This is a genomic window from Sphingobacterium alkalisoli, from assembly GCF_005049105.1.
Taxonomy (GTDB): domain Bacteria; phylum Bacteroidota; class Bacteroidia; order Sphingobacteriales; family Sphingobacteriaceae; genus Sphingobacterium; species Sphingobacterium alkalisoli.
The window spans coordinates 1-57,671 of record NZ_SUKA01000012.1 but is presented as its reverse complement, the minus strand read 5'-3'; the positions used below and the strand labels follow the sequence as shown (position 1 = coordinate 57,671).

The following is a 57,671-nucleotide window of genomic DNA, read 5'->3' as shown; positions in this document are numbered from 1 at the left end:
CTAAATCAGTTGCCGAACCAAGAGCGTGGCTTTAAGGATATTTCGCGTCAACAGCAAATTGTCGAATCGCTCTATTTATTTCTGTTGCAAAAGCGTGAAGAAACTGAAATCCAAGCCTCGGCTACACCGGCGATTATGAAGGTAATAGATTCCGCTTATGGGGCCAATATCCCAGTATCGCCGAGGAAATCGATTATTTTATTGGGGGCATTGATTATAGGGTTTTTAATTCCTTTTGCGATCTTATATGTTAAATTCCTGTTGGATAATAAGATCCATTCACGTAAGGATATTGAAGAGAAATTTGCAGCTCCAATTTTGGGTGAGGTACCTACTTCCGAAGATCCGATTATACAAGACAATGACCGTTCTTCGCTAGCGGAAGCTTTCCGAATACTTCGAACTAACCTAGCTTTTATGCTGGGCACCAAGAAGGACTCGGCTGTTATATTCGTAACTTCAACCACCTCAGGAGAGGGTAAATCATTTGTGTCGACAAATCTTTCTCGCATACTATCGATGTCAGGTAAGAAAGTGCTCTTAATTGGCGCGGATATCCGCTCTCCAAAAGTATTGGATTACCTTGGCCTATCGCACTTGCAACATACCAATATAGGCATCACCCAATACCTGATTAACCCGGATATGGATGTGGATAAGATCATTATCGAAAAGCCGGCGCCTTATCAATTTGATATTATCTATTCGGGTTATATAGCACCTAATCCCGCAGAGCTCTTAATGAACGGGCATTTTGATGATGTAATCAAGTACGGTAGAGAGCACTACGATTACGTGATCGTGGATACCGCTCCAGTCAGCTTGGTAACGGATACACTATTGATCGCCGATAATGCCGATATGACTATCTATGTGGCACGTGCCAACTACTTAGATAAACGTTTGCTAAATGTGCCAAAAGAATTGTACGAGGATGGCAAGCTGAAGAATATGGCCGTAGTAATTAACGACGTCGACTTTGCACGTGGCTACGGTTATGGTTACGGTTACGGGTATGGCTACGGTGACAATGGGCCCGTCTCCTTACGCGAACGCTTACGGAAGAAGCTGCTTGGTAAAAAGAAAAAGTAACTAAAATTGTTTTATATCCTAAAACCGTCTCTCACCAAGACGGTTTTTTTTGTTGAAGTTGAAATCTTAAAAACTTACTAAAGCTGAATTTAGTTTTATGGTGCACGGGTTCAATAGGTTGCAAGGATTTTTGTATTTCAAAGTATTCATTCAAAATTTCAACCGAACTCGCCTCTCGCCATGAAGATAATCCTTGATACCACACCTGTGTATCTGGTGTTAAAATAGATGGATTTAATTCATTAATCTCTATGGGGCCGAATTGCTTACAGTCTTGCGCGAAATAAATTTTCATTTCATTAAGTTAAGTGGCGCAAATGTATACTAATTTGTGCTACAACAATGATTGAATATAAAAAACAGGTATTTATTTTTTTAACGTTGACGCAGACTTCGCTCATTGTAACAGGGTGATAGCTAATTATAGGTGACTATACAGACCTAGTTTTCTTCGGACTATCTTCGCCCTTTCTTCGGAAGTTGTTCGAAGGTTGTTCGCCCGGTGCATTCCCCCTGCCTCACTTTTGACTTAGGATTGGCTTACCTTTTCTTGGTCAGCCCTAAGATACGACTAAGATAATACTAAGAGAATCCTAATATAATGGCCGAAGATGGTGGCCTATTGGTCAGGAGAAAGTCAGTAGGAAATCTAGTTGCATTGCCTCAATGGAGCCAAATGTCAAGAAGTTCTTTATTTGGAATAAAGTTATCATGGTGTCAATCAATAATTTTCCAATAGCCTCCTCTTGCTGGTCCAACACGACTTATTTTTCCAACATCGCGTAGTTTCTTAACATTCTTTTGTATGTTTGATTCGTTAATGCCTACAATTGCAGATAATTCTGGCAGAGTGATTCTTGGATTTACCGTTATAGCTTTTAATATTGCTTGTTGATTGATAGAAAAGCTATTCCCCTCTTTATCCCCCTCTTTAATGATTGTGGAAGTCTTCGATCGTGTCAAATAGAGAGCCATTAAACATGCGATCAAAATCCGAAGGACCGAGATACCTTTGACATTGGTTGCACCTTATAGGGACTTCGCTTGCCGTTTATTTGCCTTTTGGTTGGTGTTTCGTTGCTTATTCTTTGCCCCCGAGTTAAAGGATTGACAAATAGCAATGCAACATTATCCGCAAGAATCAGCCCACTAAGTGAGGAGCAGTCTCGGGACAACACCCTACCTGATACCTACCAAGTTCGCCCTGCCTCCGATCGCCACGGCTTCAGTACGGCTTCGCGCCGGCTTCGTGCTCCGATGGCGATCGGAGCGCGATCAGACAATGATCAGAGCGCCAAGCCGGAAATGCAGAACAAAGGTGGTAGAAAGGAGGACGCAAGGCAGAACTTGGTTAGAACAAAGCTCAAAAAAAAAATACGGTTTACCTATGGTCGATATACCAAAAAGCTACTGTTAGTATACGGGTTACTTACCAAAAGTATACCCTAGACTTACCAAAGACTTACTAAAAAGCTACCAACCCGATACCAAGAAGTTAGTAACAAGCCAGCGACTCTGTACCGGAATGCCTTTGATAATTTACATGCATTTGGTAGCTTAACGGTAGCCTCATCGCGACGCAGCGGAATGTTGTTAAGCAGGCGATCAGCAATCTGCTGTGTATTTACGTTATGTTTCTATGTGTTGTTTAGTGAAGCCCGGACGCAGTCGGGGCGGACTCTACAAGGTGAAGTACGCTCGGCAGCCGACGGGCAGATGTTAGAAAGTGTATCCATCTTTACCAAAAAAGGAGTTGAAAAGATCAGCACCGATCGCAACTATTATTAGTTAAGCACGGGACAAAGTCCACGCCCCAGGGATTTGCTTATACCGACGCTAACGGAGTTGGATAATTTATCCACCAAATCCAACACTTCATTAAATAACACCTTCATCTATCAACCGCTGTATAACGGCATCTGCATCGACGGTATCATATTCATTCTTTAAGTAAATTTCGGATAAGACCACTGTTTGCCCGACCACTTTTACATAGGTAATCACACGCGCACCACCTGATTTGCCTTTGGCAGTACCTGATATAGCTAGCCGGATTTTGTAAACATTCTGGCCTAAATCAGTCCCTAACGTTGGCTTTTCAGCCAATTCATCGCTTAGCTGCCTGATGTCATTCAGGATTTGGCGGTGTTTTTTGGCAATCCGTTTCAGGTCTTTCTTGAAGCCCGACGTTAAAACAACCTCAAATGTCATTGGCTAATTCCGCTTCAATTTCGGCAATAGCATCCTTGGCGTTCTGCAATTTCACGTTTCCTGCTTCCCATTCCTTGATTTCGCCGAAGGACTGTTTCAGTTTTTTATATAGCTTTTCACCATCTTTGTCCAATCCGGCCTGCTTGTCTATCTTATAGCGCAAGCCAAAACGATTCAGGATTTCCTTCAATACGGGGAGATCTTTATCGTTGTCTATATTTACCGTTAACGTTGTCATTCCACAAATTTACGCATTATTTTTTACCATTCACAAAACAGCCCATAGGTTCTGCGAGTTATTATTTAGTTAATGATTCAACCTTATTTCTTAATTCAAGAATCTCTTCTTTAAGATGATTGATATAAATTTCCCTAATTTGTTTGATACCTAAATTGCTTGACCTTCTGTTATAAAGGCTTCTACTTGGTAGGTTTGTTGTGAAAATTTTCAATTAATACTTTCTTTCTTCTTCGGTTGGTAATCTTATATTCGGATAAATCTTCATAGCCCAATGATGGAAGTCTCTGTCCAATTCGTAACATAATTTATAAAATTTTCCAGCTATCATGTGGCCTATTGGTCAGGAGAAAAGCAGAGGAAACCAGTTTAGTCTGTCGCAAATATGGAAATCCTTATAACGCGTAAGTCGTATGGTTAATAAATATTCTTCTGTCGAAAATATAACCCATTTTGTACATATACATTGCCATAAACAGGTTATAGTTCGTCATTTACAGACTATACAATGCGAGATTATTACGTCGTTTTGTCAAAAACTGAAGTGACATGTAGGTACTTGTATACGTGAAATGGACTTACATAGGTACGTCTAACCCATACAATACTGCAAAATCGGCAAACAGTCTACAGTTTATCGCAAAGTGTACTGACTTTTCCGCATACAGACGTCTGTTTTTGCTAATGTATGGTCTGTTTACAACAAACTACTCGCACAATGCGACGGGCACAATGTACATTGCCGACTTTTTACTCCTGTTTGGCGCAAAGTATAAGCTGTAAATGGACGACATAATCTCGTATTTGATGTTTAAGGGGGAGGATCTCACACCGAAAATACACAATAATCGCTGCTTAAACCTGTTAGAAGTGTATTCTGTGTATTACACTACGATCTCTTTATGCACTGATAGTATTGGGAGATGTTACTGGTGCGATTACGTTTTGCGAAATAATATTTCGGTTCAGTGTGATCCAATTCACTGCTCGATCAGTGTTTTCTAGGACAAATACCATTTTCAATCCATTTTCCATAGTGAATGATCTTACTCGCTCATAATCATGTGCGCGTTGCCACACATGACCGATCATTTTGGTTTCGAAAAAAACCACCCATTGGGGTAGGTTTTTTGTTGTTTTTGGGTGGTACCTTTGAGCTTGGTATTTAACCCGAATGAAAAACATAGTTTGTCGTCGAGCAATCTCGGATGGACCGAAGTGCAAACGATACCTTGGTATGGGTGGATGTAAATCGTGACGGCTTCAGCTTCAAATCGAGGTTAATTTCTAATAATTAAGACAAAATGTACGATATCCAATCTTTTTCTAGTCTGCTTCAAGCGCCTAGTGTAATGTTTCCGGCTTCTGCTCCAATGCCGCTATTGAATGGTATGAAAGGACGACCAAATCTAAAGCAAGGAAATCTAATACAACCTGAGGTCGCTGAACAAGTAGATGACACAAACGCACATGCGAGCGATTTAGTTCATCAGCTCGTTGTGCTGGCCGCTCCCATTTTGGCGACTCGCCAAACAGTAAGTCCGCTTGTGGTTACGTTGGGCTTTCCGAGTAATACGTATCACACCTACAAAGAGTCGGCTTCTGCGCAATTGATGGGGAAACATGTTGTGGAACTGAGTAATAACGATGCTGAAATAGACGAGGTCGAAATCGTAGAAATTAATATCGCACGCGTGGAGGTGCTTCCGATGATTGTAAGTTGTATGATTGCACTTCGTAAGGGGCCTGACCAGGTAAGTGGATCTTTTGCGGTGCTGAGCCTGGGATTTGGTACAGTGGAGACTGGCTTAAGTACGGACAATGGCGTAGTGACAAGTGCAACATCGAGCATACCCGGTTTGCATCGCGCAGTAAATCTAGTGCGCTCCCAATTGGAAAAGGACTACGATGTGCGACTCGACAATCTACAGCAGTTGGACGAAGCTTTTCAAGAGGGGTATATTTACATCAACAGTAAATTGATCGATCTTCGTGCAATCCGAAAACAAGCACTGGAAACATATTATGAAGAAGTAGTGTCTCCCGCCCTTCAGTCGGTCTTGAACGACAAAAGTCTGCAGATCGCAAAACGACTGTATTTATGCGGTGGAGGGGCCTATTATGCCGATCTGATCGCCTGTTTTACCGCTGAATTTGCTACGAAAGCTGCTGTGCATGTGGTGGACAAACCGGAGCTCGTGGCGAGTAAAGGATACCTATTGAATTCCCTGCGATTTGCAACGGATGCCTTAGAGCAGGCTGTCGGTTTGGATATGGGTGCGATTGCAACACGCGTAGCGACTTTCTAAAAGGGAATGTAAACGAGGAGTGGCTTACCTTCCCTGTAGGTATTGCATAACCTGACCTAGTGGAGCGTCTTTTAAGATGACTTTCTTATTGTGATCTAATAAATACATCGTTGGCGAAGCTTTCAAATCATAAAGGTTATTTCCAAGAATCGCCTGCTCTGTGTCGATGCCATCAATCCAAGAGTCGGGAATAGTATTTTGATGTTTTTGCCATACCTCTAGATTTCCGGTGGCGTAGATAGCAAGGATATTAAGACTCCCACGTTGAATGGCCTCGGTAATGGCTGGCATCTGCTTAAGGGTTTCAATCGTCTCCTCACAACTGGCACAGCCCGGTTCGTAAAAAAGTAATAACAAATGGGTAGCCTGTAGATCATACAGTTTGTGGGGAGATCCTGACCTTGTCTGATAAGAAAAGTTTTCTGCTTTTTCGCCGGGATTATTCCTCCGGATCAATCTGAGCTTCGCTTGCAGGCGGTCTTTTTCATGTGCGGCGATGTCGGTCGAATCAATCCCGAAGCCCAGCACCGATTCATATAATTTTTCATTGCGCATCGGCGAATTGGGATCATAAAGGTACCGCTGATAGGTGGTGTTAAAAAAATCAAATATCTTGGGGTTTCTTTTGGCTCGGGCTAACAGGCTCCGCATGGCGCTATCTGCTTTTTGTGCAGAAGCTTGCTGTAAAAGATACAGGTAATCCACCAAAGCCTGTTCGGCCGTATCTACATGGACCACCCAACTGCTGTCGCTGAAATCAAACCGATCCCAATACGTATCAATCTGTACGTCTAGTGCCGAGCGCGAAGGGATCTTCTCGGTTGCTTCGTTGTTTTTTTTAGTTTGCGGAGGTGATCCACAAGAAGTTGCTATCGCAAATGAGGTTAAAAAGAGCAATACCCAGATTCGCGGGGTAGGATAAACCGGAGTGATTCTCATATGATTCGCTACTATGATTTAAATAAACTGGCCAGAAAACCTTTCTTCTGTTTGCGGCGCTGAACATTGCCTCCTTCCTCCACATTATACATAGGTGCAATAGTACTGCCCTTACGTAGTGCCGTAATCACTTGGTACATAACTTCCCAATCCACCAATCCGCCCAGATTCCTGTCATCGATGAAGATATCAGCGGTCAACTTTCGCGGGGCATCCAATCGGTTTTCTTCCGGAAAATTGGCATTATGGGCGTAAAAGTGTAGCCCTTTTGATGCACAGTAATCAATTGCTTCCTGCAACAGTTCGCCTTCCCTAACCGTCCACAAAATCAATAGATGGCGATCGGCATGTAGTTTTTGGAGTGTTTCGATGGCGAAAGGAATGGGTTTTCCGATCCGTGGGTACCGGTGTTCCACAATCGTTCCATCAAAATCAACGGCTATAACCATTTGAGGTTGAATTTAAGTGATAAATGAACTTCCATAATGAACAAAGCTACAAAATTTCTTCCGCTGCGAGGTAGCTACTATTACGATAAGTGCGGATGAGAAGTAAAATGTAGTTCGTTTGTGGAGGTATCGCTACAAATACAATTAAACAGCTCGAAACCTGCTGTAAGGGGAGACAGTTGACTTATTTTTGTAGCTCAGAGTTAAAGAGTTACAAGGCAAATATTGCTGTTTTTCTACTTAATTCGGGTTGTTTTTTTGAGATAACAGTTAAATAAAAGATATTATGAAATTAATGGTTGTTCTGTTCGCATTTGGGGTTGCCTTCTATTTAGGACGCTTGCTAATCCCTTACATTCTCCTGATCAGCTACCGTAAGCGCTTGTTCGATCCAATTGACCCGCGTAAATCGCATCAGGTATTAGTGTCCCGTTTAGGCGGAGCGACATTTGTGCCTATTCAGTGCGTATTGATGGTACTATCGCTCATCCTATGTTATAAACAAGATTTATTGGATCTTCAGATTGATACATACGAAGTATACCCCATGATTATGGGATTAGTGTGCGGATTGGTGATTCTTTTTGTATTAGGCCTTACCGATGATCTCATTGGCGTGAACCACAAGTTCAAATTCTTTGTTCAAATATTGGTCGCATCTTTTCTTCCGCTGTCAGGTGTATGGATCAACGATATGTACGGCGTCTTATTTATTACCTATTTACCGGCATGGGTGGGTATCCCACTAACGATTTTTGCAACGGTGTTGATTATCAATGCGGTTAATCTGATCGACGGTATTGATGGACTGTGTTCAGGTTTGGTTACGGTAGGTAGCTTGGTGTTGGGTAGCTTGTTTGCCGCCCACTGCGCCTGGTTGCATGCTTTATTTGCATTTATTACCGCCGGTGTGCTGATTCCTTTTTTCCTGTATAATGTATATGGCGTATCCAAAAAGAAACGTAAGATCTTTATGGGTGACTCGGGAAGTCTTACACTTGGCTTTTCGATGGCTTTCCTTTCGGTGAGCTACGCAATGAACAATCCGGGTGTTCAGCCTTTTTCGGAAGGTGCTATTGTGGTTGGCTTTACGGTTTTATTAGTGCCGGTATTGGATGTAGCGCGTGTGATGTGGGTACGGTTTAGAGCAGGCAATCGTCTCTTTATGCCGGATCGTAACCATATACACCATAAATTGCTTGATATGGGAATGAACCATCAGAAAGCGATGTTAACAATTATTTTGCTTGCCGCATTTTTTTGTATCTTTAACGCTGTGACGGTGCATTATATCAGCAATAATATTGTGCTAGCATTGGATTTGATTTTCTGGGGTTTATTTCATGCGACCTTGGATAAAATTGCCCATCGCAAGCATGTTACTACTGAAGAAAAGGCGTTCAAACCTTCTGTTGCAGCATTAGCAAAACAGGGCAACAAATAGGAATTATTACATCTTAGGTTATATTTTACCGTATGAAAATTGGCATCATTGGGGGATCTGGTTTTGTAGGTACAAAACTGATCGCTTCTCTTCAGGAAGAGCTGGGCACAAGTACCATCAATATTGACAAGCAGCAAAGTGCTCGATATGCGGATATTACGCATATAGCTGATGTATTGGATAAGGAAGCGTTGACCAGCTTGTTGGCTGACGTGGATGTGGTCGTGCTGCTGGCTGCAGAGCACCGCGATGATGTGAAGCCAACGTCGTTATATTATGATGTGAATGTGCAAGGGATGCGCAATACGCTTGAAGCGATGGATGCCAATGGGATTAAAAACATCGTATTTACCAGTTCGGTAGCCGTCTACGGCCTAGATAAGGATAACCCTAATGAAAATACACCGGTCGATCCATTCAACCATTACGGAAAGAGTAAATGGCAGGCCGAGCAGGTGCTGCAGGAATGGTATAAAAGCCATGCCGATTGGCAGATCCGTATCGTGCGACCAACCGTAATCTTTGGAGAAGACAACCGCGGAAATGTTTTTAATCTCTTAAATCAGATCGCCACAGGTAAATTTATGATGATTGGAAAGGGCGACAATCAAAAATCGATGTCGTACATCCGTAATATCGTGGCATTCCTTGTTTTTTTGATCCACGATCAAAAGGGAGGTTATGAGGTATATAACTATGTGGATAAGCCTGATTTTACCACCAACGATCTGGTCTACCATACGGGCGAAATACTAAATAAACCAATTCCTACAGTTCGCATCCCCTATTGGTTGGGCTTAATGGGCGGATACGGCTTTGACGTATTGGCATTTGTGAGCCGCAAAAAATTAAATATCAGTTCCGTACGAGTGAAGAAATTTTGTGCGGTAACCCAGTTTGATTCAACAAAAGCAATGTCTTCAGGTTTTGTGCCGCCGTACACCATGGAGCAGGGATTGCGCAGGATGTTGGAAGCGGAGTTTGGGAAATAGGAGCGATGTCTGATACCAACAATACAACACGCATTGCGAAAAACACCTTAGCGCTCTACGTGCAGATGTTTTTTAGCATGCTGGTGGGACTCTACACCTCCCGCGTAATTCTTAACGTATTAGGGGTAGAAGACTTTGGTATATTAAACGTCGTAGGGGGAGTCGTTGCGATGTTTGGAATACTGAATTCGGCTATGTCTTCGTCGACAAGCCGCTTTATTACCTTCGAATTAGGACACAAAGATATCGATAGACAGCGCAGTATTTTCAGTACTGCACTAATTATTCATATTGCGCTCGCTTTGCTGATCTGTGTTGTGGCTGAACCTGTTGGAACTTGGTTTATGCAGACACAGCTGAATATTCCCGACGAACGTATGGAGGCTGCCCTATGGGTATTTCATGCTTCGGTGATCACCATTTTTTTTTCAATTATAAATGTGCCTTATAGCGCAGCGATTATCGCGCATGAGAAGATGAGTGTCTTTGCTTATTTTTCAATTCTGGATATCTCTCTAAAATTGGCTATCGTCTTCCTGCTTCAAGAAATAGATTTTGATAAATTGAAAATCTATGCCGTATTATTGCTTTGCACGCAGTTGCTCATGCAGTTCATTACCTGGATTTACTGTTTTCGGAATTTCGCAGAGGTACGGGGTGCGTTTCGTTGGAACAAGGCGGCAGCGAAGGAAATGAGTTCCTTTGCCGGCTGGAGTATGTTTGGCGATTCGGCCGTGTTGATGTTTACCCAGGGGGTTAATATTTTATTAAATATGTTTTTCGGTGCCCCGGTAAATGCGGCCCGGGGGATAGCTACGCAAGTTCAGGGCGTTGTGACACGCTTTATAGGCGGTTTTCAGACTGCGTTAAATCCGCAGATTATTAAGAGCTATGCCGTGAAAGACTTAGTCTATATGCATAAGCTTATCTATGCAAGTTCTAAATTTTCTTTCTTTTTACTGCTGATGTTATCCTTGCCCGTTTTCCTGGAAGCGCAGAATCTGCTAACCTGGTGGCTGAAGATCGTTCCCGAGCATACCATTAATTTTGTTCGCATTATGATGTGTATTTCTCTTGTGGATAGCTTAGCAAATCCATTGATTTTTTCTGCTAAAGCGACAGGAAAGATAAAGCGGTATCAGGCAACTTTGGGTACGCTCTTATTGTTAGTGGTTCCGGTGAGTTACCTGTTTCTTTGGCTTGGTTACGCGCCGGAGTCGGTTTTTGTCGTTCATTTGGTGATCACGATTTTAGGTCAAGTACTCCGCGTTGTATTAATTCGACCTATGATTGACTTGTCATTGAGGGGATATATGAACCAAGTAGTTGTGAAGTGTGCTACGGTGTTGGTACTGGCGCCGATACTTCCGTTAGTTCCGTATTTTTTTGTGACGGATCCGATATGGCGGTTGCTATTAATCATTATCTTTACGTTGCTGTCGGTCTCCTTTTTGGTGTATACACTGGCAATGAACAGTACGGAGAAAGCGATTATTAAGGATTTGTTTTATAAAAAGTTACGCCTTAATAAAACTGGAGAATAAGACTTTTTAAAAACCTATGAAGAAAATAAATTTAATCTACTGGGACGAAGACAATTTTGGGGATGCGTTAAACCCGGTGTTGGTCGAGGAGTTGTCTGGGCGACCGACGCAATATAAAGATGTGAATTTATCAATCGCCGATAGGCGGGCAATTGTCTTAAACAGTATAAAGGAATGGAATTTTAAAGCATTTCACACGATTTTGTTTCCTTGGCAGTCTGTTTTGGCCTGTATAGGCTCAATTATTAGCTGGCTTCCCAAAAATGCAACAGTATGGGGCGCTGGTTTTATGAACGCACACGAACAATTCAGAGGAGGCACAACTTTGGCAGTACGAGGAAGATTAACAGATGAAAAACTTCAAACTGAGGGATATGCAGCATGTGGGATCTACGGTGATCCAGCTTTACTTTTGCCTTTGTGGATGAAACCAACTGTTCAGAAAGTACACAAATTGGGGTTGATTCCGCACTGGAAAGAAGTAGATTACTTTATAGAGCATTATGGAAGCCAATACCATATCATTGATTTACGCACCCGAGATATAGAAAAAGTAGTCAATGAGATCAGTAGTTGTGAATATATATTGTCTACCTCTTTACACGGCGTCATTGTAGCACATGCATATGAAGTTCCTGCATTATGGATAAAAAAGGGATATATCGATACGGACGGATTCAAATTTCACGATTACTTCAGTTCGGTGGATATCCCATTTTATGATGGTTTTGAGCATTTTGAACAAATGCTTACGGAAGGTGAAGGGTGGAAGGTTTTGTTCGATGAGCATAAGGATAAGGCTGGTCTTAATAACTCTTTGAAAGATATTCAAAAAGGACTCTTAAAGGCTGCGCCTTTTCCCCTGAAAGAAAAGTATCGACAGTGGACTTCGTCAACGTAAATAAATATATCGCTACTATTTATGAATGGATTTTTATATTTAGGTTTTCAAGAGATATCAGTAAATAAGGTCAGTTATACGGAGTTAAAGAAAGTGCATTAGCTTCTTTGATTTTGCAAAAAGGAAAGATCGAACAAGAAAACAAATGATGAACTCGAGCCAAAACGTAGAAAAAAATAAAATAGTTAGATCGGATAGGACAATAAAAGAGCTGTTTGTCACTTTGCCGCTAATTAAGCAGTTTTGGAAATACTTCCGAGAACGAAAGATACTGCGCGCTCATCAAGAAGTAGTACAGTTTTGGAAACCAATTATTGACGCATACGATAAGGGAAATGTAGAGCGTCTGGTATTGCGACCGAAAAAGGAACTACCCGAGAACAAAATTATTTGGCAATATTGGGGTCAGGGAGGTCATACGCTTGAACTGCCTGAAATTGTTCAGATCTGCTTTGATTCCGTCGATAAATATAAAGGGGATTATCAGGTTATACGTCTGGACGATCATTCCATTCAAGAGTACATTGATTTCCCGGAATTTATCTGGCAGAAAAGAGATACCCCGGCCTTTAATCGTACTTTTTTTTCGGATCTATTACGTTTGGCTTTACTCCACGTTTATGGAGGGGTATGGTTGGATGCCACAATCTTGATGACTGGACCACTGCCTCAAAAGTTTGCAGCGTTACCGTACTTTATGTTTCAACGATCGGCTGAGGTCAAAAACAAATCCTATTGGGAAAGTACGTATGCGTATTATTGGGGATGGAAACCTCAATTTAAAGTAAAGGTTTTAAATAGTATTGTTTTTGCAAAAAAAGAAAACCTAGTAATCACCAAATTGTTGGATTTACTACTGCATTATTGGAAATATCAAGATCAGATTGTAGACTATTTTTTCTTTCAAATATTGTATAATGAGCTTATAAGCGATAAATTAAGGGATGAACAGTGCGAAATCGTAAGTGATACTATTCCGCATCTCATCCAGACAAAAGTAAATGGACAATTGGAAGATATCTCTTATGAACAAGTTTTCGCCCAAACGACACTGCACAAGATGGCGTATTACGATGAGAAAGCATTACATAATTTAAAACATGTTTTAACTACTTACTAACGATGAGTACACCGTATTCCACATATTGCAATGCCGATCGAATGGATTACTTCCCTTTTTTTTCAAAGGGGTATCTAATGGATTGGCTATTGCAGACCGAGCAGTATTGGCTGCGGAAGTATGTGAAGACTTTGCGCAAAGAGGAATATTATACCTTTCACAAGCCAAATAAGTTGCTTAGGTATTATTATCAGCGTAAGAAGAATCGGCTCGGTTATAAATTGGGCTTTTTTATTCCAGCAGGTTGCTTTGGTTCCGGTCTGAAGATATACCATTATGGTTCTATTCTGATAAATCCAAAAACCCGTATTGGAAAAAACTGTACCATCCATGGGAATTGTTGCTTGGGAAGCAAAGGTGTTTTTCCGGATGATGCACCTAACATCGGCGATAATGTCGATATTGGACAAGGCGCTCAAATCTTAGGAGGAATTACTATTGCCGACGGGGTCAAAATTGGAGCGGGGGCAATAGTTGTAAAATCCGTACTTGAACCACGTGCAACAGTAATAGGAGGCGCGGCGAAAATTCTTATTAAGTAATATTTATTGTTTAAATCTGATATGAGACGACCAAATGTAATTATAGAAGCTGGCCTAACAGGTAATCCGTTTAATGGTCATTTCCATTATTGTAAGAATCTTGGACTTTCTCTATTAAAAGGGTTCGGGGAAAAGTATAACTTCTTATTCCTGCTAATGAATAACAATAATATATTTAGACTTCCTGAGCCTTCAAAAGTAATCTCTTATCGGGTATACAAATACTTTCGTCGCTTCTTCTACAAAACCGATATATGGCATATTACCTATCAGCTGACTGATCTTCTACCATTAGAAAGTAAGACTAAAATTTTATTAACCATTCACGATCTGAATTTCCTAAAAGAAAAATCGGAAGCAGAAATTCCCCATTTTTTAACAATTCTACAGCAAAATATAGACCGTGCATCGTCTATAGTTGCTATTTCGAATTATGTTAAAAGTGATATTGAAAAGCATTGCATATTAAACGGTAAAGAAATTCAAGTCATATACAATGGCTGTTCTGTAAATGACGAATTGATTTCGAGTTTACAAGAGACTTCGATCGTGAAGCGAGATACCTATATCTACTCAATCGGTGTAATTGCTAGAAAAAAGAATATTCATGTTTTACCTTATCTCCTTATAGGGAATGATTTAAAGTTAATAATTAGTGGCTTTGTTCAGGATCACGATTACTACGCATCTATTTTGGATATAGTAAAGACATTGCATTTGGAAAATCGAGTATGTTTTACCGGACCAGTATCGGATGAAGATAAATTTAGATACATGCGTGACTGCGCGTTATTTGCCTTTCCTTCATTCGCCGAAGGATTTGGACTCCCGGTGATCGAAGCAATGCGATTTGGGAAAAAGACACTTCTATCTAAACATACATCTCTTCCCGAAATAGGTGGAGAGCTCGCATTTTATTTAGAAAATGAAGAGGAAGAATACCTCAGGCATTTCGCTTTAAATGATCTGCCATTGATTTTAGGAACACCTGCTGACTCTGTAAAAATAAGTGAGTGGGCAAAACAATTTTCTTGGACGAATGCAGCTGCTGAGTATGAAAAACTCTATCAATTTCTTGCTGACAAGCCTTAACTTTGTTTTTTTAGCGCTTTGAATTATCACACGAGTTTAATCAAATACAATACATATGTCTTTTCCACTAATTCGATATTTTAAGAACAGTATAGGTAGTCATATCAGACAGTATATTCCAGGCACTTTTGAAAATATAAAAAATAGAAAGCGGGATATTTTGAAAAAATATATCAATAAAGAAAGAAGTGCAGGTTTATATGTTTCAATGACCACTTTCGAACCGCGTTTGAAGGTTTTCGAATATACGGTACTTTCAATCTTAGCTGGAACCGTATTGCCAGAAAAGATTCTAATTTATGTACCACGTGGGTTTCGAAATCTCGTTGAGCGAAATGATGATTCATGGTTGAAGTATGAGCTAGGGAAGGGGCTTGTGGAAATGATTGAAATGGAAGTTGATTTGGGCTGTCACAGTAAATATTTTTATTCTTTTCAGCAGTATGGGGGGGCAAAAGATATTCTGATTTGTGATGATGACGTAGTTTACTATGAAAATTGGTTGAAGGATTTATTACATGCGATGAGGCATAGAGAATATGATGTGTTTGCATTTAAGGCTGTACAGGTTAAAGTGGTAAATAATACCATTCAACCCTATGATAGCTGGACGCATTGCTCGTTTCGTAGCAGAGGAGAAAATGAACTTCTGTATGCTGAAGGGGTAGGAGGGGTTTTGTATCGAAAAAATAGTATAAATAAAGAAGTTTTAAATAAAGATAAATTCTTAGAGTTGGCCCCTAAGGCGGATGATGTATGGCTATGGTTCTGTACATATTTAAATAGTTGCAGAATAAAATATGTTGTGCCTACGAATACGAAGAAACTTCTGTACGTGATCCCAGGTTCACAGGACACTAATTTATGGGTTGAAAACACGCTAAATAAGAGGAATGATATTTTTGTAAAAAAATGTCATACTTATTTTCTTGAACAATATAATCTTGATTTAACAAGGTATTAATTATCTGCTCAAAGATGAATCTGTAGAATGACTGATCGCAAAGATATATTATCGCAAACCCCCATTGTTGTTGCCTTTACACCAAATTATTTGGTGCCGGTAGCCACCTGCATATTATCTGTGCTACAACATTCCGGGGATGACGACAAATTTCACTTTATCTGTCTGCTGACGGAAGACTTGCCGAAAGAACAGCAGAATCTGTTAATCGAACTGGGTGGACAAAAGTGTCAATTTACTTTTATTAGCCTAGCAGGCAAACTCCAAGATATTTACGTCGACGAGAAATACACCATAGCTGCTTCGTACCGCTTACTATTACCTACACTATTGCCCAAGTATGATAAGGTGCTTTATATTGATTGTGATATGGTCTTTCAGAGCAATCTGGCCGAATTGTACCACACCACGGATTTGGCGGACAACTACCTGGCCGGTGTATTTGAAGCGACGCTTGATTTTCAGCACGAACACATGAAAGCCGTGGGCTGTTTGCCGGGAAGCTACATCAACTCAGGCTTACTCCTCATGAATCTTGCTGCCCTTAGACGGGATAATATGGTGCCTCAATTTTTGGAAGCAGCCAAGGTAGAAGGACTGGAGTTCCCGGATCAGGATGTGCTGAACCAGCTCTGTCGCGGTAAAATAGTCGGACTTCCGCCCTACTGGAATAGTATTCGCACCTTTTTGTTGCCGCAATATAAACGCTTTTTCTTAACATACTACACGGAACAGGACTGGCAGGATGTACAACGAAAGGGTAATATCCATTACACTGGAGCTAAACCATGGAATACGTTTACCGTTGCATTTGATCTTTGGTGGCGGCACTACGACCAATTGCCGATAGCGTTGAAAAGACAGGGGCGGGTGAACCCAAACATGCACATGCTATCCAAGGTATACCGTACAGTGATAGGTAAAGCTGCCGTCGAGGCGGCTAGGTCCGTTTACCGAATGCTAAAAAATAATTAGGGAATGAAGCATGCTTATTTGATCATAGCACACCATGAGTTTGAAGTTCTTCAGAAATTGATCGAAGCGCTAGATGATGAACGCAATGACATTTACCTGCATATTGATAAAAAGGTAAGTCAACTGCCGCATGTAGCGGCGCAGAAAGCGAAGATATTCTTTGTTGCTGATCGAATCGATGTGCGCTGGGGGCACATATCCCAAATAGAATGTGAATACGCCTTGTTTGAAATGGCGTATTACAGTCCGGAAAAGTATACACGCTTTCATCTCCTGTCGGGTACACACCTCCCCTTGAAAAATCAAGATGAGATCCATGCCTGTTTTGCAGATTACGAAGGTAAAGAGGTCTTAAGCTTGCTCTATACCAACGGTTACGAAATTAATATGAAGCTGGAGCGGTATCATTTCTTGTTGAGGTATTTCCGCTACGGAAGACCGTGGCTTCAAAAAAGTGCAAACTTTTTATGGCATATCCTGCTCAAGCTCCAATACATCTTCCATATCCAAAAAAGGAAGCTTAATGTCACCCTGAAAGCGAACAATTGGGTGAGCTTGACACCCGCCGCCGTTGCCTTTATCTTGAAAAGAAAAACGGAGGTGAATCAACGATTTAAATGGTCGCTGTGTGGAGACGAATTTTTTGTGCCTTATCTGCTTGAACAGGATAAGAAATCGTTTACGCTCGTTGGCGTGGAGCATATGCTCTATAATGAATTTATTGGAAGTAATCCAAGGACGCTAACGAGTGATGATCTTGATTTTTTGCTGCAGTCGGACTATCTATTTGCACGCAAATTCAGCAGTACAGATCTGCAGGTCGTGGATCGTATTCTTAAACATATTGGAGTGGCCCTATGAAACATGCTTATCTTATCCTTGCACACAACGAATTTCCGATATTGGAGCGCCTTGTCAAGGCGTTGGATGATCCGCGGAATGATATCTATATCCATGTGGACCGCAAGACCAGCGTGCTGCCCGAGTTGAAAACAGCGCATGCGGGTTTGTCGATTTTATCCGACCGCATCGATGTACGGTGGGGAGATGTTTCCGTCGTAGAAGCAGAGTTCTTGCTGTTTGAATGGGCTGCTAAAAATGGTGGGTATACATACTATCACCTCCTGTCTGGGGTAGATATGCCATTGAAGTCGCAGGATGAGATTCATGCTTTCTGCGATAAACAACAAGGAAAGGAATTTATTGGATTTAGTAAAGGAGATATAAACGCTCAAATAGAGCGAAAAGTACAGCGTTACCACCTCTTTCCTCGAGATTTTCGGGATCATAAAGGCTTTTTTGGTTTTAGCCGACGCTTGTTACGGTACGTATACCTCAGGCTGCAGGATCTCTTTGGAATGAAGCGGAATCAACACATCGAATTTAAGAAAGGCACCCAATGGGTTAGTGTAACCCATGATTTCGTAACCTATATACTTTCGGAAAAAGCAAAAGTGCTGCATACGTATAAGAACACCTTCTGTAGTGACGAAATATTTATACAGACACTGTGCTGGCATTCACCGTTTCGGGACAGTGTATATGACCTTAACAATGAAGGAAACGGATGCATGCGGATGATTAGATGGAAAGCCAATCAGATTTGGGACTGGGAAAATAAAGATTTCGATATACTGATGGCATCGGATGCCTTATTTGTCCGGAAATTTAACAGCCGGAATCTGGAGATCGTGGATAAATTATTAAATAAAGTAACGGGATCATGAGAGAGGAGTTGGTGTCGGTTATTATACCAGTATATAATGCAGAACAAACGCTGCACGTCTGCTTGGAAGCACTACGGTCACAGACCTATCCTAACCTGGAATTTATTTTTATCAACGATTGTAGTACCGACGGTAGCTTGGCGTTGCTGCAACACTTTGCCGAATCAATGGAAGACAAACCGTCTCCTACAATCAAAATCGTTAGCCATGCCCAAAACCAAGGTGTAGCGAGCGCCCGAAACACAGGGTTGGACAATGCGACAGGTATCTATGTGTATAATGTTGACGCAGACGATCATATTGAACCGGAAGCAATTGCCTTAATGGCTGCTGCCGCAAAAAAAGCCGATGCGGATATCGTCGGCTTTAACTGGTTCTTAACCTTCCAACAAAACGAACGGAAAATGAAACAGCCTGCTTTTCGCGATGCATGGGATGCGGTACAACAGATGCTAGCGGGGACGATGCGCTGGAACTTATGGCTCTTCTTGGTGCGCCGCTCTTTATATGAGGAAAAGCAGATTCGCTTTCAGCCCGGTATGAACATGGGAGAGGATCTTCTGGTCATGATGAAATTGTTTGTACATGCCCGATCTGTTACGTATCTTGATAAACATTTGTACCACTATGGCCAATCGAATACCAACTCATTAACGAAAACCTATTCCGATCGGCATATTATGGAGGTGACGGCAAATATCAATGAGGTGGACCGGGTTTTAAGAAACAGTAAGTTTGCAACAGAAATTGGGGATCATCTGGATTTTTTAAAACTTAATATTAAGTTGCCCTTACTGATTTCGGATAAAAAGGAACAATACCAAAGATGGCTAGCCTGGTTTCCGGAAGCAAATGCAAAAATTAATAAGAATAAGGCGTTGCCATTGCGGACACGCCTGTTACAGGAACTGGCCGCACGCCGCCAGTTTTGGGCGGTGAAGCTATATTATAAATTGGTGATCCGCTTAATATATGGCATACTTTATAAATAGATTAGGATAAGTTGGTACGGTTTATACAATATATGATGACAGGGGTACTGGTAAGTTTTTACCTGTTTCCCATTGGACTCACCTTTCTTCCAGCTAGCGTGAACACCAAGATGCTGATGGCCGTCGCGGGTGTGGGGCTTGCTGGTCTATACCTCATCAACAAACGCGAAATCACCGTATCAAGACCATTGCTTGGAGCGATAGGATTCGCTTTTGTTTTCTCTTTAATTTGTTTTTATTCGGTCGACTACAACCATACCAACGACTACGCATACGCGACTTATTTCTCTTCGTTTTTTACGTGGCTGGGTGGAGCTTATGCTGTTTGCTGGGCAATACGGAAGGTACATGGGGAGGTTGATTTCAAACGGCTTACCTTCTATCTGGCGGGGGTATGTTTTGCACAGTGTGTCTTGGCTATTATGATTGACCGTATACCGGCTTTTCAGCTGTTGGTAGACCGATATATTGCACAGGGACAGGAGTTTTTTCAGGAAGTGGACCGCCTCTACGGAATCGGTGCGGCACTGGATCCTGCGGGGGTTCGTTTTTCCCTTGTTCTGATCATGATCGTAGCGCTCTTAAGTAAGCACGTAGAGGTGCGCTCGGATCGACGCAGTATTATTTTGCTTTTGATCGCCTTCTTTTCCATTACCGTAATTGGAAATATGATATCCCGTACCACCATTATCGGACTTTTGCTATCTATAGGGTATTTGCTGTTAAGCACGGGTTTATTGCGCTTTGTATTAAAGAAAGAGCACGCTAAATTTTTGCGGATTTTTGGCTTGATGTTATTTTGCTTCATTGGTATCTCCGTTTATCTTTATCATACCGACGTGGCATTTTATGATAATATGCGGTTTGCTTTTGAAGGTTTTTTTAACTGGGTAGAAAAAGGGGAATGGAAAACGGACTCGACCGACAAGCTAAATAATGAAATGTGGATCTGGCCCTCAGACTTGCAGACCTGGCTCATCGGGTCGGGACTTTTCAATAACTATGTATATAGTACCGATATCGGATATTGCCGTTTCATCTTATACTGCGGACTGGTGGGATTCGGTGTATTTGCCCTGTTTTTTGTGTACAATGCCTATGTTTTTGGTGCCGCGTACCCGCGATACGGCATGATGTTCTTTCTCTTTTTGATCCTGACCTTTGTGGTATGGATAAAGGTAGCAACCGACATATTCGTGATTTATGCCTTGTTTTATTGCTTAGATAGTCCTAAATTTCAGCGAAAACCTATTTAAATAAATGAAGAAAATCAAAAGGGTAGTATATTGTATTGGAGGTACTTTCAACTCCGGTGGCATGGAACGCGTGCTGGCCAATAAAGCGAACTATTTGGCCGCACAGGGAATCACTGTGGCGATTGTGACAACCGATCAACAGCAACGTGCGCCTTATTTTACCTTAAATGAGCTGATTTCTTGTTTTGATCTGGGGATTAACTATACGGCTAGTAGCAATCAAAATATACTGCAAAAAGGCTTAGGCTATCTCGTCAAGCAATGGCGGCATAGACGAAAACTTCGACGGCTGCTTAAGGAGCTGAAAGCGGATGTGGTGATCTCCATGTTCGATAACGATGCGAATTTGCTATGGGGTATCCAGGATGGAAGCAAAAAGATTCTGGAAGCCCATTTTTCGAGATTTAAACGGTTACAATATGGTCGGCGTGGCTTATGGAAGCGAATAGACGCGTGGCGAAGTGAACAAGACCTAAAGGTCGCTAAACAATACGATAAATTTGTAGTACTTACGGAAGAGGATAAGGAATATTGGGGCGAGCTGCCTAATATGACCGTGATTCCCAATGCCCACAGCTTTGCGCCGGAACAGCCTGCTGCCTTGGCCAATAAACGGGTGATTGCGGTTGGTAGGTACGATTACCAAAAGGGATTCGATGAGTTGATTGCGGCGTGGGCCAGTGTAAAGGAGGTGTTCCCTGATTGGCAGCTGCATATTTTTGGTAAAGGTGAACTAGAGGAGGCTTACAGAAAGCAAATCAAGGGGCTGGACCTCCAGGATGTTGTAAGACTCTGCCCTCCAACGGAAAAGATAGCGGAGGAATATTTAAGCAGCAGCATATTCGCGATGACTTCCCGCTACGAGGGCCTCCCGATGGCGATGCTCGAAGCGCAGGCCTGTGGGCTTCCGCTGGTAGCTTATGCCTGCAAATGTGGCCCCCGGGACATTATTGTCGACGGCCAAAATGGATACTTAATCCCCGAAGGTGATCAAGCAGGAATGGCGAATGCCTTGATTCGATTAATGCAGGATGAGGAACTTCGAAAACGGATGGGTAGCAATGCGCGACATGAATCGGTGCAATTTTCGGAAGAAGGGGTGATGAAACGCTGGATGGATCTTTTGGGTCAACTAATTAATAAGCAATGACGCAGGTGGGATTGAATAACGCTTCGGCAGGACGAAAAACCATTGTCGTATCTGCTGTTAACCTGGTAGAGGCCGGTACATTGGCGATCTTACGCGATTGCCTTGCGTATTTATCTGTATTGGCAGCAGAGGAAGATTACCGCGTCGTCGCGATCGTCTTTAAAAAAGAACTAGCGGAATTCCCCCATATTGAATATATCGAAACGCAATGGCCTAAGAAGCGGTGGGTAAACCGGTTATGGTACGAATATGTCAGTATGAAGCGGATTTCGAAAGCATTATCTCCTGTATACCTGTGGCTTTCCCTCCACGATACGACGCCTAGTGTAGTGGCCGAACGTAGGGCGGTGTACTGCCACAATGCCTACTCGTTTTACAAATGGAAGTTGAACGATTGGTTTTTTACACCTAAAATAGCGCTGTTTGCGATCTTTACCAAATACATCTATCGTACCAATATTCGTAAAAATAAATATCTTGTCGTTCAGCAAGAATGGTTTAGGCAGGCCATGTCTAGTATGTTTGGAATCGATCAACAGTCAATTATTGTAGCTCCGCCCAACTATCCGCAACGCCAAGTTTTAATAGATCGTTCGTTCGGGTCTGCTCCCTATTCTTTTATATTTGCAGGGTCGCCGAATAGCCATAAGAACTTTGAATGTATCTGCGAAGCGACGGACATACTGGCAAAACAAGATAGCTTGCCGCCTTTCACGGTTCGTATTACCGTTAGTGGGGAAGAGAATAATTATGCCCGCTGGCTGAAAAAGAAGTGGGGTAGTATCCCACAGCTGGATTTTGTCGGCTTTTTGGGCAGGGAGACACTTTTCGAATATTATGGCAGTAGCAACTGCCTTATTTTCCCGTCTAAAGTGGAAACCTGGGGATTGCCTATCTCGGAGTTTTCTGATTTACACAGGCCCATGCTGCTGGCTGATCTGCCCTATACGCACGAAACAGCGGCAGGATCTGAGCAGGTCGCTTTTTTTAACCCGGATAGCCCCACCGAGCTTGCGACTCACATGGCCCGGCTTATTCAAGGGGATACCAGTGAGCTGACAAAGGTAGAGCCGACGGATAGCGCCGCGCCGCGCGCGGAATCGTGGCAACAATTGTTTACTATTTTACTACATGATGAAAATATTACAGATCGGTAAATTTTATCCCATTCGTGGGGGTGTGGAAAAGGTAATGTACGACCTGACAGCAGGTTTGTCGGAAGCGGGGATTGCCTGCGATATGCTATGTGCAACCACCGAAAATCACCCGGGGGGCGTTATTCAGCTCAATGCGCTGGGAAGGATTATCGCCATTCGTACCCAGATTAAATTTGCGGCGACCATGATTGCTCCGGCAATGGTGCTTAAATTGCGGCGCATCGCGAGCGACTACGATATCATACATATCCATCATCCTGACCCAATGGCCTGCCTTGCCCTGTTTTTATCGGGCTATAAGGGTAAGGTAGTCCTGCATTGGCACAGCGATATCTTGAAGCAAAAGACTTTATTGAAACTGTATAGACCGCTGCAGGATTGGTTAATAAATCGGGCGGATCGTATTGTGGGCACAACGCCCGTGTATGTGCAGCAATCAGACTTTTTACAGGGAGTTCAACATAAAATTGATTTTATCCCCATCGGGGTGGAGCCGGTGAAAGCGGATCCAAAACGTGTGACAGACATCCGTAGCCAATATCCCGACAGGAAATTGGTCTTTTCGCTGGGTCGGTTAGTCGAGTATAAAGGCTATCGTTACTTGTTGGATGCGGCAAAAACATTGGATCCGAGTTATATGGTGCTCATTGGTGGTATGGGCCCACAGCGTGAAGAACTTCTACATATCATACAGGAACACGGTCTTCAAAATAAGGTCGCGCTACTAGGGTATATCGCTGATGATGATGTGCCGAATTACTTTGCCGCCTGCGATGTGTTCTGCCTCAGCTCCACCCTCAAAACAGAGGCATTTGCTATTGTACAGATCGAGGCCATGTCCTGTAGTAAACCGGTGGTATCTACACATATTCCCGGGTCGGGGGTGGATTGGGTGAATCAACATGGTGAATCGGGGGTGGTCGTGCCAAAGGAAGATGGATCAGCCTTGGCGAAAGCCTTTGAGCAGGTCATCGAAGACCCTGCTTATTATCAAAAACTAGCAAATGGGGCTAGCGCGCGCTTCGAAGCGTATTTCACGCGGGATCGGATGGTAGCAGCGGCGACCCAGTTGTATCAAAAGCTGGAAATGGAAAAGTGATTTAGGAAACAACTGCCAAGGATTGTTGAATTTTCGATATATTTGTGTTGGAGCGATTATAGAACCGGAATCAGATATGAAGAGTGCATCTTTTAAAAAGTTAACGGTAGCAAATAGCGTATTCTTTGATCAGGTGAAGGAATATTTGGATGGTGGGAAGAAAGTGACTATACCCGTAGCCGGAGGTAGCATGCGCCCTTTTCTCCGCCAAGGGGACAAGGTTGTAATAAAAGCAATTGAACCGGCAGATATGAAGCTGGGACGAATTTTATTGGCTTATACGCCGCAGGGCTACGTGCTGCACCGGCTTGTACGTAAAACGGCAAAGGAAGTATGGCTGGCTGGAGATGCGAATCTACAGCAACTGGAACGAATACCGAAAACGGCACTTTGGGCAGTGGTTATTGAAGCCTACAGGGGTGATAAAAGGAAAAATCCATATGCCCTGCCTACGATGCTAGCGGCCTGGCTGTGGTATGGCGCCCGTCCGCTTCGGCGAATAATCGGCAAGTGTTGAAATTAGAAATAATAAGGGAACGACTAATCGGTAAAGATATGAGAATACGAGAGGACTTAAAATTGCGGCAGATTGGCGATGATTATATTGTCGTGGAGCCGGGACAGGATATGGTGGATATGTCGAAAGTATACACACTGAATGAAACCGCAGCTTGGTTGTGGAATGCACTCAAAGGAAAAGATTTTTCTGTGGAAACGGTGGTAGAATTATTACGTAACGAATACGATGTTAAGGAGAAAGAGGCACAGGAAGACGTAGCGAAGTTGTTGGCCATTTTCGAAGAACAGGGTTTATTAGAGGCGTAAGGGAATGGGTGAGCCAATCCAACACGCGTTCTTTTTATTACTGAAAGCTGGATTGTGGGGCAGGGAACTGTCGTCCGCTCCTTGTTTTCCGCTTTCCAAATCACAATGGAAATCACTTCTGTCGATGGCTTCAAACCATACGGTGGAGGGGATTGTTTTTGAGGGCATGCGGAGGCTACCCAATAAGGATCTTCCGCCTAAAGATGTTGTATTGCCATGGACTGTGCGCGTAGATCGTATCGAACGCAGTAACCAGTGGATGAATAAAGTGTTAGGTCAGCAGGTAAGATTCTTTCATAAACACAATATATCGGCTTGCTTGTTAAAAGGACAAGGATTGGCCTTATGTTATGATAATCCACTGCGGCGTGTGTGTGGCGATATTGACTGGTACTTTAATACAGTAGATGACTATACGCGGGCAAATCAACTCATTTCCGAGGCCGGAATAGCATTGACCTATACACCTGGGTTTAGTTGTAATTATATATGGAATGGTTGTGAGATAGAGCATCACCGAAAGATGATCGATCTGTACAATCCCTTTGCGTACCGTTATCTTAAAAGGATGGAAATGGAACAGTTTGAAAATAGGAAGTACCTTGAAGTGGAGGGCGAGCAGGTGGTTTTACCGGCTCCTTTGCTCACCTTTGTACAGGTAAATGCACATATTTTAAAACATATTCTTTCATTTGGAATTGGTATCCGGCAGCTTTGTGATTCGGCTAGAATGTGCTATACTTATCATAAGCAAGTGGACGGAAACGAACTTAAGGCGACCTACAGACGACTGGGGATCCTCCGATGGGTGGAGCTGCTTCACGCAATATTGGTGAAGTTTATCGGTTTGCCGAAGGAATATCTTCCATTTGCCTTATCGCCAGACATAGATGCGGACTGGATGATGGAGGAAATCTGGCAGGCTGGCAATTTTGGATTTCATGATGCACGGGTGGATCTGCAGCAGGAGCGTGATCGAAACGAACGCGTTGACGTTGTCGGACGCTGGAGTAGTAATTTTAGAAAATATGTGTATTATGCGCCAATGGAAGCTGTTTTTTTTCCGTTAACGCAGTTGTATTCTCGATACGTAAAATAGATAGATGGTAACACACTCCCTTTCATATCAGCTGCGATGGGCATGGAACCTGACAAAGGGATACCGCTGGAATCTTTCTGCTGTCTTATTTTTGGAGCTGATTGCAATTGTCTTATCGCTCTGGTTTGTATTGGAATCCAAACACGCAGTAGATCTAGCCATGGGGCTTGGTAGCGGTAGTATAAAACTTACCTTGCTCTGGGTGACGATAGCCGTTGTAGGAGGAGTGGGAATGCGGCTTTTGGCGGCACGCTTGAGTGAAATGGTACGGCTAAGGATGACGATAGACGTACAGCAGGAGTTGACCGAAGGACAGATGATGTCGTCTTGGAAATTTGTAAAAGATTGGCACACGGGCGACCTTATGGTGCGTATACAGTCTGACGGAAACGAAGTGGTGCAGATGCTGAGCCAATCGGCTATCGACTTTGTCGTTACCCTATTGCGACTCATCGCCTCTTTTGCGTTTTTGTGGACCATGGATCCGATGCTGGCATTTATGATTGTGGCCATATCGCCCTTATTCTTGTTCGCAAAACTCTATTTCCGGAAGATGCGGAAATTAAGTAAAGACGTGAAAGCTGCGGAAAGTAACTTCGGTAAAGTGGTGCAGGAAAGCCTAAAATTTCGGATGCTGGTGCGGGCTTTAGGACTTACCAGAGCAAGAAAGCAAAAGCTCGCGCAAAGCCAGGAACAACTGTATGCATTAAAAAAAGAACAGTTGAATTTCTCTCTGTTTACACAGGGGGTTACGAAATTGACCATTAATGGAGGGTATCTATTGACCTTTGTATGGGGGGTATACCGCTTGCAGGCCGGGCAGATCTCGTTCGGAACAATGACCGCCTTTCTGCAATTGGTAGGGCGTGTGCAGTCACCCATATTGCAATCGATTACCTTTGTGCCTGCATTTGTCCGATTTAGAACATCGGTAGATCGGCTACTGGAACTCATCTTGAGCGAAAAAGAAGTGATGGCACCATCACAGCAGATTCCAAATCCCCAGCGTATTGTGATTAGCGAGCTCTGGTTCCGCTATGCGGATCATACGTTGATCGATAACTTGAATGCGGAAATCAACCGCGGGGAGCCATTGGCTATTATTGGATCCAGCGGTCGGGGTAAAACCACCCTGATTCGCTTATTGTTGGCATTGATCAAGCCGGATGCGGGCAATATATGGATTGATGATGACCGGGGGCGTATTGCCCTATCGAATGCACATCGGATGAATATCGCCTATGTGCCGCAAGGTAATACCTTGTTTAGCGGTACCATCCGTGAAAATGTAGCCGCCGGAGAAACTGCGGTAATGGAACAACGGATAAAGGAGGCTATACGGTTGGCTTGCGCCGAATTTGTATACGCTTTGCCCGACGGTCTCGATACCATCGTGGGCGAATCTGGATACGGTTTATCGGAAGGACAGGCGCAACGTATTGCGATTGCCCGTGCCATGATGTCCGAAACGAGTATCTGGCTATTTGATGAAATAACATCTGCACTGGATACGGAAACAGCCGAACAGGTGGTAAATCGGTTGATGGAGGCAGGAAAGGATAAAATAATACTATTTGTGACGCACGACCTGTGGTTGGCGGAACAGTGTAGTCAAACCATTTATATGCAATAATGAAAGAAGACTTAATCTACGAGGATACGGTGTTGCAAGACGTTTATTATCGTATTGCCGGGCATACCCTCAAGGTGAGCATGCCTGAGGTTGATACAGACCGTGTATTGCCTTCCTTTACGGATTTCTCTATACGGTGTGCAACAGCTGACGATCCGATAAGTAGGATTGTCATTTCGACGGGACCGAGCTTTGTGGATCTGACGAAGGCTACACTCCGCAGCGACGTATCGGTGACATGGGGCGATCGGTTTCGGTTTTACGAAACGGAAAACCATTACATTACCCGGGTGATGAATGAGAATGCATCGGCCTATTGGGAGATGGTGAGTGCCAAGGATTTTAGCGAATCACGGATTTATGCGATGGAAGTAAGTCTCCTCGATAGTACGGTGCTTAGCTGGCTACTTATGGTAACTTTTGGCCAGGCGGCTCTTCTTCATAACACGATACTCATCCATGCGTCCGTTGTGGAAAAAGATGGTAGGGGATATGCTTTTCTGGGAAAAAGCGGTACAGGAAAAAGCACGCACAGTAATTTGTGGATAGCGCATATACCGGGTACTACGCTTCTCAATGATGATAATCCTGCAATACGGGTAGAGGATGACGGGATAAGGGTATATGGTACACCTTGGAGTGGAAAAACCCCCTGCTATCGAAATGTGGGCGTAAAACTACAGGCCTTGGTACGCCTCAGGCAGGCTCCGGTCAATCAGCTGCAACTCCAAAAAGGGAAGCTCGCTTTGCTGACAGTATTACCCAGCTGCACGGCGCTGCGGTGGAATCAAACTTTATACACCGCCATGATGGATATGCTGGTGTGGCTGTTGCCCGATGTGCGGGTAGCGCAAATGGATTGTCTGCCCAATGCAGACGCTGCAAAAATTTGCTATAAACAAATCGGAAATAATTAATATCTTTCACTATGAAATATCCATGTAGCACAGGCTGCACAAACACGAATGAACATAGTTTGGATATTCCATAGGACAATTAAAGTCAAACCGAGCTTGCGAGCTCACGAAGTAATTATACACATATGAAAAAATTGATATGGTTAGCTGCCATTAGCGTGTTTTTGTTGAACTCATGTCTTACACCCCGTAAAGTGGTGTACCTGGACGATATGAAAGAGAATACGGCTTATAATACACTTATACCGCCACCTGTAAGGGTGCAAAAGGGAGATCGCTTGAGTATACAGGTAAGTGCTAAAAATCAGGAGCTCACAGCGCCCTTCAATCAGGGCCTCGGATCGTACCGGATAACGGACGACGGTAATGTGGCAACCGAAAATACCGGTGTGCTACAAGAAAAGGGTTTTTTGGTGGATCAGGAGGGGAAAATAGATTATCCTATTGTGGGCAGCTTGGCGGTAGAAGGATTGACATTGGATGGACTCAAAGATTTGGTACGAGATCGCCTAACACAAGGAAAACTCCTCAGCGACCCTATCGTAAGCGTCGAGCTTCTTAATCTCAAAATCAATATGATGGGAGAGGTGGGAAGTATTGGTGTGATCACTGTGCCGGATGGCCGCATTACCCTGATCGAAGCCATCGCGCGTGCAGGCGGACTTACCTCGAATGCTGCAGTAGATAAGATCGCTGTGATACGCGAAGAAAATGGCGAGCGGAAGATGATTATGAACAATATTGAATCCAAAGCTATTTTTGATTCGCCAACCTATTACCTGCAACAGAATGACATTGTGTATGTGACGCCAAGAAGCGCACGATTCACGCCGAGAGAGGAAAATACCTGGCGGTTTATCGGGTCTGGAGTAGGTTTGATCACTATGTTTTTTACATTGCTGAACTACACTAATAAATAATAAACATGGAAAATAGTGCAGCGACTAATTACCTAGTACAAGAGAAGGAAGAAAAGTCGATCAATGTGATTGATATTCTTAAATACCTTCTGTTTCACTGGAAATGGTTTGTATTGTCGATTTTGATCTTTGGAGGTTATTACCTATATCAATACAATAAGACGGCCTTTATCTACAGCCGCACGCAAACGGTGATGATTAAGACGCCGGCAAATACCGTTTCTACAGCACGGATATCGCGAAGTAACAGCTATAACGTGGTTAACGTAGCCGGCGAAATTTTGCAGTTGCGATCGAAGGAGCTTATGCGCCGGACGATAAGTCGACTTAATGCCGACGTAAGCTACAGCGTACGGCAGGGACTGCGGAATACGGAACTGTATACCGATGCACCCATACAAATAAGTTTTGAGGACGTACGTACGGAGGACAATTTTTCGTTCACGGTTTCCCGAAACGACGATAGCACAGTGCTCATGTCGGGTTTTTCCAAAGGGGACATGGAGCAACGATTTATCGTAAAGTTCAATGAAAAGGTACGTACTCCGGTAGGGGTGCTCGCCGTAAGACCGACGGATGCATATAGCCTCGCAGCATTTACCAATGAAATAAGGGTGAGTAAAAACCCTAGGGAAGCGATGGTCGGCTATTTTATGGGTAGGATGAACATTCGGCAAATGGAAGATGATGCGGCGCTGTTGCAGATATCGATGGAAGATAATTCTCCCCGACGCGCGGAGGACGTGATTACCATGTTAATTACGGTGTATAATGAAGAGGCTATAGACGATAAAAATCGCATTGCTGTAAATACGGCGGATTTTATCCGCGAGCGGATTGATATTATCGAGAGCGAACTAGGGTTAGTCGAATCTGACCTGGAACGCTTACGGATAGCAAACCAGGGTTTAGATCTGGCGTCTTCCCGGCAGATGTACTCCTCGGAAAGCCAAACCTACTACGCGGAGGGAAATGCAGCGGAAACGCAAATGAAGTTGGTGGAACTCATGAAACAGTACCTAGAGGATGCGGAACGGCGAAATGACCTTATTCCGAACAATACGGGACTGGTGGATATGAACATCGAAAGCCAGATTAACGAATACAACGTAGCGTTACTAAAACGCAACCGTCTGGTGGAAGGTGGAAGTTTTTCGAATCCGATCATTCAGGATCTGGACAATGCCCTACAGGCTATGCGCAAAAATATCGATCGCTCAATCGAAAATACCTTAGCCGGACTACGTATTAAATTACGGAATGCACAGCGCGAAGGGGGTGCGGCGCGCAGTAAGGTGCAATCTATCCCTCCGAAGGAGCGGGTGATGCTATCTGTCGAGCGCCAGCAAAAGGTGAAAGAAGAGCTGTATATTTTCTTGCTGAACAGAAGGGAGGAAAATTCGCTCAATCAGGCAATGACGGACGACAATGTACGAATTATTGATCCGGCTTCTGGATCCAGTGCGCCGATATACCCCAGCCGCTTTAGCAAAGTGGCACTGGGTGTGGGGATCGGGGCGGCAATCCCGGCGGTCGTGCTGTTGCTCATGTTACTTTTGGATACCGGGGTACGCAATCGAAAGGATATTGAAGGTGCCGTGACGACTCCGTTCTTGGGAGAAATTCCATTTTCGGACAAACGACGGCGTTCTAAAGAGGGGAATTTGGTTATCGAAGCACAAGGAGGAGATCCGGTAACGGAAGCTTTTCGGATACTGCGTACGAATATTGGTTTTATGGCCTCCGCCGATAAGACACTACAGGTGATTACGTTTACCTCCTTTAATATTGGTGCCGGAAAGACCTTTACGGCCATGAACTTAGCGGCGAGCTTCAGTTTTCTCCAAAAAAGGGTGGTGTTGCTCGATCTGGATCTGCGGAAGGGTACACTAAGCAAATCCCTGAAGGGTAGAAGGAAAGGGGTAACGCATTACCTCTCGGACGCCAATGTGGCCTGGAGCGATATTGTGTATAAGAATGAGTTTGCAAACAGTGTCGATATCGTGCCCATTGGAACCATCGCCCCTAACCCGGTGGAGCTCTTACTTGGAGGAAGATTGGATGAGTTAATTGCTGCACTGAAAAGTAATTACGATTATGTTATTGTGGATAATGTACCAGTGGCACTGGTAGCCGATGCAGCGATTGTAGACCGTATATCGGAGTTAACTCTTTTTGTGGTACGGGCCGGTAAAATGGACAGAAGGCAATTGCCGGAATTGGACAAGCTTCATCGCCAGGGGAAACTGACAAACATGGCTATTTTATTGAACGGCATTCGCAAAGGAAAAATGGGTTACGGTTACGGTTATGGGTATGGTTACGGCTATGGTTATGGCTACGGAAATACCAAGACCTAATGTAATTATCTATCGGATGCCTCCTAAAAAAACCGTTCACCTGAACGGTTTTTTTTCTGAAAGTGTCTATTCTCAAAGGCCATCAAGAACTTTCATGCCTGTTGGTGATTCAATGGATCATGAAAGTTTTATTTATGGATGAAACGAAGATTTCCTTGGCCGTAAGCGCTAGTCCTATGTTGCGCAACGCGAATTAACCAGTGTGTAGTGATTGCGCTACAAAAAAAACTATATGCGCCGACATATACAGAAGTATAAAGTGATCTTCCCTACTTTTGTTTCAGATTAGTAACGTGTTAGCAATATTAAATACGACTAAGCGGAGATCAAATAAGATGAAAAATATAATTGGATTTTTTTTAAAAGATATGAGAAATGTAGTGGTCATTACGGCTATGTTTATTGTGTCAGTGAGCTATGCACAGGGGCAGGCCATTCGTTTGAAAGCAGATACATTGGTGGAAGAATCATCCGATCGATATAAAGTGGAAACCAATCGTTTTTTCGACAATTGGTTTGTCGGTGCTGGAGCGGGTGCGCAGATTTTTTACGGAGACCACAATAAACAGATGAAATTTAATGAACGTCTCACGCCAGGATTTGAGCTGTATGTGGGCAAATGGTTTACACCGGGCATTGGGGTGCGCTTAGCGGTAAACGGTTTAACAATTAAAGGCGCTACACAGAATGGTAGCCATTCTACCGGTGAAGTATATGATGCGTCGCAGGGGTTGTCGAAACAGCAATTTGATTATTACCATGCGCATGGGGATGTGTTTTTTAACTTGACGAATATGCTTGGTGGTTATAAGTCGGATCGCGTTTATACAGTCAGCCCTTATGTGGGTCTAGGATGGATGTACACGGGTGAGGAGCCGGTAGCACGGGAAGTGAGTGCGAACCTCGGTCTGTTTAATTCTTTTCGGGTGAGCAAATCTGTCGATATTACGTTGGATATCCGGGGAAGCATGGTAAACGATCGCTTTGACGGTGAGGCGGGAGAACGGAGGCAGGATGGTCTGCTTACAGCTGCCGTAGGAATTAAATATCGATTCAAAAACCGCGACTGGAAAAAGAGTACCACCACCACGATACGTTATGATGAGAAGGAACTAAGTGCATTGCGGGATAAAGTAAATCAACTGGCAAACGACAATGAATCTTTACGTAAACAGTTAGCACAATCGGGCAACGAATCGATTACGGATGTGATCGTAGAGAAACGGGTGATCGCCGCACCGGTTTTACTGACCTTCCCGATCAATAAAAGTGTGATCTCGAACGATATGCGTGTAAATCTTGGTTTCTTGGCTAAGGTAATGAAAGAAGGGGGAACGGATGTGAAATACCGGATTACGGGTTACGCGGATAAAGGCACTGGTTCGGAAAGTACCAATAAGAGATTAAGTAAAGAGCGCGCACAGGCGGTTTGTAACGTATTGGTTCGGGAGTTTGGCGTACCGCTGTCGCAATTGGAAGTATCGCACGAGGGAGGTGTAGATAATATGTATTATGACGATCCGCGATTAAGTCGTGCCGTGATCACCATAGGATACTAAACCGAAACGAATACAATGACATTAGTGTATAAAAATATGAATACGAAGGAATTATTGCCTTATATCGCACCGACGATAGAAGTAGAGATTATAGAATTGGAACAAGGAATTGCAACGGCTTCTGCTTTTGTATCACCGCATGCCGAGGGAGATTTTGTACAGGAGGAGTGGGAAACAGAAGAGAATAAACAATATGAACTTAATTGGTAACCGAATATATATCTGACATGAAGAGTTTTCAATGGGTTAACATAAAGCGTGGCAAGGGTGCCTTAATCGCTTTTATTGCGTGCACGGTATTCGTTGTTTCGTGCGGTAAAGAGGAAATGAATATGGGAAACGGGGCAGCATCCGTGAAGGTAAACCTTCAGGGCGTACAGACTGGTACATCAAGCCTCGTGAAGGTAGGCTCCACGAACCTGAAAGGGCAACAGTCAGAGTCCGCAGTACAGCAAGTTGCTGTGCCATTTGATGACACTTACCAGTTGGTAGCGACATTGGTGCCAGCATCTAATGGTAATGGATTGACAAAATTAGCGGCGACGACTGTCGATCGCGATCCGTTGCCGGCAGGTGTACAGTATCGCGTGGTGGTTTACGATCAGGAAACTGGTGCGTATGTCGCTGATAAGGTATATAGTGCTGGTGCACCGAATCCGGAACCTTTTGGGTTGTTTACAGGGAAAACCTATACATTCGTATCTTATTCAGTTCGAAGCAACAGCACGGTGCCAGCAGTTGATCCTGCGCAGTCGCTTTCTGTTGCTAAGCTAACGTCGATCAGCGGTGATGCTGATTTCATGTATGATGTAACGTCTAATGTGCAATTGACCAGCGGCGATAATAGCTTGGATATAATCTTGAAACATCAATTCAGTCAGATCAATACCGTACTGGATGCTTCTGCTGTGGGTGTTATTACAGCTATTGCGGCCCGTATTGAACCACACCGCTCTAAGGTGGATGTTAAACTCCAAAACGGAGCGATTACTTATGGTGCGGTAGCATCTGCAGGAAAGACCGTGTCGTTCCCAACTGGAGCGAACACTTCAACCAGTGCAGCTACAATCGTGTGTTCACCGGCCGTAACCAATGGTAAATTTACGATTTCATCGGCCACTATAGGTGGGACAGCGAGAACCACACCTTTGGTGCTAGAAGGATTGAAGATAACCCCGGGTGTGCGCTATACGATGGAGCTAAAGTTGAAAAAACCAGATGGAATCGACATTGGTGGATTAACATGGGCGCCAGGTAATCTAGTTTATAATCCGACTACCGGAGTCTATTCCTTCGCAGCTAATCAAGCCGTGTTCGGTAATTATTGGCCATTAAACTCTTTATTCCCTGTAAGCGCTTCGCGGCCTGTGGATAGATCGAGAGGAAGTACAACCTATACTACCGGCACCGATCCATGTACCAAAGTGCAAAGCAATGGCGGTAACTGGAAAACGCCTTCTAGAGCGGAGTTAGAGAAGCTGACAGGTGGTGAGCAGTTTAATATAATCTATTGGCCTCGCTCCGAAGCGACGTACAATGGGGTTCGTGGTATCTACTTCGGGACGACGAGTCAACCTGCTGTTGCTGATCAGGATAAGTATCTATTCTTGCCGGTAGCAGGGTATATAGGACAAGACGGAAGGAGCACGGTTAGCTCGGCCCATGCCGATGAAGGCTCCTACTGGACGACGACTTCATCAGGTGGGGAGAATTTCTGGCGAATGAATTTCAACTTGCAGTCTACTTCTAACTATAATACGAATTATTTTCCACAAGGGCATAGCATTCGTTGCGTGAAGGCAAATTAACGATAATTTAATTTCAAAATTATAAGAACCCAGCTGAATCGCCATTCAGCTGGGTTTCTTTTTCGTAAAAAAATAACTAACTTGTAGTCCAGATATCTCTTGTCGTAACATCTAAAATAAACTATTGAGTCCGTTTCGCTATTTTGCTGTTTTGGTGTGCTTTTTGTTACAGTCTTTGATGTTGTGAAAAAACAATGTTGCCCTAAGGCATATTTGTGTAGTTAAAAAATTTAATGGAAATAGCACATATTTTTAAACGGTTGCGTAAAGACAATCCGAGATGGGTTGTTTTGGTGATTGACTTACTGATTGTTTGGACATGTTATGTACTGTCCAATTATATCATTAACAGCTTTAAAGGTAATTTTGATCTGTTGTTGATGCTTAAAAAATCAGCATTTTTGACGTTGGTCTACAGTTTATGCTTTTTATATTTTAAAACCTATAAGGGAATAATCCGGCAATCGGGAATACGCGACGCGCAATATATCATGACGGCCGTTGCTGTTGCTGGCGGAATACTATTTGCTGTCTCTTTTGTCGTACGTTTGGTTTTGACACCCGGTACGGTAGGCGCTGAGTTTCTAAGGTTGTCATATGGCGTGCTTTTTATACATGCCTTTCTCACGTTCGTAACCATGGTAGCTGCACGGATATTCTACCGCACGATTTATGAGCGGATTTTTTGGAATGAGCGCACAGTAAGTAGGGTCGTTATTGCTGGGGCGGGTAATATGGGCACAGTAACCTATAATATCTTACAGAATGATACGCGCAATAAGTATAAGGTAGTGGCTGTGGTTGATGATAACCCAAGTCGGATTGGAAAGCGGATCAATGGGTTTCATATTAAAGATATCGCCTGCGTTAACGAGAATTATGTACAGAATCTACGCGTGGATAAATTTATTATTGCCCTGGATGATAATAATACGGAGCGTTTAAAGCGAATCTCTGCTATATTGGAGCCGTTACCGGCGAAAATTATGATCATGCCTTCCACAGCGAAACTGCTGCAGGGGGAGGTGGCCGCACGGCAAATGCGTACGCTGCAGATTACGGATCTCTTGGGCCGTGAGTCGATCAAACTGGATAACTTGGTAGTAAAAGCGTCGTTGCAAGGAAAAGTAATCCTGGTAACTGGGGCGGCGGGCTCTATCGGCTCGGAGCTGGCACGGCAGATTGCGTACAGTGATTGTAAACGAATTATCTTGTTGGATCAGGCGGAATCTGCGCTCTACGATATGCAGCAGGAAATCTTGCAAATCGCGCCAGAGACGTCCTCTTATGAGGTGGGTAACGTACGGGATCGGGTGTTTATGCATCAGGTTTTCGCGAAGTATAAGCCACAGGTGGTATTCCATGCAGCGGCTTATAAGCATGTGCCGCTAATGGAACAAAATCCATATGAATCCATCCGTACCAATGTATGTGGTACAAAGAACGTAGCGGATCTGGCTGTGGAATTTGGTGCAGAAAAATTTGTGATGGTCTCTACGGATAAAGCCGTCAACCCTACCAATGTGATGGGAGCGACAAAACGTATTGCGGAGATCTATGTGTCGGCATTGAATCGGCAAAGTACGACTAATTTTATCGTTACCCGGTTTGGAAATGTACTTGGATCCAATGGGTCGGTGATCCCACTCTTTGAAAAGCAGTTGAAAAAAGGGGGACCGCTCACGGTAACGCATGCGGATATTACACGCTACTTTATGACGATTCCAGAAGCCTGCCAACTGGTGCAGGAAGCTGCGGTGATGGGTAACGGTGGTGAAATATTTGTGTTTGATATGGGGCAGCCCGTGAAGATAATGGACCTGGCCAAACGCATGATCCGATTGAAAGGATTCCGCTATCCTGAAGATATTGATATTCAGATTACCGGATTGCGTCCGGGAGAAAAGACCTATGAGGAGCTATTGGCGAATGATGAAAATACCCAAAAAACGCATCACGATAAAATCATGATCGCTAAGGTCAATACGGAGGATGTAGCTCTAAAAAAATATAAAATTGAGGCGCTATGTACGATGATCTGTTCGGAAAGTATTGACCGAATGGCTTTAGTGACCGCAATGAAAGATATTGTGCCGGAATACATCTCCAAAAATTCCATCTACGAGCAACTGGACAACGCTGAGGGGGCGTTGATTTAATAAGGTAACACCCCCACTTCCACAAAGACTACGATCTAGCTAACATATTAATAGTATGATGCTCTTATCAACGGTCTTTCTTGCTCGTCTTTTTCAAATGCTGCCAAAAAGGATACCTGATGTCCTTCTAGTGATAGAAATCGTGAAATGAAATCTTCATTACGACGGGTACTTTCAATTCGTAGGATAAAATCTTCATCATCGAGGTCTACGGTTGCAAATTTTACATCTTTGGAAACCGAATATAATTTCTGAATCAGATTGGATCGATCTAATATCGTTCGGATGGATGTTTTAAATATTAAAACATATTTTTTCATGGTATGATGAATTTAGTTGTTCATTTTAAACAAGGCATTACCGTGTAATTACCTTAATTCAAATATGGGTAGAATTTTAAAAATGGGAAATGAAAAAGAAGCCGAAGCGGACAAATTGACAACTGAATCGTCAAAATATGAGGATGTATAGTTGGTATATTATCCTTCTAACCAGTGTAGAAAGGCACTGCATTTTTCTTTGCTCACGGAGATTTTAATGGGATGACTCACGTGTAGGGTTAGCATCAGCTTTCGGCTAAGTCCGGTATTGGCGTAGGCAATGGCTTCTCGCTTGAGGACATGCTGCCGGTTAACACGGAAGAATTCCTCCCCCAGTAGTTGCTCCATTTCATCCAGCGATTTGTTAACGAGGTATTGTTTGCCGGAACTTATCTTGACAAATACGTTGTCGAATTCGATGTAACAGAGTACAATGTCGTTCAATTGCACGGGGATTATTTTGTCGCCGTTCATAACGATAATCGACTTACGGCGCTGTTCTCCTGATACGGCCTGCGTCTGCAGCTCGGATAGCATCTCATGTGTTCCCTTATTAAAACTGTCTTTCAACGACCTGTATTTAGTTAAGGTTTTTTGAATGCTTTCGTCCGAGAAGGGCTTGAGAACGTAATCCAGTCCGAAGGTCTGGAAGGCTTCCATCATATAGTGATTATAGGCGGTACAGAATACAATGGGAGCGGGTGGAACGATAGTTTTGAAAATATCGAAGGACTCCCCATCACCCAATTGGATATCACTGAAAATAAGGTCTACCGGTGTTTTTTTAGCGAAATAAGCGATGGATTCTTTGACACTGGACAACCGGGCTAGCAGTTCGATGTGGGGATCCAACCGCTTCAAGGTGCAAAGAAGATCTTCTGCCGTAAGATCTTCGTCTTCTATGATGATGGCTTTCATAGTTTAATGATTTTAACGTGTACCTCGAATGAGGTACCGTGGTCATGTATCAGCACACTTTCTTTCAAATAGTAGCTAAACCGCTCTTTGAGATTATTAAGCCCATAGTTGTTATTGTCCTCATGAGAGGTCTTGCGTGGACAGACATTGTTACGCACAATAATCCACCCGTCCTGGTGCAGCACCTCAATGCGAAGGGGATGTTCGACGGTATATTGATTGTGCTTAAGGGCGTTGTCGACCAGAGGCTGCAGTGAAAAAATCGGAAGGTTGTCTTGAAGCACTGATTCAGAAACATGGATCGTATAGGAGATGGCGTCATTAAAACGTATCTTCTGCATGTTGAGGTAATCTTCACAAAGCTGTAGTTCTTGTTTCACAGTTGCCAGCCCGTCTTCGGATGTAGTAAAACTAGCTCGAAGGTAATCAGAGAGTTGAAGCAAATAGGATTCTGCCATGGTACTGTCCTTTTTGATTAAGGATTTTAGGCTGGATAACGCATTGAATAGAAAATGTGGCTGTACTTGCTGCCGTAACATTTGGTTGATGGCCCGTTCATTGAGCTTATCGAGCTTCGATCGTTCGAGTTCGAGCTGATTGCGAAAATAATCGTTCATTACAAAGTATAACCACAGTTGAACGATGAAATTGAGAATGGCGGCACGTACAAACAAAAGCAATAGAAAGCCGAAAGTGGAACTGTCTAAAATACGCCGTTCCTCGATGGTCATCACACCCAAACGGGAGGTTACGCAGATGGTAAGCGCACAGATGCCAAGGGTAGACAGGAAGCTTAATACTTTCACATATACGGGTGATTTGATCGGATCCTTAACCTTAAATTGTATATGTAGCACGAGGTTAAAAACGATGATGCCAAAAAAACAAAGAAAAGCGACGAGAATATTCCACCAAAAGACCGATTGATCTTTGTACATGACATCGATAGCTAGAATCGATACAATGCAGATTGAAAACACCAAGCTGCGCTTAATCCAATCTTTTAAGGGGTAATTCGTTTTATTGCAGTTGAAACTCATCTTTTTTTTGACCGGTAATTGTTGCAAAGATAATAGAAAGTTGTGAACAGGTTATGTCGCAAATGTCGTTAAGATGTAAAGTCGTGACATGACTTCTTCTTCGCGAAGAGCTATGATGCTCCAATCTTCGATATGGATGGGTAAAAAGCAGTTGAATTATCGGCTACCTTGCGGAATTGTAATTGATGTTATAACATATAATTTTCTATGATAATAAAATTAATAGGAAGGAAATTTTTTTGTATGTTTGGCGGATAATTTTTTCGTACGTATGATAAGGTTAATCGTTGGTATACTTTTGTTTGGATTGGGATTGTATGTGGTAGATTTGAATTTTAGTGCATCAACTGCGGTGATTGGAAGCATTATCATCTTTATTTCGGTGGGAATAATCGGCCTTGGTATGGTCGCTACTCATAACAGACGGAAAAAGGGACGGGGAAATTAAGATATAAACGTTCTACCTCCTCTACCATTTGTCTACTCCCAATAACAATGGGTACACGTTGGTGTAACAAACGAGGCTGGATATCCAATATAGCGTTGTTACCTGTGCTAGCCTTCCCTCCAGCTTGCTCTACAATAAATGCCATCGGATTGCACTCATACATCAGACGCAGTTTACCGTTGGGATGATTGGAAGTTTCGGGATAGATGAATATACCTCCCTTGATCAGATTGCGATGGATATCAGCTACCATGGAACCGATGTAACGCGAAGTATATGGCCGGTTTGTAGCGGGGTCGATTTCCTGACAATATTTTATATATTGCTTTACGGCTTGTGGAAACTTACTGTAATTGCCTTCATTGATGGAATATAGGGAACCGGTGGGGGCGATCTTCATCTCGGGATGGGAGAGGCAAAATTCACCGATAGAAGGATCTAATGTAAATCCATTGACCCCACAGCCGGTGGTATAGACCAGCATGGTCGAAGACCCGTAGATGATATATCCTGCTGCGACTTGTTTGCGGCCCACTTGCAAAATCTCTTCTTGCTGGATCGGTCGGTCGGTATACAGACGCCGATATATCGAAAAAATCGTGCCGATAGATACGTTGGAATCGATGTTGGACGATCCGTCAAGGGGATCGATACAAACGATGTACTTCGCCTTCTCGGAGACCGTGTTCATAGATAGATCAACACCTTCTTCGTGTTCTTCGGAAGCGACATAACAACATTCACCACCCACTTTCAAGGCGTTGATAAACTGCATGTCGGCATATACATCTAGTTTTTGCTGTACCTCTCCCTGTATGTTGGTGTCGCCCTGCTGTCCGAGGATGTCGGCGAGGCCTGCTTTATTAACTTCGCGGTTTACCAATTTGGCGGCAATACCGATATCGCGCAACAAGCGGGAGAGTTCGCCTTTGGCATATGGGAAGTCGGCCTGCTTTTCGATGATAAATTGACCTAGTGTTGTGATTGCCATAATTCTTTTTATAATCTGGACAAAACTAGGGATTCTTTTAGCAATAAAAAAAATGAATTTTAGCTTATTGTCATCTATACACGGTGTATAATGTATTGTAACGTAGTTTTTTAGATGCTAAATTTGTTTTTAAATATTTTTTAATAATTTAGCGATAAACCAAATCCGAAGCCCATATCGCTATCGTAATGTGTACGGATACCTATATTTTTGGTTAATATATAGGTAAGACCACCCATGTATTCACGATCACTATTGACCATAAAACCAGCCCGTAGTCTTTTTGAAACCGGAATGTCTTCGCGCATGAGAGACAACCGTGCAATACCGTCGTGATATACTTCGGCCTGGAAATTAATTAACATGGGTAAGGTATACATAAATCCGACACTGAAGGCGCTGCGCGTATCTTTTCCATTTTTTTGTCCAAATAAATTTGTTTCGTGTTCATCCATTCCCATTTTGCGGTAACGCCAGTCAAAACCTATAAACGGCATAAACCATTGCATTTTTCCAATATATCTTCCCAAATGGGTTTCTACTTCGTAGCCATGCATATCGCTATAGCCCAGACGCCATTCTGTACCTAAAGACCATCTTGCATTCTGTAACATCGCTTCTCCATCGTTCCCATTGGTAGCAAAATCATTCTGCGCCATAAAGTGAACCATATTACTTTCTTTTTGTAACATCTTATAGGCTTTCTCTTTATTAGGTAACAAGGGGTTTTTGTAATCTCCAACTGCAAAAACTCGATTCATGCCCGACATCATATGGTATAGAATATGACAATGAAAAAACCAATCTCCCTCCTCGTTAGCTAAAAACTCGATGGTATCGGTTTCCATGGGCATAATGTCTAATACATTTTTTAATGGGGCATTTTCGCCTTTACCGTTGATCACTCGAAAATCAAAACCGTGTAGATGCATGGGGTGGCGCATCATCGAGTTATTATAAAGGGTGATGCGTAAAACTTCGCCTTGCTTTACGGGAATTTTATCGGTTTCTGAAAGGATTTTATTATCCATACTCCACACATAACGATTCATATTCCCGGTCAGTGTAAAGACGAGTTCCTTCACCGGAGCATCTTCGGGCAGTGTCGTATTGTATGGTGATCGCAACATGGCATAATTTAGGGTTTTGGGAGCGCTCTCCATAGGCATATTATGCGCGGCGTGGTCGTGGGTTTGTTTGTCCGGTCCAGTAATTTCGGGATACATTACCGCATTCATATCCATTTGGTTCAAACTCATATGCATGCCCATATCGTCCAAATCGCCATTCATTTTCATCATATCATTCATCATCTTCATCCCTTTGAAATAATCAAGGCGTGGAAGCGGAGCAATAGGCTTTTTTAGGCCATCACCGACAAAATAGCTGGCAGATTGTGTTCGGTCTTCTGTAGTTGCCAAAAATTCATAAGCAATACCCTCTTCGGGAATAGTTAACACGATATCGTAAGTTTCGGAAACGGCAATAATCAATCGATCTACTTCTACTGGTTCTACATCGTTACCGTCATTTGCAACGACGGTTATTTTGCCTCCTGCGTAACGAAGCCAGAAATAGGAAGATGCACCTCCGTTAGATACCCTTAATCTAACTTTATCTCCTGCTTTTAGTGTTTTACCATCGATTTTTTTTAGGTCGGTAGTATGATGACCGTTTATTAATATTTTATCGTAGTATACGTCGCTTACATCCATCGCCAACATGCGTTTCCATTCGTTGGTCAACTTAGTTCTAAAATGCCCTTCCCGGATTGCCTCCGCATAGGATTGTGTAGCTCCTTTTTTGATAGCGGCCCAATCGTTTGCGTTATGCAGCATTCTATGGATGTTATCGGGGTTGAGATTGGTCCATTCGCTTAATATAATGGGGATAGTGGGCAGATCATCTATTCCTTTTCGAAATGTTTGGTCATCAGATCTTTTATTCATCACAAAACTGCCGTACATACCTATTTGTTCTTGCAAGCCGGAATGGGAATGATACCAGTGTGTGCCATTTTGACTAATCGGAAAGCGGTAGGTATAGATCGCTCCTGGTTTGATGGGCTCTTGTGTGAGATGGGGTACGCCATCTTCTTTATTCGGTAGGAAAACCCCGTGCCAATGTAATGAAGTGTTTTCTACTAGTTGATTATGCACGACTATTTCGGCCGTATCACCCTCGGTAAAAGTAAGTGTAGGCATTGGAATTTGACCGTTTACGGCAATGGCTCTTCTTTCTTTACCCGCATAATTGACTAGTGTGTCCTTGACATAGAGGTCGTAGCGCACTACCGTTTGTGCGACACTGAATGAACCAATAGCAATAGCCATCAGCGTTAAAAGGAACAGATTTTTTGGCAACATAATTTTATGATCTATTTTAAAAATCTTGTTTCGACGACTTTACCACAGGTAAGCATTGACGAGCCGTAATAAGGATTTTTGATTTCTTTTTCGGTGCTCAACCAGTGTGCCTTTTTCATTGGGCAGAATTGATAGTAAACGGGTGAATTTATGTTGTCAGCGTTTTTCACTAACTTCCATAGTACAGTAGAAACCTCGTTGAATGCGGTTCGCTGTTTTTCGAGATGGCTACCCGCTTTGCTTAATTTCTCAGTAGCTTTCAACAGGTCTGCTTTCTGGACAAAATTGTCTCCGCCTTTTACAACTTCATAGAAAGCATTTATCGCCGCGGTTGAGGCTTTACTGTCGCTGTTTACCAACGCGTTTTTAACCTGGATATAATTGTTTAAAAGGTTGCCGGTGTTCTGTGCAAATGCTGAAAATCCAAACAGCATAACTGCGAGTGTAAAATATATCTTTTTCATTTTTTCTGTTGTTTATGGACTAACGATTTTAAGCGTTTAAAGGTTCTATCTTAAAGCCTGCTTTTTGTACGGTTTCGATCACGTCCTGTTCGCTGATTCCTTTGGATTTTACCGTGAGTATTTTGTCTTTGTTGGTGGTGTCGACCTCCCAGTGACAGACTCCTTCTGCCTGATCTAAATGTGGTTTTACAGATGCTATACATCCACCACAGTTAATATTAGTTTTGAACCTTAAATCTTGATTATTGTTTTCCATTTTATTTATATTTAAATTGTTAATTTACTTTTTCCACTTTAATCTTAAACTATTCGTCACGACACTAACGCTGCTTAAGGCCATTGCTGCTCCCGCAATCATTGGATTTAGCAAGAAACCATTTATGGGATAGAGAAGACCTGCTGCAATAGGAATACCAATGAGGTTGTAAATAAATGCCCAGAATAGATTTTGCTTAATGGTCGCGACGGTTTGTTTTGAGAGCCTTATTGCTTGTGGTATCTTGGTAAGGTCGGATGAAATAATGGTCATCTTAGCGACATCCATTGCGATATCGCTTCCTTTACCCATTGCAATACTTACATCTGCAGTCGCCAGTGCAGTACTGTCATTGATGCCATCACCTACCATGGCTACTATTTTTCCGTTGTTTTGTAATTCTTTTACAAAATCGGCTTTATGTTGTGGCAGTACTTCTGCTTTGTAATGGGTTATGCCTGTTTCTTGTGCGATGGCTTGAGCTGTTGCTTCATTGTCGCCGGTGAGCATAAAGAGTTCGATACCCATTTCGTGCAATTGCTTGATCGCTGCGACGGATGTTTCTTTTATTTTATCTGAAATAGCCAACACGGAGAGGGCTTCTTTACTATTTGCAAACCAGATCACGGTTTTGGATTGTTTGCCCCATGCATCGGCTTGATGTTGTAATTGATCGGCAATAGTAATGTTATTTTCGATCAATAATTTTTTATTTCCTACAAAATAGGATTCCATATCATGTACTGCTTTTGCTCCTTTGCCCGTGATACTTTCGAAAGCGGATAAAGCAGTAGTTGGTACACCCGCCAAATGTTTAACCACTGCTTCTGCCAACGGATGCTCGGATTGTTTCTCCATACTGAGTAGTATTTGTTTGTCCGTATCATGTGCATTCAGCCATTGGACACCGGTAACGACTGGCCTGCCTTCGGTAATTGTTCCCGTTTTATCGAGTATGATGGCATCTATCTTTTTTGCTAATTCTAGGCTTTCTGCATCTTTAATTAAAATGCCATTTTCGGCACCTTTGCCTACACCTACCATAATTGCAGTCGGTGTAGCTAAACCTAAAGCACACGGACAAGCGATTACCAATACGGTAACGGCAGCTAAAAGACCTTGGACAATACCATTATCGCCGCCTAACACGAGCCATAATAAAAAAGAGAGTATCGCAATTCCGATAACTACTGGAACGAAGATGCCGGCAATCTTATCGACTAACTTCTGTACGGGAGCTTTGCTGCCTTGTGCATCTTGTACCATTTTGATGATTTGAGCGAGCATGGTTTCTTTGCCCACTTTTACCGCTTTAAAACGGAGGCTCCCTTTTTGGTTGATAGTGCCTGCAAACACTTTTTCGTTTACGGCTTTTAATACGGGTACAGGTTCGCCACTTAACATGCTTTCATCTACATATGAGTTGCCGAAAGTAACCAGACCGTCTACCGCAATTTTTTCACCGGGTTTTATCAACAGGATATCACCCACATTTACCGCTTCAATAGCTGTTTGTACTTCGGTGTCGTCTGCCTGAATTACAGTGACCGTTTTAGGCTGCAGTCCCATTAGTTTTTTTATGGCCGTCGATGTATTGCCTTTGGCCTTTTCTTCTAATAATTTTCCCAAAAGAATAAACGTAACGATAACCGCCGCTGCTTCGAAATAAACGTGGGCGTGCAGGCCTTTTGAATGCCAAAAATCAGAAAAGAGCATATTGAAAACGCTAAAAATATAGGCGATACCGGTACTCAGTGCGACTAGTGTGTCCATATTAGCCGAGCGGTGTTTTGCTTGTTTCCAGGCGTTAACAAAAAAACTTCTTCCCAGCCATAACACAACTGGTGTACTAAACGCCCACATAATTTCATTAGCATAAGGCATATCCATAAAAAACATACCTATTACGACCACGGGAAGTGATAGTATAATCGCCCAAATGGTTTTATTCTTTAGGGCCTGGAATTTCTGTTCGTGGATCGCTTCGAGTGTCTCCTGTTGCGTGGTATCATCTTCTATCAGTAAATCGTAACCGATAGCCTGCATTGCCTTTTGTAGACCTAACGGGCTTGTCGTGTCGGGCAGGTATTCTACGGATAAAGTAGCGGTAGCAAAGTTGACAGAAGCGTCAATAACGCCTTCCACAGATTTAACTCCTGTTTCGGCACTCACGGCACACGAAGCGCAAGTCATATTCAGTACAGGAAAAGATTGTCGTATCGTGGTTACACCATACCCCAGATCTTTGATGGCTTTAATGGCTTCTGATACCACTTCGGTGCCACTTACCGTAATAATTGCCCTTCGATTATTAAGTTCTACTTTGTGATCTGCTATTCCTTCGATCTGTGCAAGTCCTTTATCTACGATCAATGCACAGTGTTCACTTTCTACATCTTCTAAAGGGAGAGAAATTGTTTGTTTATTAGACTTTGCCATATGTTGTATGCTCTATTTTACAACACAAAATTAGCATTTAAAGCAACGGGGATTATTGTGTAATTTTGGGTTTGATTTGTAACATTTACACTTTGTCCAAGGGTTTTCTTTTGTCTTCTTTGATTTGTTTGAAATGACTAGGCGTAAGCCCTGTTACTTTCTTGAATTGATTACTCAAATAGGCTACGCTGGAATAGTTGAGACGAAAGGCAATTTCACTCAGGGACAATTCGTTGTATACTAATAATTCTTTTACGCGTTCTATTTTTTGAGCAATAAAGTACTTTTCGATTGTCGTACTTTCGATCTCTGAAAATAGGTTGGAAAGATAGCTATAGTCGTGATGCAGCTTATTGCTTAGTACATCAGAGAGGTTGTTCTTGATCTCACTATCCTGATGATGGACCAAATCAATAATCACGTTTTTTATTTGCTCAATAATCCGGCTTTTTTTATCGTCTATAAGTTCAAATCCCAATTGGATTAGTGCATTTTCTACTATTTCTTTTTCGTCGTTAGAAAGTTCTTTCTTAAGCGTAACCTCGCCCAGTTTTATGTTTTTAACGCTTAAGCCGTATTTATCCATTTCATTTTGCACCACCATAATACAGCGATTGCAAACCATGTTTTTTATATATAGCGTTGACATATGTTGGGTTTCTTTATTTTAGTAGACCTAAACGTTTGAAACAAAAATACAATTAATTATCGCTTCTTTATCCCCCTGCATTTACATATATGTTTTTCATACGAACAAGATATTTGCTATCGGCCAGATACTCCATCTTCTTTTCCTTAAACACCATCTTTGAAGCTAGCTCCTCACTTGATTTGACAAATTCCATTAATTGGTTGAAATACTGTAAACGTTCTGTTCTGCTGGATATACTTTTAGTGGCAATGTATTGGACTAAACTTTCATCTATGGAAAGCCGTACGACATCCGAGGCATCTTTCTCAAACAAGATAAGCGGGTTGTCAAAGATCTCTATAAAAATACCAAAGCCTACATTAAAATTGCATAATTCGAGTATGTAGGTCTGGAATGTAAAGAGACCGATCGGGCTACTATCGACAAATATGATCTTTTTCATAAAAGTACGTTTTTCATTAGGTTGACAATGGTTTGCCTCGTTATTAACAACAACGGTTATTTAATTAACGGGGAAAATTTATCTCTAAAGTATACATTATTTTTAGAATTTCCAAGTGCCGTGCATGTATGTACAATGCAATTAACGTGGATTTATAAAACAAAATAAAGTGTAATCTGTTGTATACATACGGTTTACGGATATGACTAAGTAGCGTTTTTGCACAAGATGAAGTATTTAATAGATAAACAAGATGAAATTTGCTAAGCTTACGCGTGCAATCTTGCATTCGCTGGAATGGCAGGGTTACACGCTCCTAACATCCGTTAATTATGCGGACGATGATGACCCCACTTGGATGCCGCAAAAGATAGCCGATGTAAAAGAATACATATTGCAATTGGATATTGCGGGGAAGAGGCCTCCGCTACAGGAGCCGGCATTGCTTATCATAAACGACGCATTGACAGGCATAGCGGAAGAAGACTTAAGAGGTAGTGTCTTTTTGGAATAACAGGCACGCCGTAAAATATATTAAATTTTCTGACAGCTAGAGAAAACAAATCAAGTGTTTTCAACGTTATTATTATATAAGCCAATTGAATATGAATACAAGGAAAACATCGGCAATAACGTCAAAACCAGGTTTGGTTATTGCCTTAATTTTAGCGTATGAAGACTACCTGCGCCAAATGGAAGGAGTAGCTGGAGTAGATCCAGATGATAGGTCCTCCGAAGGGAGTAGGTCTGAAGAAGACGACGACCGCTCTGAATCTAACGCGGAAGACGTAGTGCCAGATACAGAAGACCCCAACGAAGCTGCGGACGAGGTTGCCGAGTAATTGTATGTCACGTTATTTATAGAAGCCACAATAGTGGCTTTTTTTGATTTTGTAGTACATCAGCTACAAAATTGTAAAGTTTAACATATTCAATAGCGCATTTAAGATATAACTTGTAAATTCGCCTAGCTACCGGAAAAGCAGGCAAAACCAACCGTTTTCATTGAACTAAAGTTCTTGTATTAAGAAAAATACGTGAAGTTAAGCAGGCATATTCTTGTAGCAAGGTACCTACGACTAAGAAAAATTGAATACATATGTTATTTGCCAAAACATTAAATAAAAATGCTTTTGAATGGTTCGTGTTATCGTTTGCGCTTTTACAGGTGATACATCTTTTATTTATTTTCCAGAATTATTCTATACCCTTTCCGTTCTTATACGGTCCGATTTTTATGATAATGTACAAAATTGCATCTTCGGGAAAGATAGGGAACAGAATATCAGTTATGGCTCACTTTTCAATGTTCATTTTCTTTCTGCTATGGTATCTCTTTGAGTTAGGGAATCCGAGTGCGCTATATTACGAATTTTATTTTCCACTGATGATCCTGTCATTGGTTTGTTATCCACTCGTTGCACTGTTTCGGATGCGTCGTAGTGTTTCGGATACGTCGAATAAGCTTGTTCTTTTACGGCAATTGGCTTTTTTAGGTAATGCCATTGGCTTTTTTATCGGTTTGCTGCTGCTAAGTCATAAGTGGGGATTTGAACTGGACGTAAATCCGTTGTACGTTGTTGCTTTTGTAATGGTTTTTTCAATTCTGCTCCTCACCAATTACCTGATCATTGCCAAAGGCTACGAGACAACAGATATAGAGGACATTCGACCCCAGAAAATAAGGGTCGTAATGGATGACTCACGTATTCGACAGTGTGCGGAAAAGCTGGCAGATTGTATGTGTGAAGATAAATTGTTTCTGGACGCAGGGCTGACACTCGATGACTTGTCTAAAAAGACGGCACTCCCAAAGGCACTCATAACGGATTATATCAACCAGCAATTACAGACTAATTACTATGAATGGTTGGCTAAATTTCGTATCGAACACGCTAAAGATCTCCTCGAGCATGAACGTCAGGTATTGAAAATGGAGGTACTCGCCAACCAAAGTGGGTTTAATTCAAAGACGACATTTTACAGGTATTTCAAACAGTATGTAGGTATGTCTCCTAGCGCATATCGAGAAAATATCGAAAGCTCCGGATGGTAATTTGGTTTTTATACGCAGCTATCTTCATTATTGCGTTGCTCGGGATCCATTTATCGAGCTTGGTCGCGGCACCCTCTCAATTGGATAAGGTAATCCGTGCATTCTTGGTACTTGTTGTTGTTCATATTGTACATGCAGCACTGTTTCGCGATGTTCTCGTGGGGTTCAAATATGTGGATAGAGGAGCGCCTTTTGGACTCTTGTATGGGCCGTTACTGTTCTATGCATACTATGCAGCAAAAAACAATGCGCTCTCCTTAAAAACGGTAATTTGGCATGCCTTGCCCTTTGTGTTCGGTCTTTTGGCATATAGTTGTTTTTTAATGTTGCGCCAGTTCCGCATGGAGTACGACAGGTCTTACTATATGATACTTTACGGATTAATGGCACTCTCCTGGTTGGTTTATCCAATTGTCGTCGTGTTGTCCGACAATAGGGCACAGGCGAACTCGAAGTGGATTTATCGATACGCGGTTGTTATTCTTTTAATTTTGGCTGCTTTTATGCTTCCGTTGGTTATTACAGGCATAGTACAAGGGCGCCGGGCGAGCTCGTCTACCTCAGGTTTTGTTATATTTTTCTCGATGTTTGTCGGCGTATGCTTGGCATATTTTTATCAGCTACACCAGCTTTTGGGGAATAAGCAGCCTGCCTCGCAAGTTTTTGTTCAAAAGGAAGAACCTGGGCTACTCTCGGACCATGGTGTAGCAGACGATCCGGTGGATACGGCTAAATTTCAGAGATATTATTCGCGGATAGAAACCTATCTGCGGCATGAAAGGTACTTGGATCCTGAGTTTACAATAGGGGGTATGATACGTGAATTACGTCTACCTAAGCCGATCGTCACTGCCTTCTTTGTCGAGGAGTACCATTGTAGTGTGAAACAGGGTATAAACTCGCTACGTATACAGAGGGCCTGCGAGTTGTTGGAAAAGGAGATACTGGAATACAGCATGGAAGAGTTGGCCCAAAAATGCGGATTTAATTCGCGGGCATCTTTTTACCGTAATTTCAATCAGGAAAAGGAATGTACGCCTTTGGAATATCGCGATAACTATTTGTTTAAAAAACGTCGAAATGCATAACTACAGCACCGTCTTAAGCATTTTCCTTTCCTTTTTCATCTGTTGTATTGCCTCCGCAGATGAGAAAACATTTGATCAGCGGTATAATGAGGTGTATAGTGATAAGATAGCCTCTAATGTAGTTGAGGCGGAACGGATAGCGGACTCGTTGCACCAATACGCGAAAGGAGATCTTCAAAAGATCAAAGCGCTTATGCTCCTTGCAAACATTAAACACAGTACAGGGGATATTCCGACCGCATTGCGTCTTGCCGCGCGTGCGCATAAAATCGCAGAAATGGACGGTTTTCTGGAATGGGAATCGCGCGCGGCAGGATTTTTAGCAACGACATACCGCAATGTAGGCTTGTATTCGGAATCTAAGAAATACCTTAAAAAAGCAGATATAATCAATGAAAAACAACGGCAGGCGAAAGGATATACACTAACGAAGATAAACATTCTGCAGGAGCACGCGTTCCACGCACTCAATGACAAAAATTTCCGAGGAGCGCTGGTATTTTTAAATGAAGCAGGAGAATATGCATTGCTGGATACGTCCAGCTCGCCCCGAGGCATACTGGTGCGGGCTACCAACGATCAACTGATAGGTATTTGTTACCTCAACTTGGATAAACTATCGGCGGCAGACTCTGCATTTTTCCGCTCCTTAAAGCTTCTTGGCGATCAAGAAAGCAACTTAAGACCCTATATCTATCGCGGCCTAGCTGAAGTGGCCCTAGAACAAGATAGACTGCCAATAGCTGAAGGATACCTGGCAGAAGCTATGCCCTACATCGCTAGCTCTAACCGGGAAGAATTGAAAATACTGCTTTACGAGTCGTATTCAAAGCTCTATAGTAAGATGGGCGATCTAAATCAAGCGACTTATTATAAGGACCTCCATGCACAAACGCTACAAAATCGTACAGCAGTATGGCAAAGGGTAGCGGATCAATTATTGGAGCACAAAGAACTTGAGCAGGATAATTTTAAAAAAGATGCCGTTTTTGTTAGTATCGTTCTTCTTTTGCTAGTCATTGTGCTTGGCGTCTATCTAATCCTGCGCAACAGACGCGTGGAGAAGGGGATTTTTACTAAGGTAGTTGCCACAGAGGTATCGCAGACGGCAGGTAGGATAATGCATACAGAGACGGATGATGAATTGCATATAGCGGAAGAAACTGAGAAACGGCTTAAATCTGTGCTGGAGGAACTCGAAGATAGGCAGTTTTATCTTCAATCGGATATCACGTTGTCTAAGCTTTCTTCTGTCATGCATTCTAATGTGCGCTATGTATCTTATATCTTCAAAAAATATCGTGGGATTGATTTCAATACATATCTGCAGAAGCACAGGGTCTCCTATATTATAAAGTGTTTGGCGGATGACCCAAGCCTGTTAAATTGTAAAATAAGCTATCTTGCGAGTTTGTGCGGATTTGCTACACATGGTAAATTCTCTATTGCCTTCCGCTCCGAAACTGGCTTGTTGCCTTCAGAATATATGCAACAATTGAGAGATCAACAAATTACAGCTAGTTCGCATTTGACGGGCGACAAGTAAGACTACGAATCCAGGTTTAGTAAAAAGTTTTTGAGATCGGTATCTGGAGAAAGATTCAATTTCTTGCGTACCCTATACCTTCTATTTTCAATGGAGCGGATGCTTCGGTAGGTGTACCTCGATATTTCCTTCGTATCGAGATTAAGTTTTAGATAGGCACATATCTCCAGTTCGGAGCTAACTAATTCAGGGAAGGCTAGTTGATTAAGCCGGTCGATATACCTAGGGTAGTAGCTGCAAAATTTCGTGAGGAATAGTGGATTATTTGCTTTTGCTAAATTATAGAGTTCGCTCAATTGAATGGCATTGGGTGAAAGTTGTTCCTCAGAAACACGAGATACCTCGGTGAATGATTCGTTTTCTGTTTCGCTTTCTTCGTACTGCTTTCGTTTAGCAAATGGACGGCCGATGTACCACACGAGCATGAAGAGTGAGATTGAAATGGGCAACGCAACGATGAGTATACTTTCGAGACCTCTGCTGTTCCCTTGTTCACTTGTGCTATTCTGATCTTGTGCTTTTGTCGCTACATCATTTATCAAGGCGTCTTTTGCGCTGTCTAGATTGGCTTTGATGATGGAATATTGGCGCAGATAATAGTCAGCTTCTATATCCTTATTCATTTTATCATAAGCGCCGTGCATGCGCAGGTAGAGACGGCTCGTATGGTGAGCGTTTTTTACGGATTCATTGTGACGAAGGGCCTTTTGGTAATAGTTGATGGCTTCCGCAAACCTATTGCTTTCGTAACAAAGGATTCCTAATATTTCTAAGGTATAGAACGTGTCGGGCACCTTATACAGTGTGTCGGAGGAAAACAGCCGTAGCGCTTTTAAGAGGTGAAATTCTGCTGAATCTAATTCCTTCTTGTCCATTAAACTGGTGGCGTATGCCGTTATGGCTGAGGTCATCGCACTTTGTTGCTTAGGATGAAGTGTTGATACAGAAGTCATATGCTGATAAGCAGCTGCCTTCAACTGGAGCTTGATGGTTTCGTCGGTCACCATACCAGTCTTGGCTAGGAAAGCATATCCGAGCTGAATATGATGTGAATCCCTATCCGCTATCTTTTTAGCGTAGTAGAGACTGCGTTCGATCAGTTGCAGTCCTTCATCTCTAAAACCTGCCTGATAGAGTATCACCGATTTTATACGTAAAAGATTACTTAAATGGTGGTATTCCTTTCGCGCAAGGACTGTACTTTCAATCTCATTAATGATTTGTAGTGCGGACTGCCGATGTCCGGATCCGTAAAGTGTTATTGCTTTGTGAACGTGTTCGCTAATTTTATCGGTTTTAGTGATTCGATTATTCGGTGTGTCGGATACGTTTTTTTTAAAGATCTCCCGATCAAAATAGGAACTCTTATGTACGGCATATTTTGTCGCCTCAAGGTATGAAAGATTTGTATCCACTGTTGATGGTAAACCATGGCAAACGGAGGGGGTAACTAAAACTAAAAAAATCGATAAGAACATGACCATATACAAAACAGAGTTGGTGAAAAATATCGTGCAGAGAAAGCTAGGTAATTTCATCACGACTCGGCTGCTTGCCAATAATCCGCAACGACATCATCGGGCTTAAGGCTACAAAAATAACGACTATTATGAAGTGTGTAGTATTGGTTTTGCGAAAATCGCGAGAGTGAGTAGAGGTGGGAGGTGTGGTTTATTTTTGTTTTTATCTATCTTTTATATAGGTAGTTATGATTTTTGTTTTTGTCTCATTTTTTTAAATGGACAACAGTATTCAAAAATGAGACAAGGATTCTAAGATGCTGTTATCATATTTGCGCCGGAAAAAAGGTAGGTTTTTGTACAGAAGATCTTCAGCCACCAAACTAATGTTTTTTTCTTGAAAATATGAATAGTATTATGATTTTTTTTCAAAAGTTAGCCCAGGGTATGAGGCAAGCAAACTGGGTGTTATATCTGGGAGTTTTACTGTTTACACTTATAGGTGCTAACGCTTTTGCGGATGGATCTAGGGATTTGTATCCGAGTGATGCTACGGGACTTCGAGCTTATTTACGTGCGCATACCGATCCGACGGTAAACTGGCCTTTTGCGAACCACGGTACGCATTACGTATATGCTAAGGTTGGCGAAACGATTACCATAGCATCCAGTGCGCAAGGTGGAGGAAATGGACGTATTCGTTTATACGGTCCCGCTGGTGATCTGTTAGTCAATAACACGGCTGCTGGACAGATTGCTAGCCGCACGGATGAGTTAGCAGGTCCTCAACTGCCCGGTCAAACAGGAGGTAGCCGGTATACACCTATCTACCACAATGTCACTTCGGCTGGAATTTACCGGGTTGAATTTGTTGCGAGGGCGACGAATGATCCGAGTAATACCTTTTCTGCAACAGCTAACTGGACGCAAAGTAGCGGTAATGCTGGAATAATGGCATGGGACGTGTCAGTGGTCAATTCCGCTAATAACGATTTTGTAAAAGGACGTGTATATACAAATGTCTTAAACCTAACTAATGGAACCGGTAGTGCAAATACGAATGGTTTCTATGGACTTGTATATGTGTTGACAAAAGACGGTTACACGTACCGGGTAGACAATAATGGTAACAATGGTCTTTACTTCACTTTTTTTGTGAGCAATAATGGTTTTGTCGATAATGCAACGCAAGAACCGATCTATAAAAGTTTAAATACGACAAGTAATCTTGGCGGACGTGTTCACGACCCCAATGCTGCAGATACCGAACGGCATATTACACATAAAATGTTCTACACCTTACCGGCAGGTGATTTGCCCACATCGGCTACTGGCGCAGTGCCCGGTGGTTCCACCTGGTTAAAGAATGCTGTGGTAACTCCTGAGGTTTCGGGCGTGCAATTGGTAGGAGCAGATAATACAGCTGGGCAGGTAAGCAATAAGGGCGGCTTTATTCAGTTCAATGCGGGGACTCAAGGAAATTATACTATTATTATTGAGAGTACGGCCGTGCCTGCTGCTTTTGTAACTCGTACGCTTACTGGATCGGCCTCGGCCGGGTCAAACAGTGTTTTATGGGATGGTAAAGATGGAGTAGGTGCTTCACTTCCGGCGGGAGATGTGCCCGCGGAAATAACGGTGCAACTTCAAGGCGCTGAAGTTCATTTTCCATTTTTCGATATGGAATACAATCGGTTTGGAACAATAGTAGAACTCTTAGATCATACGAATTTAACTAATGTTACTTCTGATATAGTCTATTGGAATGATCAGGATGTCCCGAATTCTGGAAATGGATCGAATCCTAATCCTAAAAATAACAGCCATTTACCTCCGGCAAATAGTATCGGGATAAGTAGTAAGACTAATGGACATATATGGGGCGTTGGAGGTTCGGGTACGTCGGGTCAATTTGGTGATGTGAAGTCTATCGATACCTGGACGTTCATAAAAGGAGAGGCGGTAACTATTGCTACTGATGTAAGTGTAAAGATCGCTGACCTGGAGATATCGAGTATTACGCCGAATAAAACGTCCATTGCTTTAGGAGATGAGCTCACCTATACGGTGAAAGTGAAAAATGATGGACCTAGCGATGTGGAGGGAGCGCCGTTTGCATTTAAGGCACCCGATGGTTTTTCGCCTCTAGAGGTTAATTTTATTTCGTCATGCGGAGCAACGCAAGCCATTACTATCACTTACGATCCTGTTACAAATACGTATAGTTCTTCTTTGAATATACCTAATGGATGTGAAGTGACTTATACGATAAAAGGTACCATCAACGAAACGGTGCTTTCTGGAGAATTAAATGTAGAAGCCACGATATTGCGACCTAATGACGTTACGGATCCTGATGCGACAAACCAAAGCGATCCTTCTGGGGCTGGTTATATCCCTCCAACGGATCCACATTTCGAATGTTCGGACAACGGACTTGGAGGTGGTTGTAATAACATACTAACGAATCGGATTGATTTTGTCGTCGGAAATATTTGTACGGAACAAATAGATGGTGAGAATTTTAGCTGGAGTTATGGTAGTAATCAAGCTCCAAGCAACCCTATAATCTCAGAATTTTCGCAACCAGGGACGAGTTACGGTTTTGTGCTTGATATTTATGAGTTAGATAACTCCTTTAATATGTCTATAAACGGACAACCGCTAGCGACATCGGAAATCGAATTTCAATCCAATGGAACTCCTGCTCCTGGTATCAATGTGCGTTTTGCGGATGGAGATCTATATGAAACTAATACGGAAGGGGACATCTGGGAGATGGCGGGAAATTCGACTAATCCATTGATAAGGGTAGTGATAAGTCCTACTGGAAATGTATCCATGTTTGGAAGCAAAACGTCAGGTGGACCCTTGTTTCCCCTAGAACTTTTTAATGGAAATTCTTTAAATACGATTAATTGGAGCCCTGCCGGTAATACGTTGCAGGTGAGACAGAATGTCGTAGGTGCTACACTCATGTCTGGCCGTGGATACGGTTTGAATGTCATTCCTTGTATTCCTTCCATGGAGCTGTTAAAGTCCGGAGACTACATAGATACAAATGACGACGATGTAGTGAATGTGGGAGATCACATTGACTATACATTTACTTTGGCAAATACTGGAAATGTAGCGATTGAGAACGTTGTATTGAATGACCCCCTGTTTACGGCGCCGAATCCGGTTGTCGTTCCTGTATTGGTCTCTGGTGATGCAAACAATAATAATAGTCTTGATCCCGGTGAAACATGGACATTTGAAGCTAAATATGCTATTACACAAGAAAGCATTGATGCTGGTGGCATTTGGAATTTGGCAACTGCTTCTGGAGAGACTCCAGGTGGCGATCCGGCATCAGACGAATCGGAGGACCCCAATCCACTGGATCCTAATGATCCAAACTTCGATTCGCAATGTCCGACATGTACGTTTACAGAGCTAGTACAGACACCATCCTTTACGGTAACAAAAGAGATCACAAGCGCAGGTCCATACAATACGGTAGGCCAGCAGATCACCTACGATATCGTGGTCACCAATACGGGCAACGTGACGATCAATAACCTTGTGTTGACGGATAACAATGCTGTTATCCCTGCAGGTGAGGAGCAGATCGGTACGCTAGCACCTGCTGCAACGGCCACCATCACGGTAACGCATGTGGTTACACAGGCAGACCTAGATGCAGGCACTGTATCGAACCAGGCTACGG

54 protein-coding genes (1 of these 54 running past the window's edge) are annotated in these 57,671 nt (G+C 42.7%); 37 read left to right on the top strand and 17 right to left on the bottom strand.

Features of this window, described 5'->3' with window-relative positions:
• Window positions 1-1,092, top strand: the final stretch of a protein-coding gene (locus tag FAZ19_RS23175) for a GumC family protein (protein ID WP_136823159.1). Its footprint begins 1,284 nt before the window's first position; the window shows 1,092 of its 2,376 coding nt (coding positions 1,285-2,376); its start codon lies beyond the left edge, outside the window; it ends in the stop codon at window positions 1,090-1,092.
• 31 nt (window positions 1,093-1,123) lie between these two features.
• Here FAZ19_RS23175 and FAZ19_RS23170 read toward each other — a convergent pair whose 3' ends face one another.
• Together FAZ19_RS23170 and FAZ19_RS23165 are read right to left on the bottom strand one after the other, a co-directional pair.
• Window positions 1,124-1,387 (bottom strand): DUF4339 domain-containing protein, encoded by a 264-nt coding sequence (locus FAZ19_RS23170; RefSeq protein WP_136823158.1) that lies wholly within the window; start codon window positions 1,385-1,387, stop codon window positions 1,124-1,126.
• Between the two features lie 422 nt (window positions 1,388-1,809).
• Entirely contained in the window at window positions 1,810-2,055 is a 246-nt protein-coding gene (locus tag FAZ19_RS23165) for a winged helix-turn-helix domain-containing protein (protein WP_169305760.1), read from the bottom strand.
• Window positions 2,056-2,199: 144 nt separating this feature from the next.
• Between FAZ19_RS23165 and FAZ19_RS23160 the strand changes: the two genes are divergently transcribed.
• Together FAZ19_RS23160 and FAZ19_RS24030 are read left to right on the top strand one after the other, a co-directional pair.
• Window positions 2,200-2,541 (top strand): hypothetical protein, encoded by a 342-nt coding sequence (locus FAZ19_RS23160; protein WP_136823156.1) that lies wholly within the window; start codon window positions 2,200-2,202, stop codon window positions 2,539-2,541.
• 192 nt (window positions 2,542-2,733) lie between these two features.
• Entirely contained in the window at window positions 2,734-2,880 is a 147-nt protein-coding gene (locus tag FAZ19_RS24030; protein ID WP_169305759.1) for a hypothetical protein, read from the top strand.
• A 90-nt stretch (window positions 2,881-2,970) separates the two neighbouring features.
• Here the strand turns inward: FAZ19_RS24030 and FAZ19_RS23155 are convergent, their stop codons facing one another.
• A complete protein-coding gene (locus FAZ19_RS23155) occupies window positions 2,971-3,303 on the bottom strand; it encodes a type II toxin-antitoxin system RelE/ParE family toxin (RefSeq protein ID WP_136823155.1) in 333 nt (110 codons plus the stop codon).
• Entirely contained in the window at window positions 3,293-3,541 is a 249-nt protein-coding gene (locus FAZ19_RS23150) for a hypothetical protein (protein ID WP_136823154.1), read from the bottom strand. Before FAZ19_RS23150 ends, FAZ19_RS23155 begins: the two co-directional genes overlap by 11 nt.
• Window positions 3,542-4,845: 1,304 nt before the next feature.
• Here FAZ19_RS23150 and FAZ19_RS23145 point away from each other — a divergent pair.
• Window positions 4,846-5,850: a ParM/StbA family protein gene (locus FAZ19_RS23145; protein WP_136823153.1), complete on the top strand. Its 1,005-nt coding sequence runs from the start codon at window positions 4,846-4,848 to the stop codon at window positions 5,848-5,850.
• A 24-nt stretch (window positions 5,851-5,874) separates the two neighbouring features.
• Here the strand turns inward: FAZ19_RS23145 and FAZ19_RS23140 are convergent, their stop codons facing one another.
• Together FAZ19_RS23140 and FAZ19_RS23135 are read right to left on the bottom strand one after the other, a co-directional pair.
• Window positions 5,875-6,789: a DUF5106 domain-containing protein gene (locus tag FAZ19_RS23140; protein ID WP_136823152.1), complete on the bottom strand. Its 915-nt coding sequence runs from the start codon at window positions 6,787-6,789 to the stop codon at window positions 5,875-5,877.
• 11 nt (window positions 6,790-6,800) lie between these two features.
• Window positions 6,801-7,238: a BT0820 family HAD-type phosphatase gene (locus FAZ19_RS23135; protein ID WP_136823151.1), complete on the bottom strand. Its 438-nt coding sequence runs from the start codon at window positions 7,236-7,238 to the stop codon at window positions 6,801-6,803.
• A gap of 286 nt (window positions 7,239-7,524) precedes the next feature.
• Between FAZ19_RS23135 and FAZ19_RS23130 the strand changes: the two genes are divergently transcribed.
• The 27 genes from FAZ19_RS23130 to FAZ19_RS23005 all read left to right on the top strand — a co-directional run bounded on the left by FAZ19_RS23130 (window position 7,525) and on the right by FAZ19_RS23005 (window position 37,473).
• Complete coding sequence (locus FAZ19_RS23130; RefSeq protein ID WP_136823150.1) at window positions 7,525-8,682, top strand: MraY family glycosyltransferase; 1,158 nt, start codon at window positions 7,525-7,527, stop codon at window positions 8,680-8,682.
• 32 nt (window positions 8,683-8,714) lie between these two features.
• Window positions 8,715-9,674, top strand: coding sequence for an NAD-dependent epimerase/dehydratase family protein (locus FAZ19_RS23125; RefSeq protein ID WP_136823149.1), 960 nt, complete (start codon window positions 8,715-8,717; stop codon window positions 9,672-9,674).
• Between the two features lie 5 nt (window positions 9,675-9,679).
• On the top strand, window positions 9,680-11,218 hold the full coding sequence (locus FAZ19_RS23120; protein WP_136823148.1) for an MATE family efflux transporter: 1,539 nt from the start codon (window positions 9,680-9,682) through the stop codon (window positions 11,216-11,218).
• A 16-nt stretch (window positions 11,219-11,234) separates the two neighbouring features.
• Complete coding sequence (locus FAZ19_RS23115; RefSeq protein WP_136823147.1) at window positions 11,235-12,119, top strand: polysaccharide pyruvyl transferase family protein; 885 nt, start codon at window positions 11,235-11,237, stop codon at window positions 12,117-12,119.
• Between the two features lie 145 nt (window positions 12,120-12,264).
• Window positions 12,265-13,239: a capsular polysaccharide synthesis protein gene (locus FAZ19_RS23110; RefSeq protein WP_211245560.1), complete on the top strand. Its 975-nt coding sequence runs from the start codon at window positions 12,265-12,267 to the stop codon at window positions 13,237-13,239.
• Between the two features lie 2 nt (window positions 13,240-13,241).
• Complete coding sequence (locus FAZ19_RS23105; protein ID WP_136823146.1) at window positions 13,242-13,781, top strand: serine acetyltransferase; 540 nt, start codon at window positions 13,242-13,244, stop codon at window positions 13,779-13,781.
• A gap of 156 nt (window positions 13,782-13,937) precedes the next feature.
• The gene (locus FAZ19_RS23100) at window positions 13,938-14,873 is read left to right on the top strand and encodes a glycosyltransferase family 4 protein (protein WP_169305758.1); all 936 of its coding nucleotides are present in this window, start codon (window positions 13,938-13,940) and stop codon (window positions 14,871-14,873) included.
• Between the two features lie 55 nt (window positions 14,874-14,928).
• A complete protein-coding gene (locus FAZ19_RS23095; protein WP_136823144.1) occupies window positions 14,929-15,837 on the top strand; it encodes a hypothetical protein in 909 nt (302 codons plus the stop codon).
• Window positions 15,838-15,864: 27 nt separating this feature from the next.
• On the top strand, window positions 15,865-16,812 hold the full coding sequence (locus tag FAZ19_RS23090) for a glycosyltransferase family 8 protein (RefSeq protein WP_136823143.1): 948 nt from the start codon (window positions 15,865-15,867) through the stop codon (window positions 16,810-16,812).
• Window positions 16,813-16,815: 3 nt separating this feature from the next.
• On the top strand, window positions 16,816-17,673 hold the full coding sequence (locus FAZ19_RS23085) for a beta-1,6-N-acetylglucosaminyltransferase (RefSeq protein ID WP_136823142.1): 858 nt from the start codon (window positions 16,816-16,818) through the stop codon (window positions 17,671-17,673).
• The gene (locus FAZ19_RS23080; protein WP_136823141.1) at window positions 17,670-18,539 is read left to right on the top strand and encodes a beta-1,6-N-acetylglucosaminyltransferase; all 870 of its coding nucleotides are present in this window, start codon (window positions 17,670-17,672) and stop codon (window positions 18,537-18,539) included. Before FAZ19_RS23085 ends, FAZ19_RS23080 begins: the two co-directional genes overlap by 4 nt.
• The gene (locus FAZ19_RS23075; protein WP_136823140.1) at window positions 18,536-19,531 is read left to right on the top strand and encodes a glycosyltransferase family 2 protein; all 996 of its coding nucleotides are present in this window, start codon (window positions 18,536-18,538) and stop codon (window positions 19,529-19,531) included. The genes FAZ19_RS23080 and FAZ19_RS23075 overlap by 4 nt, the downstream gene beginning before the upstream one ends.
• Before the next feature lie 32 nt (window positions 19,532-19,563).
• Window positions 19,564-20,787, top strand: a complete 1,224-nt coding sequence (locus tag FAZ19_RS23070) for a hypothetical protein (RefSeq protein WP_211245559.1) — start codon at window positions 19,564-19,566, stop codon at window positions 20,785-20,787.
• 4 nt (window positions 20,788-20,791) lie between these two features.
• Complete coding sequence (locus tag FAZ19_RS23065; protein WP_136823138.1) at window positions 20,792-21,937, top strand: glycosyltransferase family 4 protein; 1,146 nt, start codon at window positions 20,792-20,794, stop codon at window positions 21,935-21,937.
• Window positions 21,934-23,094, top strand: coding sequence for a glycosyltransferase (locus tag FAZ19_RS23060; RefSeq protein WP_136823137.1), 1,161 nt, complete (start codon window positions 21,934-21,936; stop codon window positions 23,092-23,094). Before FAZ19_RS23065 ends, FAZ19_RS23060 begins: the two co-directional genes overlap by 4 nt.
• Window positions 23,069-24,193, top strand: coding sequence for a glycosyltransferase (locus tag FAZ19_RS23055; RefSeq protein WP_211245558.1), 1,125 nt, complete (start codon window positions 23,069-23,071; stop codon window positions 24,191-24,193). Before FAZ19_RS23060 ends, FAZ19_RS23055 begins: the two co-directional genes overlap by 26 nt.
• A gap of 76 nt (window positions 24,194-24,269) precedes the next feature.
• On the top strand, window positions 24,270-24,710 hold the full coding sequence (locus FAZ19_RS23050) for a S24/S26 family peptidase (RefSeq protein ID WP_136823136.1): 441 nt from the start codon (window positions 24,270-24,272) through the stop codon (window positions 24,708-24,710).
• Between the two features lie 38 nt (window positions 24,711-24,748).
• Window positions 24,749-25,018 (top strand): PqqD family protein, encoded by a 270-nt coding sequence (locus tag FAZ19_RS23045; RefSeq protein WP_136823135.1) that lies wholly within the window; start codon window positions 24,749-24,751, stop codon window positions 25,016-25,018.
• Between the two features lie 4 nt (window positions 25,019-25,022).
• A complete protein-coding gene (locus FAZ19_RS23040; protein ID WP_136823134.1) occupies window positions 25,023-26,117 on the top strand; it encodes a nucleotidyltransferase family protein in 1,095 nt (364 codons plus the stop codon).
• A gap of 4 nt (window positions 26,118-26,121) precedes the next feature.
• Window positions 26,122-27,750 (top strand): ABC transporter ATP-binding protein, encoded by a 1,629-nt coding sequence (locus FAZ19_RS23035; RefSeq protein WP_136823133.1) that lies wholly within the window; start codon window positions 26,122-26,124, stop codon window positions 27,748-27,750.
• Complete coding sequence (locus tag FAZ19_RS23030) at window positions 27,750-28,667, top strand: hypothetical protein (RefSeq protein WP_136823132.1); 918 nt, start codon at window positions 27,750-27,752, stop codon at window positions 28,665-28,667. The genes FAZ19_RS23035 and FAZ19_RS23030 overlap by 1 nt, the downstream gene beginning before the upstream one ends.
• 125 nt (window positions 28,668-28,792) lie before the next feature.
• Entirely contained in the window at window positions 28,793-29,587 is a 795-nt protein-coding gene (locus FAZ19_RS23025; protein ID WP_136823131.1) for a polysaccharide biosynthesis/export family protein, read from the top strand.
• A gap of 5 nt (window positions 29,588-29,592) precedes the next feature.
• On the top strand, window positions 29,593-31,947 hold the full coding sequence (locus FAZ19_RS23020) for a GumC family protein (protein ID WP_136823130.1): 2,355 nt from the start codon (window positions 29,593-29,595) through the stop codon (window positions 31,945-31,947).
• Between the two features lie 335 nt (window positions 31,948-32,282).
• Window positions 32,283-33,506: an OmpA family protein gene (locus FAZ19_RS23015; RefSeq protein ID WP_229707683.1), complete on the top strand. Its 1,224-nt coding sequence runs from the start codon at window positions 32,283-32,285 to the stop codon at window positions 33,504-33,506.
• 36 nt (window positions 33,507-33,542) lie between these two features.
• A complete protein-coding gene (locus FAZ19_RS24025) occupies window positions 33,543-33,716 on the top strand; it encodes a hypothetical protein (RefSeq protein WP_169305757.1) in 174 nt (57 codons plus the stop codon).
• Window positions 33,717-33,733: 17 nt separating this feature from the next.
• On the top strand, window positions 33,734-35,314 hold the full coding sequence (locus FAZ19_RS23010; RefSeq protein ID WP_136823129.1) for a hypothetical protein: 1,581 nt from the start codon (window positions 33,734-33,736) through the stop codon (window positions 35,312-35,314).
• A gap of 233 nt (window positions 35,315-35,547) precedes the next feature.
• Window positions 35,548-37,473, top strand: coding sequence for a polysaccharide biosynthesis protein (locus tag FAZ19_RS23005; protein ID WP_136823128.1), 1,926 nt, complete (start codon window positions 35,548-35,550; stop codon window positions 37,471-37,473).
• Between the two features lie 47 nt (window positions 37,474-37,520).
• Here the strand turns inward: FAZ19_RS23005 and FAZ19_RS23000 are convergent, their stop codons facing one another.
• The 10 genes from FAZ19_RS23000 to FAZ19_RS22955 all read right to left on the bottom strand — a co-directional run bounded on the left by FAZ19_RS23000 (window position 37,521) and on the right by FAZ19_RS22955 (window position 47,809).
• Window positions 37,521-37,793 carry a hypothetical protein gene (locus FAZ19_RS23000; RefSeq protein ID WP_136823127.1) on the bottom strand — a complete coding sequence of 91 codons (273 nt, stop codon included), beginning with the start codon at window positions 37,791-37,793 and terminating at the stop codon, window positions 37,521-37,523.
• 159 nt (window positions 37,794-37,952) lie between these two features.
• A complete protein-coding gene (locus tag FAZ19_RS22995; RefSeq protein ID WP_136823126.1) occupies window positions 37,953-38,711 on the bottom strand; it encodes a LytR/AlgR family response regulator transcription factor in 759 nt (252 codons plus the stop codon).
• Complete coding sequence (locus tag FAZ19_RS22990) at window positions 38,708-39,751, bottom strand: sensor histidine kinase (protein WP_136823125.1); 1,044 nt, start codon at window positions 39,749-39,751, stop codon at window positions 38,708-38,710. Before FAZ19_RS22990 ends, FAZ19_RS22995 begins: the two co-directional genes overlap by 4 nt.
• Before the next feature lie 410 nt (window positions 39,752-40,161).
• Window positions 40,162-41,193 (bottom strand): class 1 fructose-bisphosphatase, encoded by a 1,032-nt coding sequence (fbp, locus tag FAZ19_RS22985; RefSeq protein ID WP_136823124.1) that lies wholly within the window; start codon window positions 41,191-41,193, stop codon window positions 40,162-40,164.
• A gap of 137 nt (window positions 41,194-41,330) precedes the next feature.
• Window positions 41,331-43,523: a multicopper oxidase family protein gene (locus FAZ19_RS22980; RefSeq protein WP_308424028.1), complete on the bottom strand. Its 2,193-nt coding sequence runs from the start codon at window positions 43,521-43,523 to the stop codon at window positions 41,331-41,333.
• 44 nt (window positions 43,524-43,567) lie between these two features.
• On the bottom strand, window positions 43,568-44,020 hold the full coding sequence (locus FAZ19_RS22975; protein ID WP_136823122.1) for a DUF3347 domain-containing protein: 453 nt from the start codon (window positions 44,018-44,020) through the stop codon (window positions 43,568-43,570).
• Between the two features lie 28 nt (window positions 44,021-44,048).
• Window positions 44,049-44,276, bottom strand: a complete 228-nt coding sequence (locus FAZ19_RS22970; protein WP_136823121.1) for a heavy-metal-associated domain-containing protein — start codon at window positions 44,274-44,276, stop codon at window positions 44,049-44,051.
• Between the two features lie 24 nt (window positions 44,277-44,300).
• Window positions 44,301-46,715, bottom strand: a complete 2,415-nt coding sequence (locus FAZ19_RS22965) for a heavy metal translocating P-type ATPase (protein WP_136823120.1) — start codon at window positions 46,713-46,715, stop codon at window positions 44,301-44,303.
• Between the two features lie 85 nt (window positions 46,716-46,800).
• The gene (locus tag FAZ19_RS22960; protein ID WP_136823119.1) at window positions 46,801-47,364 is read right to left on the bottom strand and encodes a helix-turn-helix domain-containing protein; all 564 of its coding nucleotides are present in this window, start codon (window positions 47,362-47,364) and stop codon (window positions 46,801-46,803) included.
• 67 nt (window positions 47,365-47,431) lie between these two features.
• Window positions 47,432-47,809, bottom strand: a complete 378-nt coding sequence (locus tag FAZ19_RS22955) for a hypothetical protein (protein ID WP_136823118.1) — start codon at window positions 47,807-47,809, stop codon at window positions 47,432-47,434.
• 253 nt (window positions 47,810-48,062) lie between these two features.
• Here FAZ19_RS22955 and FAZ19_RS22950 point away from each other — a divergent pair, with 253 nt between their 5' ends.
• From FAZ19_RS22950 to FAZ19_RS22930, 5 genes are all read left to right on the top strand, one after another.
• Window positions 48,063-48,323 (top strand): hypothetical protein, encoded by a 261-nt coding sequence (locus FAZ19_RS22950; RefSeq protein ID WP_136823117.1) that lies wholly within the window; start codon window positions 48,063-48,065, stop codon window positions 48,321-48,323.
• A 91-nt stretch (window positions 48,324-48,414) separates the two neighbouring features.
• The gene (locus FAZ19_RS22945; RefSeq protein ID WP_136823116.1) at window positions 48,415-48,651 is read left to right on the top strand and encodes a hypothetical protein; all 237 of its coding nucleotides are present in this window, start codon (window positions 48,415-48,417) and stop codon (window positions 48,649-48,651) included.
• A gap of 449 nt (window positions 48,652-49,100) precedes the next feature.
• Entirely contained in the window at window positions 49,101-49,865 is a 765-nt protein-coding gene (locus FAZ19_RS22940) for a helix-turn-helix domain-containing protein (RefSeq protein WP_169305756.1), read from the top strand.
• Window positions 49,859-50,953 (top strand): helix-turn-helix transcriptional regulator, encoded by a 1,095-nt coding sequence (locus FAZ19_RS22935; RefSeq protein ID WP_136823114.1) that lies wholly within the window; start codon window positions 49,859-49,861, stop codon window positions 50,951-50,953. Before FAZ19_RS22940 ends, FAZ19_RS22935 begins: the two co-directional genes overlap by 7 nt.
• Window positions 50,946-52,499, top strand: coding sequence for a helix-turn-helix domain-containing protein (locus tag FAZ19_RS22930; RefSeq protein ID WP_136823113.1), 1,554 nt, complete (start codon window positions 50,946-50,948; stop codon window positions 52,497-52,499). The genes FAZ19_RS22935 and FAZ19_RS22930 overlap by 8 nt, the downstream gene beginning before the upstream one ends.
• 2 nt (window positions 52,500-52,501) lie before the next feature.
• On the opposite strand, the gene FAZ19_RS22925 is transcribed toward FAZ19_RS22930, so the two are convergent.
• Window positions 52,502-53,914 carry a tetratricopeptide repeat protein gene (locus FAZ19_RS22925; protein ID WP_169305755.1) on the bottom strand — a complete coding sequence of 471 codons (1,413 nt, stop codon included), beginning with the start codon at window positions 53,912-53,914 and terminating at the stop codon, window positions 52,502-52,504.
• Between the two features lie 492 nt (window positions 53,915-54,406).
• On the opposite strand from FAZ19_RS22925, the gene FAZ19_RS22920 reads away from it, so the two are divergent.
• Window positions 54,407-57,671: DUF7507 domain-containing protein (locus FAZ19_RS22920; RefSeq protein WP_169305754.1), on the top strand; the 3,265-nt coding region annotated here is incomplete at its 3' end.

Coding starts and splice junctions, on each gene's coding strand:
- FAZ19_RS23170 (WP_136823158.1), bottom strand. CDS start 1,387: ATGAAAATTTATTTCGCGCAAGACTGTAAGCAATTCGGCCCCATAGAG.
- FAZ19_RS23155 (WP_136823155.1), bottom strand. CDS start 3,303: ATGACATTTGAGGTTGTTTTAACGTCGGGCTTCAAGAAAGACCTGAAA.
- FAZ19_RS23150 (WP_136823154.1), bottom strand. CDS start 3,541: ATGACAACGTTAACGGTAAATATAGACAACGATAAAGATCTCCCCGTA.
- FAZ19_RS23145 (WP_136823153.1), top strand. CDS start 4,846: ATGTACGATATCCAATCTTTTTCTAGTCTGCTTCAAGCGCCTAGTGTA.
- FAZ19_RS23140 (WP_136823152.1), bottom strand. CDS start 6,789: ATGAGAATCACTCCGGTTTATCCTACCCCGCGAATCTGGGTATTGCTC.
- FAZ19_RS23135 (WP_136823151.1), bottom strand. CDS start 7,238: ATGGTTATAGCCGTTGATTTTGATGGAACGATTGTGGAACACCGGTAC.
- FAZ19_RS23130 (WP_136823150.1), top strand. CDS start 7,525: ATGAAATTAATGGTTGTTCTGTTCGCATTTGGGGTTGCCTTCTATTTA.
- FAZ19_RS23125 (WP_136823149.1), top strand. CDS start 8,715: ATGAAAATTGGCATCATTGGGGGATCTGGTTTTGTAGGTACAAAACTG.
- FAZ19_RS23120 (WP_136823148.1), top strand. CDS start 9,680: ATGTCTGATACCAACAATACAACACGCATTGCGAAAAACACCTTAGCG.
- FAZ19_RS23115 (WP_136823147.1), top strand. CDS start 11,235: ATGAAGAAAATAAATTTAATCTACTGGGACGAAGACAATTTTGGGGAT.
- FAZ19_RS23110 (WP_211245560.1), top strand. CDS start 12,265: ATGATGAACTCGAGCCAAAACGTAGAAAAAAATAAAATAGTTAGATCG.
- FAZ19_RS23105 (WP_136823146.1), top strand. CDS start 13,242: ATGAGTACACCGTATTCCACATATTGCAATGCCGATCGAATGGATTAC.
- FAZ19_RS23100 (WP_169305758.1), top strand. CDS start 13,938: ATGAATAACAATAATATATTTAGACTTCCTGAGCCTTCAAAAGTAATC.
- FAZ19_RS23095 (WP_136823144.1), top strand. CDS start 14,929: ATGTCTTTTCCACTAATTCGATATTTTAAGAACAGTATAGGTAGTCAT.
- FAZ19_RS23090 (WP_136823143.1), top strand. CDS start 15,865: ATGACTGATCGCAAAGATATATTATCGCAAACCCCCATTGTTGTTGCC.
- FAZ19_RS23085 (WP_136823142.1), top strand. CDS start 16,816: ATGAAGCATGCTTATTTGATCATAGCACACCATGAGTTTGAAGTTCTT.
- FAZ19_RS23080 (WP_136823141.1), top strand. CDS start 17,670: ATGAAACATGCTTATCTTATCCTTGCACACAACGAATTTCCGATATTG.
- FAZ19_RS23075 (WP_136823140.1), top strand. CDS start 18,536: ATGAGAGAGGAGTTGGTGTCGGTTATTATACCAGTATATAATGCAGAA.
- FAZ19_RS23070 (WP_211245559.1), top strand. CDS start 19,564: ATGATGACAGGGGTACTGGTAAGTTTTTACCTGTTTCCCATTGGACTC.
- FAZ19_RS23065 (WP_136823138.1), top strand. CDS start 20,792: ATGAAGAAAATCAAAAGGGTAGTATATTGTATTGGAGGTACTTTCAAC.
- FAZ19_RS23060 (WP_136823137.1), top strand. CDS start 21,934: ATGACGCAGGTGGGATTGAATAACGCTTCGGCAGGACGAAAAACCATT.
- FAZ19_RS23055 (WP_211245558.1), top strand. CDS start 23,069: ATGATGAAAATATTACAGATCGGTAAATTTTATCCCATTCGTGGGGGT.
- FAZ19_RS23050 (WP_136823136.1), top strand. CDS start 24,270: ATGAAGAGTGCATCTTTTAAAAAGTTAACGGTAGCAAATAGCGTATTC.
- FAZ19_RS23045 (WP_136823135.1), top strand. CDS start 24,749: ATGAGAATACGAGAGGACTTAAAATTGCGGCAGATTGGCGATGATTAT.
- FAZ19_RS23040 (WP_136823134.1), top strand. CDS start 25,023: ATGGGTGAGCCAATCCAACACGCGTTCTTTTTATTACTGAAAGCTGGA.
- FAZ19_RS23035 (WP_136823133.1), top strand. CDS start 26,122: ATGGTAACACACTCCCTTTCATATCAGCTGCGATGGGCATGGAACCTG.
- FAZ19_RS23030 (WP_136823132.1), top strand. CDS start 27,750: ATGAAAGAAGACTTAATCTACGAGGATACGGTGTTGCAAGACGTTTAT.
- FAZ19_RS23025 (WP_136823131.1), top strand. CDS start 28,793: ATGAAAAAATTGATATGGTTAGCTGCCATTAGCGTGTTTTTGTTGAAC.
- FAZ19_RS23020 (WP_136823130.1), top strand. CDS start 29,593: ATGGAAAATAGTGCAGCGACTAATTACCTAGTACAAGAGAAGGAAGAA.
- FAZ19_RS23015 (WP_229707683.1), top strand. CDS start 32,283: ATGAAAAATATAATTGGATTTTTTTTAAAAGATATGAGAAATGTAGTG.
- FAZ19_RS24025 (WP_169305757.1), top strand. CDS start 33,543: ATGAATACGAAGGAATTATTGCCTTATATCGCACCGACGATAGAAGTA.
- FAZ19_RS23010 (WP_136823129.1), top strand. CDS start 33,734: ATGAAGAGTTTTCAATGGGTTAACATAAAGCGTGGCAAGGGTGCCTTA.
- FAZ19_RS23005 (WP_136823128.1), top strand. CDS start 35,548: ATGGAAATAGCACATATTTTTAAACGGTTGCGTAAAGACAATCCGAGA.
- FAZ19_RS23000 (WP_136823127.1), bottom strand. CDS start 37,793: ATGAAAAAATATGTTTTAATATTTAAAACATCCATCCGAACGATATTA.
- FAZ19_RS22995 (WP_136823126.1), bottom strand. CDS start 38,711: ATGAAAGCCATCATCATAGAAGACGAAGATCTTACGGCAGAAGATCTT.
- FAZ19_RS22990 (WP_136823125.1), bottom strand. CDS start 39,751: ATGAGTTTCAACTGCAATAAAACGAATTACCCCTTAAAAGATTGGATT.
- FAZ19_RS22980 (WP_308424028.1), bottom strand. CDS start 43,523: ATGGCTATTGCTATTGGTTCATTCAGTGTCGCACAAACGGTAGTGCGC.
- FAZ19_RS22975 (WP_136823122.1), bottom strand. CDS start 44,020: ATGAAAAAGATATATTTTACACTCGCAGTTATGCTGTTTGGATTTTCA.
- FAZ19_RS22970 (WP_136823121.1), bottom strand. CDS start 44,276: ATGGAAAACAATAATCAAGATTTAAGGTTCAAAACTAATATTAACTGT.
- FAZ19_RS22965 (WP_136823120.1), bottom strand. CDS start 46,715: ATGGCAAAGTCTAATAAACAAACAATTTCTCTCCCTTTAGAAGATGTA.
- FAZ19_RS22960 (WP_136823119.1), bottom strand. CDS start 47,364: ATGTCAACGCTATATATAAAAAACATGGTTTGCAATCGCTGTATTATG.
- FAZ19_RS22955 (WP_136823118.1), bottom strand. CDS start 47,809: ATGAAAAAGATCATATTTGTCGATAGTAGCCCGATCGGTCTCTTTACA.
- FAZ19_RS22950 (WP_136823117.1), top strand. CDS start 48,063: ATGAAATTTGCTAAGCTTACGCGTGCAATCTTGCATTCGCTGGAATGG.
- FAZ19_RS22945 (WP_136823116.1), top strand. CDS start 48,415: ATGAATACAAGGAAAACATCGGCAATAACGTCAAAACCAGGTTTGGTT.
- FAZ19_RS22940 (WP_169305756.1), top strand. CDS start 49,101: ATGGCTCACTTTTCAATGTTCATTTTCTTTCTGCTATGGTATCTCTTT.
- FAZ19_RS22935 (WP_136823114.1), top strand. CDS start 49,859: ATGGTAATTTGGTTTTTATACGCAGCTATCTTCATTATTGCGTTGCTC.
- FAZ19_RS22930 (WP_136823113.1), top strand. CDS start 50,946: ATGCATAACTACAGCACCGTCTTAAGCATTTTCCTTTCCTTTTTCATC.